The sequence below is a fragment of the Pseudomonas sp. B21-028 genome (assembly GCF_024749045.1).
GTDB lineage: Bacteria > Pseudomonadota > Gammaproteobacteria > Pseudomonadales > Pseudomonadaceae > Aquipseudomonas.
This window is the reverse complement of the sequence record NZ_CP087184.1, coordinates 630,856-688,526: the sequence shown is the minus strand read 5'-3', so window position 1 is coordinate 688,526 and position 57,671 is coordinate 630,856. Positions and strand designations below refer to the sequence as shown.

The following is a 57,671-nucleotide window of genomic DNA, read 5'->3' as shown; positions in this document are numbered from 1 at the left end:
TGTACCTGTGGTGGCCTCGCGGGCAATCCTCGGCCGGGGTCCTGTGGCCACGCTGGAGTGCTCGCGGTCGGCTGTTCTGGCGCGACCTGCATGGGGTCGTCGGCTTCTGGGGCGCGGCGTTGCTGCTGGTGATGCTGCTCAGCGGCATGACCTGGACCGGCTTCTGGGGCAAACAGTACGCCGACCTCTGGAATCGCTTCCCGGCCGCGATGTGGAACGACGTGCCCAAGTCCGACGTCGACGCTGGCAGCCTCAACAACGCTCACCGCCAGACCGTGCCCTGGGCCATGGAAAATACGCCGATGCCGATGTCCGGCGATCATGCCGAACACATGGCCCACGGTGGCATGCACGAGGGCCCCGCCGCGCCGACCATCCGCCTGCAAGCGGTGCAGGACATCGCCACCGCTCACAAGGTCACGCCTGGCTACAGCATCACCCTGCCAACCACGGCCACGGGGGTGTTCACCATTGCCGTGTTCGCCGACGACCCGCGCAATGACGCCACCCTCCACGTGGACCAGTACACCGGCAAGGTCTTGGCCGATGTGCGCTGGGCCGATTACAGCGTCGTCGCCCGCGCCACCGAAACCGGCGTCATGTTGCACGAAGGCAAAATGTTCGGCCCGGCGAACCAGATCGTCGTGTTGCTGATCTGCCTGATGATCCTGCTCAGCGCCGTGAGCGGCGTGGTGATCTGGTGGAAGCGCCGGCCACAGGGCAAGCTCGGCGTACCGCCCATGCGTCATGACCTGCCGACGTGGAAGACCGGGGTGTTCATCATGCTGACCCTGGCGGTGGTGTTTCCGTTGGTGGGGGCATCCCTGGTGGTGATCTGGATGATCGACCGCCTGTTGATTTCGCGCAGGGCCCAGGGCATTCGCGGTGATGCAATCTCTTGAGGGACGGTCAAGGCCGGAACAGGTCGCCACAGGACTCCGGCTGGAGGACGCCATTGCAGACGTGGAGTTCTTCCACGTCGACAACCTTGATGTCTTCGATCTCGTTGGGCGTGCCTCCGCCGTAGTCATTCCTGCACGTCACAGTGATCCGGCACCGCCCGTTGCCCTGCGGCTCGATCATCGGGCGAGGCGGGCGTCCGGCGTCCATCGCACTCACCGTGGCCTTGCAACTGAAGCTGATCGGGTTATTCCTCCATGCCTGCTCACAGGGAGTCTCGGAGGCTACGACCAAGCGAATGGCGATACACCCGAAGACCAGTGCGCCAATAAAAGTCACAAGCCTGGTCGTGGTCATGGAGTGTCTTCCCTTTTTGGGGAATAAGCAGGCTAACCCGCCTCGATCCTTGGGGCTACTGTCAGGTCTGACAGGTCCGTGTCGGCTTGCCAGGGGAGAGACTGGACACACCGGCCTGAGGGAGCTTCATCTTCATGCTGAAGACAGCGCGTTAACGGAAGGCGGCGCGAAACCTCTACAATCGCGCCCGCTGCCGAACTGGACACAATCCGCGAATGTGGGAGCGAGCCTGCTCGCGACAGCGCTGGGTCAGCCAGAGAAGAGTCGACTGATCCAGCGCTATCGCGAGCAGGCTCGCTCCCACAGGATTGGGTCGTAACCCGATCATTTGAGTACACGCATGACCTCGCTGACCCTTTCCCACCTCGCCTGGACACCCCTGGGCCATGGTCACTGCCATCACCAGTTCCAACTGCGTGACGCCACGTTGCAGGTGGCGGCCGGGGAGTTTGTCGGGTTGATCGGGCCCAACGGCAGTGGCAAGACTAGCCTGTTGCGTTGCGCCTACCGGTTCAGCCCGCCGGAGAGCGGCGAGGTGAAACTCGATCACCACAACGTCTGGCGTCAGTCGTCACGCTGGTGCGCGCAACGTATCGCTGTGGTGTTGCAGGAATTTCCCGACGCCTTTGGCCTCACGGTCGAGGAAGTGGTCGCCATGGGTCGCACGCCGCACAAGGGTCTGTTCGACGGCGACAGCCACGAGGACCGGCGCCTGGTGATCCAGGCCCTGGAAGCGGTAGGGCTGCAAGGCTTCGGCGAACATGCCTTCGCCACCCTCTCCGGCGGTGAAAAGCAGCGGGTGATCCTGGCCCGTGCCCTGGCCCAGCAACCGCAACTGCTGATCCTCGACGAACCGACCAATCACCTCGACCCGCGCTATCAACTCGAACTGCTGCAACTGATCAAACGCCTTGGGATCGGCACCCTCGCCAGCATCCACGACCTGAACCTGGCCGCCGCCTTCTGCGACCGGCTCTACGTCATCGAACACGGCCGCATCGTCGCCAGCGGGACTCCCAAGGATGTGCTGACCGCCGCGCTGCTGCATGACGTCTTCGGCGTCGAAGCCCTGGTGGATGAACACCCTCTCGCCGGCTACCCACGAATCACCTGGATAACCCAACCATGACCCTGCGTTCCCTGCTGCTCCTGCCGCTGCTGCTGTGCAGCGCCCAAGCCCTGGCCGAAGCCACCCGCTATCCGTTGACCATCCAGAGCTGCAACCGTCAGGTGACGTTCAACGAAGCCCCGCGGCATGCCGTCAGCCACGACATCAACATGACCCAGATGATGCTCGCCCTCGGACTCAAATCGCGCATGGTCGGCTACAGCGGCATCAGCGGCTGGAAATCGGTGACGCCCGAGATGGCGAAGATCCTCGACGGCCTGCCGGAACTGGCGGCCAAATATCCCTCGGTGGAAACCCTGCTCAACGCCAACGTGGATTTCTTCTTCGCCGGTTGGGACTACGGCATGCGGGTGGGCGGCGACTTGACGCCGCAGACCCTGCAACCGCTGGGCATCAACGTGTACGAATTGACCGAGTCCTGCGCGTTCGTGATGAAACGTTCGGCGGCTTCGCTGGAAGATACCTACAACGACCTGCGCAATCTTGGAAAGATTTTCGACGTCCAGGACCGCGCCGATGCGCTGATCGCCACGATGCAGGCCCAGGTGGCCGACATCCGCAAACACCTGCCGTCCGACCGGCCCCGGGTATTCCTCTACGACAGCGGTGAAGACCGGGCCATGACCTCCGGCCGGCTGGGCATGCCCCAGGCCCTGATCGACGCGGCGGGCGGGCGCAATATCCTCGATGCCCTGGAAACCAGCTGGACCCGGGTGAACTGGGAAAACGTGGTCGAGCACAACCCCGAGGTCATCGTGATCGTCGATTACGGCGAAGTCAGCGCCGAGCAGAAACAGCAATTCCTGCTGGAGCACCCGGCCTTGCAATCGGTGGATGCGATCAAGCACCGGCGCTTCATCGTGATTCCCTACGTCCAGGCCACGCCAGGCATCGATAACGTGGTGGCGGTACAAACCCTGGCGAAGGGTTTCCACGACCGATGAACCCTCGTCGCTATGCCGGACTGTTGACCTTCCTCGGCGCGCTGATGCTGGTGTCGTGCGTGGTGTCCCTGGGCTTCGGGCCGGCGCGGGTGCCGGTGGCCGTGGTCTGGGACATCCTGCTGAACAAGGCCTTCGGCATGGGGGAGGTCTATTGGACAGCCGGCCAGGAACACATCGTCTGGCTGATCCGCGTGCCACGCCTGTTGCTCGGCGCGCTGGTGGGCGCGGGGCTGGCATTGATCGGCGCGGTGCTGCAAGCGGTGACCCGCAACCCGCTGGCCGACCCGCACCTGCTCGGCGTCACCTCCGGCGCGACCCTCGGGGCAGTCATCGTGGTGCTGCATGTCGGGGAAATCATCGGCCTGCTGACCCTGCCCCTCGCCGCGTTCATCGGCGCGTTGTTGAGCATGCTGTTGGTGCTGGCGATTGCCAGCCGCCAGGGCCGCCTGGAAAGCGATCGCTTGTTGCTGTGCGGCGTGGCGGTGTCATTCGTGATGATGGCGGCGGCCAACCTGCTGCTGTTCCTGGGTGACCATCGCGCCAGCTCCGCGGTGATGTTCTGGATGCTCGGCGGCCTGGGCCTGGCGCGCTGGGAACTGCTTGCGGTGCCCGCCGCCAGTGTCCTGCTGGGGCTGCTCCTGCTGCTGGGCATGGCTCGGCCGTTGAACGCCCTGATGGCGGGCGAACAGACCGCCGTGACCCTGGGCCTGAACGCGGCGAAGGTGCGGTTGTGGATCTTCCTGATCGCGTCGCTGATGACCGGCGTACTGGTGTCCATCAGCGGCTCGATCGGTTTTGTCGGGCTGATGGTGCCGCACATCGCCCGGCGCCTGGTGGGCGCCGAGCATCGTCGCTTGCTGCCCGCCTGCGTACTGCTGGGCAGCCTGTTCCTGGTGTGGGTGGACGTGGCCGCGCGGACCCTGATCGCACCGGAGGACCTGCCAATTGGCGTGGCGACGGCGGCCATTGGCGGGCTGTTTTTCATCGGACTGATGCGGCGGCGCTGAGCAAATTCATCCGCCACCCCGCACTCTGTGGCGAGGGGATTTATCCCCGTTGGGCTGCGAAGCAGCCCCCGAGAGCAGGGAATGCTATTCACCAGGCAGACCGCGCCCATCAGTACTGGGGCCGCTGCGCAGCCCAGCGGGGATAAATCCCCTCGCCACAGGTATTTCCTTTCCTCCAATACCGGTGTATTCGCACGCACCGATGTGGCGCATCCGATCGCACCAGCGCACAGGCGGCGGTCCCTCGTGGTGCGTCACCCTGCTCTCCTCACCACACCATCCCCATATTTACCGGCCTTTTCCCGACCGGGCACACCCCTTGCAGAAGCCCTCTCCAGCGTCTGCATCTGCCCTCGAAAAAAACACCCATTCACGGAGATCGCACAATGAAACGTCGTAGTTTGATCAAGGCCTTTACCCTCTCGGCCAGCATTGCCGCGATGGGCATGACCTGGACTGCCCAGGCCGCCGAGACCATCAAGGTCGGCATCCTGCATTCCCTGTCCGGGACCATGGCGATCTCCGAGACGTCGCTCAAGGACATGGCGCTGATGACCATCGACGAAATCAATGCCAAGGGCGGTGTGAACGGCAAGCAGCTCGAAGCGGTGGTCGTGGACCCGGCCTCGAACTGGCCACTGTTTGCGGAAAAAGGCCGGCAGTTGCTGACCCAGGACAAGGTCGCCGTGGTGTTCGGCTGCTGGACGTCGGTGTCGCGTAAATCGGTGCTGCCGGTATTCGAAGAACTCAATGGCCTGCTGTTCTATCCGGTGCAATACGAAGGCGAAGAGATGTCGCCAAACGTGTTCTACACCGGCGCGGCGCCGAACCAGCAGGCTATTCCGGCGGTGGAATACCTGATGAGCGAAGAAGGCGGCAGCGCCAAGCGCTATTTCCTGCTGGGCACCGACTACGTCTACCCGCGCACCACCAATAAGATCCTGCGGGCGTTCCTGCATTCCAAGGGTGTGGCGGACAAGGACATCGAAGAGGTCTATACCCCGTTCGGCCACAGCGACTACCAGACCATCGTGGCGAGCATCAAGAAGTTCTCGGCCGGCGGCAAGACCGCGGTCATCTCCACGGTCAACGGCGACTCCAACGTGCCGTTCTACAAGGAACTGGCCAACCAGGGCCTGAAAGCCACCGACGTACCGGTGGTGGCGTTCTCGGTAGGCGAAGAAGAATTGCGCGGCATCGACACCAAACCGCTGGTGGGCAACCTCGCGGCCTGGAACTACTTCGAATCCGTGGATAATCCGGCGAACAAAAAATTCGTCGATGCCTGGAAAGCCTACGCCAAGGCCAAGAACCTGCCGGGCGCCGACAAGGCCGTGACCAACGACCCGATGGAAGCCACCTACGTCGGTATCCACATGTGGGCCCAGGCGGCGGAAAAGGCCAAGTCCACCGACGTCGACAAGGTCCGCGAAGCCCTCGCCGGCCAGACCTTTGCCGCGCCGTCGGGCTACACCCTGACCATGGACAAGACCAACCACCACCTGCACAAGCCGGTGATGATCGGCGAGATCCAGGCCGACGGTCAGTTCAACGTAGTCTGGCAAACCGAGGGGCCGGTCCGCGCCCAGCCATGGAGCCCGTTCATCGTCGGCAACGACAAGAAGCCCGACTATGCGGTGAAGGGAAACTGAGCCCATGGGTGTCGGCTCCGGATCCCGGGACCGACACACAACTCCCTGTGGGAGCGGGCTTGCTCGCGAATGCGGTAGATCATCCAGAGCAAGTGTGACTGACCCACCGCATTCGCGAGCAAGCCCGCTCCCACAAAAGCAAGACCGCGCAAGGCCGAGCATATGCCCACTGCCCTTTACCGTCTGATTCTAGCCCTGGCGTTATTACTGCCACTGGCCACCCACGCGGGCGACGCCGAAGACTTCGTCGCCGCTAACCCAACCCTGCAGGCCAAACTGCTGGAAACCTGGGCGGCGCAGCCCGAGCCCGGGCGCGTCGAATTGCTCAACGCCTTGCAGCAAGGCCAGTTGACCGTCGACGGCCAGCCCAAGACCCTGCGCCTGAACAATCGCTTGCGCGGGCTGATAGAAACCGCCCTCGCCAGCCATCAACTGCTTGCCAGCGATCCCGGCATACGCCTGGGCGCAGCGCAGCAGTTGCAGAAAAGCGCGCGTCCGGCGCAACTGGCTTTTCTCGACCGGCAACTGGCTGGCGAGCAAGACGAAGATGTCCACGCCGCCCTGAGCCTGGCCCTGGCAAACCTGCAATTGGTGGATGCCAACCCGGCCGTGCGCCTGGCGGCCATCCGCTTGCTGGGGGAAACCGGCGACCCGCTGGCTCGCACCCGTCTCGAAGGCGTGCTCGAACCTGGCGCCGAAACCGATACCGGGGTACGCACCGCCGCCGAAACCAGTCTCGCCCAGGTCAAGCGCAAACTGCTGGTGGGCGAGTTGCTGGGCCAGGCGTTCAGCGGTATGTCCCTGGGCTCGATCCTGTTGCTCGCGGCCCTCGGCCTGGCCATCACCTTCGGGCTGCTGGGGGTGATCAACATGGCCCACGGCGAGATGCTGATGCTCGGCGCCTATTCCACCTACGTCGTGCAGATGCTGTTCCAGCGCTTCGCTCCGAGCGCCATCGAGTTCTACCCGCTGATCGCCCTGCCGGTGGCATTCTTCATCACCGCCGCCATCGGCATGGCCCTGGAACGCACGGTGATCCGCCATCTCTACGGACGGCCGCTGGAAACCCTGCTCGCCACCTGGGGCATCAGCTTGATGCTGATCCAACTGGTGCGCCTGGTGTTCGGCGCGCAGAACGTCGAAGTGGCCAACCCGACCTGGCTGTCGGGCGGGATCCAGGTGTTGCCGAACCTGGTGCTGCCGTACAACCGCATCGTCATCATTGCCTTCGCACTGTTCGTGGTGCTGCTGACCTGGTTGTTGCTGAACAAGACCCGCCTGGGCCTGAACGTGCGGGCCGTCACCCAGAACCGCAACATGGCGGCCTGCTGCGGCGTGCCCACCGGGCGCGTGGACATGCTCGCCTTCGGCCTCGGCTCGGGCATCGCCGGGCTGGGCGGCGTGGCCCTGAGCCAGATCGGCAACGTCGGCCCGGACCTGGGCCAGAGCTACATCATCGACTCGTTCCTGGTGGTGGTGCTCGGCGGCGTCGGCCAGTTGGCCGGTAGCGTATCCGCCGCGTTCGGCCTGGGCATCGCCAACAAGATTCTCGAACCGCAGATCGGCGCCGTGCTCGGCAAGATCCTCATCCTCGCGCTGATCATTCTGTTCATCCAGAAGCGTCCGCAAGGCCTCTTCGCGCTCAAAGGACGGGTAATCGACTGATGAACCAGCCCCTGATGCTCACGGCTACGCAAAAGGCCGGGCCTAAAGTTACCCTCGTCGTCGGTGTACTGATCCTGGCCGTACTGCTGAGCCTGCCACTGCTGTCGTTGTTGGCGGCAGACCATCCGCTGCACGTTTCGGCCTATACCCTGACGCTGGTGGGCAAGATTCTCTGCTACGCAATCGTTGCCCTGGCGCTGGACCTGGTCTGGGGTTACGCCGGGATGCTGTCCCTGGGCCACGGCCTGTTCTTCGCCCTGGGCGGCTACGCCATGGGCATGTACCTGATGCGCCAGACGGCCGGTGATGGCTTGCCGGCGTTCATGACATTTCTGTCGTGGACCGAATTGCCCTGGTACTGGGCCGGCACCGACAGCTTCCTCTGGGCCTTGTGCCTGGTGGTCCTGGCGCCGGGGCTGCTGGCGTTGATGTTCGGTTTCTTCGCTTTTCGCTCGCGGATCAAGGGTGTGTACTTCTCGATCATGACCCAGGCCCTGACCTTCGCCGGCATGCTGCTGTTCTTTCGCAACGAAACCGGCTTCGGCGGCAACAACGGCTTCACCAATTTCCGCTCGATCCTGGGTTTCGGCATCACCGAACCCGGCACCCGAGCCGTGCTGTTTTTGCTCACTGTGCTGTTGCTGATGGCGAGCCTGTTCATCGGCTGGCGGCTGGCGCGCAGCAAGTTCGGCCGGGTGCTGACCGCCTTGCGGGACGCGGAGAACCGGCTGATGTTCTGCGGCTACGATCCCCGGGGCTTCAAGTTGTTCGTCTGGGTCTTGAGCGCGGTCCTGTGCGGCCTGGCTGGGGCGTTGTATGTGCCGCAGGTGGGCATCATCAACCCCAGCGAAATGTCGCCGACCAATTCCATCGAGGCCGCCGTGTGGGTGGCGCTCGGCGGCCGCGGCACGCTGATCGGACCGCTGTTGGGCGCCGGCGTGGTCAACGGCATGAAGAGCTGGTTCACCGTGGCCTTCCCGGAGTACTGGCTGTTTTTCCTGGGTGCGCTGTTCATCGTGGTGACCTTGTACCTGCCCAAGGGCGTGGTGGGTCTGCTGAAGAAAGGAGGCGAACAATGAGAATCACAGCGAGTGCCGAATTCATGCTCGAGCCGGCTTTTTTTCCAACCGAACCCAACAAGGACGCCGGCAGCAGCCGTGACGCCATCGGCCTCGGCCGGGCAGCCGGCGTTGGCCTGAATACCCGTCACGGGACGATTCTGACCCTGGAAGACATCAGCGTCAGCTTCGACGGCTTCAAGGCCCTGAACGATCTGAATCTGTACATCGGCGTCGGCGAGCTGCGGTGCATCATCGGCCCCAATGGCGCGGGCAAGACCACGCTGATGGACGTGATCACCGGCAAGACCCGCCCCAGCCACGGCAGGGCCTGGTTCGGCGAGACCCTCGACCTGACCGGCATGAGCGAAGTGCAGATCGCCCAGGCCGGTATCGGCCGCAAGTTCCAGAAGCCCACCGTGTTCGAAGCCCTGAGCGTGTTCGAGAACCTGGAACTGGCGCTGAAAACCGACAAGTCGGTATGGGCCAGCCTGCGGGCGAAACTGACTGGCGAGCAGCACGACCGCATCAGTGAAGTGCTGGAGACCATCCGCCTCGCGCCATCGGTCAATCGCCCGGCCGGGCTGCTGTCCCATGGGCAAAAGCAGTTCCTGGAGATCGGCATGCTGCTGGTCCAGGACCCGCAATTGCTGCTGCTCGACGAACCGGTGGCGGGCATGACCGACGCCGAAACCGACTTCACCGCCGAGCTGTTCAAATCCCTGGCGGGCAAGCATTCGCTGATGGTGGTGGAACATGACATGGGCTTCGTCGGCACCATCGCCGACCACGTCACCGTCCTGCATCAGGGCAGCGTGCTGGCTGAAGGGTCGTTGGAACAGGTGCAGGACAATGAGCGGGTGATCGAGGTGTACCTCGGTCGGTAGAACTGTGAACACATGACCTCTATGGGATAGGGCCAGTGGGAGCAAAGCTTGCTCGCGACGAACGATAACGCGGTCCTTCTGCTGGACCGAGGTGCTGCTATCGCGAGCAAGCTTTGCTCCCACAGGGTGTCCTGGCTCCACAGGGAATTGAGCGGAGATTCAAGCCATGCTGCAAGTCGACAAGCTCCACCAATACTACGGCGGTAGCCACATCCTGCGGGGCCTGTCGTTCGAAGCGAAGGTCGGCGAGGTAACCTGCCTGCTGGGCCGCAATGGCGTGGGCAAGACCACCCTGCTCAAATGCCTGATGGGGTTGCTGCCGGCCAGGGAAGGCGCGGTGAATTGGGAAGGCAAAACCATCACCGCGTTCAAACCGCACCAGCGGGTCCACGCCGGCATCGCCTATGTACCCCAGGGCCGGGAGATCTTCGGGCGGCTGACCGTGGAAGAAAACCTGCTGATGGGCCTGTCGCGTTTTCCCGCGTCCGAGGCGCGAGAGGTGCCGGCGTTCATCTACGAATTGTTCCCGGTGTTGCTGCAAATGAAACAGCGCCGTGGCGGTGACCTGTCCGGCGGCCAGCAACAGCAGCTCGCCATTGGCCGGGCGTTGGCCAGTCGTCCGCGACTGCTGATCCTCGACGAGCCCACCGAAGGCATCCAGCCATCGGTCATCAAGGAGATCGGCGCGGTCATCAAACAACTGGCGGCCCGGGGTGACATGGCGATTTTGCTGGTGGAGCAGTTCTACGACTTCGCCGCCGAGCTGGCCGATCAATACCTGGTGATGTCCCGGGGCGAGATCGTGCAGCAGGGGCGCGGAGAAAACATGGAGGCCGAAGGTGTGCGCGGGCTGGTTACGATCTAGTCTGTAGCGTCCGGACAATCATCAGAAATCATGAATCTACCTTTATCCGCACCTGCCCTGTTCACGCCCTGCTGGCACGCCGAGCTGGAACTGGCTTATGCCCGCTTCGGCGACAGTACGCGCCCGGTACAGCGCCGCCATAAAGGCCCGCTGCGGGTGCAAAAGCATTTGTACGCCGAAGGGCCCGAGGTGTGCCAACACATCATCGTCCACCCGCCCGGGGGCATTGCCGGCGGTGACCGATTGGCGATCTCGGCTCACGTCGGTTCCAGCGCCTGGGCACAGCTGACCAGCCCCGGCGCGGCCAAGTGGTATCGCGCCACGGCGCCTGCCTATCAGCAACTGACTCTGAACGTGGCAGCCGGGGCGACACTGGAGTGGTTACCCCAGGAGACCATTGTCTTCAGCGCCGCCCAGGCCGAACTCGACACCTCTATTGATCTGCAAGGCGACGGACGCCTGTTCTACTGGGACATGGTCGCCCTCGGCCGTCCCGCCAGCGGCGAGCGCTTTGACCTGGGACACTTTCAATCACGGCTGGACATTCGCCGCGACGGGCAGTTGCTGTGGCACGAGCGCCAGCGCATCGTCGGTGGCGATGGTTTGCTGGACTCGCCCATTGGGCTGGGCGGCGACCCGGTGTTTGCGACGCTGCTGGTGACGGGCGAGATCGATGGCGAACTGCTGGACCAGTGCCGCACCTTGGGCCATGCCGTGCGTGGCGACCTGACGCAATTGCCGGGGCTGGTCGTGGCGCGGTGCCTGGCGAGCGAGGCGCTGCTGGCGCGGGGGTGGCTGGTTGAGTTGTGGCGGTTACTGCGGCCGGCGCTGCTGGGTCGAGAAGCCGTGCCACCTCGGATCTGGAGCACCTGAATTGCTTTTCTGTGGGAGTAGTGAGTTCTGTGGGAGTAGTGAGTTCTGTGGGAGTAGTGAGTTCTGTGGGAGCAAAGCTTGCTCGCGATGCAGGCGCCTCGACACAGAAGAAGACCGCGTTATCGTTATCGCGAGCAAGCTTTGCTCCCACGGGTTCCCATCCAAGGGTCGAGCTCAGCGCGAATTATTTATCTGCCTTTTATGGACTGCACATGGACCTGACCCCACGCGAAAAAGACAAGCTGTTGATCTTCACCGCCGGCCTCGTCGCCGAGCGGCGGCTGGCCCGTGGCTTGAAACTCAATTACCCGGAGGCCATGGCCTACATTTCCGCGGCTCTGCTCGAAGGTGCCCGCGACGGCCAGACCGTGGCCGAGTTGATGCATTACGGCACCACCCTGCTGAGTCGCGAGCAGGTAATGGAGGGCATCCCGGAAATGATCCCGGAGATCCAGGTCGAGGCGACGTTTCCCGACGGCACCAAGCTGGTCACCGTCCACCAGCCCATTGCCTGAGGAGCGTGCCATGACTTATCGGATTCGTGACGCTCACCCGGCGGACCTGCCCGCCATCCGCGACATCTACAACGACGCGGTGCTCAACACCACGGCGATCTGGAACGAACAGGCCGTGGACCTGGGCAACCGCCAGGCGTGGTTCGATGCACGGCAGGCCCAGGGCTACCCGGTGCTGGTGATCATCGACAGCGAAGAAAATGTACTCGGCTATGCTGCGTTCGGTGACTGGCGCCCCTTCGACGGCTTCCGGCATACCGTGGAGCATTCGGTGTACGTGCGCAGCGACCAGCGCGGCAATGGCCTTGGTCCTCATCTGATGACGGCGTTGATCGAGTCCGCGAAGGCGTGCGGCAAACACGTCATGGTCGCCGCCATCGAAAGCGGTAACGCGGCTTCGATTCGCCTGCATGAACGGGCCGGTTTCGTCATCACCGGGCAGATGCACCAGGTAGGGACCAAGTTCGGTCGCTGGCTGGACCTGACTTTCATGCAGTTGATCCTCAATCCCGGGGCGCCTGCGCCGGTTGCCAACAAGGAGTGACACCGATGAACGCCGCCCAGTTGCGTCGAGTCCACGCTGAAAGCTTTGCGCATTACCGCCAGGGCCTGATCGATCTGTTGCTCGACGCCGTGGGGTACGGCGCCAGTATCGGCTTCATGGCCGATCTCGATGCGGTCCAGGCCCGCGCCTATTTCGACGAAGTCCAGGCCAGCCTCAACCAGGGCAGCCTGTTGTTGTGGGTGGTGGTCAAGGACGAACAGGTGCAGGCCAGCGTCCAGCTTGCCCTGTGCCAGAAACCCAACGGCCTGAACCGCGCCGAAGTGCAGAAACTGCTGGTCCGCGGCGATGCCCGCCGGCGGGGCCTGGGACAGCAATTGATGAGCGCCCTGGAGCTCGGCGCCCGCCAGTACAAGCGTGGCCTGTTGTACCTCGACACAGAGGCCGGCTCCGAGGCCGAGGCGTTCTACCGCGCCACGGGCTACACCCGTGTCGGTGAACTGCCCGACTACTGCCAGAGCCCGGACGGGACGTACACCCCGACCGCCATCTACTACAAGCTTTTGGGACAACCGCAATGATTCCAGGCCAATACCAGATCCAGCCCGGCGACATCGAACTCAACGTCGGCCGCCGCACCCTGACGCTGTTCGTCGCCAACAGCGGCGACCGGCCGATCCAGGTCGGCTCGCACTATCACTTCTTCGAAACCAACGACGCCCTGACCTTCGACCGCGCCGCCAGCCGCGGCATGCGCCTGAACATCCCGGCCGGCACCGCCGTGCGCTTCGAGCCGGGACAGAGCCGCAAGGTGGAACTGGTGGACCTGGCCGGGCATCGCCGGGTGTTCGGGTTTGCCGGGCGGGTCATGGGCGATCTGTAACCTGCGGGAGCAAGGCTTGCCCGCGATATAGGCGCCGCGGTTTCCTGTCAGGCCGCGTCATAGTTCATCGCCAGCAAACTGTGCTCCCACAGGTTTAGCTTCACAAACCGACATTGAACTCCAAGGCAAGCACATGAAGATCTCGAGACAAGCCTACGCCGACATGTTCGGCCCCACCGTCGGTGACAAGGTTCGCCTGGCCGATACCGAGCTGTGGCTTGAAGTGGAAAAGGACTTCACCACCTACGGCGAAGAAGTGAAATTCGGCGGTGGCAAGGTAATTCGCGACGGCATGGGCCAGGGCCAACTACTGGCCGCCGAGGTGATGGACACGCTAATCACCAACGCGCTGATCATCGACCACTGGGGCATCGTCAAGGCCGACGTCGGCCTCAAGGACGGGCGCATCGCGGCGATCGGCAAGGCCGGCAATCCGGACATCCAGCCCGATGTGACCATCGCCATCGGCGCCAGCACCGAAGTGATTGCCGGCGAAGGCATGATCCTCACGGCCGGCGGCGTCGACACCCACATCCACTTCATCTGCCCGCAGCAGATCGAAGAAGCCCTGATGAGCGGCGTCACCACCATGATCGGCGGCGGCACGGGCCCGGCCACCGGGACCAACGCCACCACATGCACATCCGGCCCGTGGCACCTGGCGCGCATGCTCCAGGCCGCCGATGCCTTCCCGATGAACATCGGCCTCACCGGCAAGGGCAACGCCAGCCTGCCGGAGCCCTTGATCGAGCAGGTCAAGGCCGGCGCCATCGGCCTGAAGCTGCACGAAGACTGGGGCACCACCCCGGCCGCCATCGACAACTGCCTGAACGTGGCCGACCAGTTCGACGTGCAGGTGGCGATCCACACCGACACCCTCAACGAGTCCGGCTTCGTGGAAACCACCCTGGGCGCGTTCAAGGGGCGCACCATCCACACCTACCACACCGAAGGCGCCGGCGGCGGTCATGCGCCGGACATCATCAAGGCCTGTGGTTTCCCCAACGTGTTGCCCAGTTCCACCAACCCGACCCGGCCGTTCACCCACAACACCATCGACGAACACCTGGACATGCTGATGGTCTGTCACCACCTGGACCCGAGCATCGCCGAAGACGTGGCGTTCGCCGAAAGCCGTATCCGCCGCGAGACCATCGCCGCCGAAGACATCCTCCATGACCTCGGCGCGTTCTCGATGATCAGCTCCGACAGCCAGGCCATGGGCCGCGTCGGCGAAGTCATCCTGCGCACCTGGCAGACCGCGGACAAAATGAAGAAACAACGCGGCGCCCTGCCTGGCGACGGCGAAGGCAACGACAACTTCCGCATCAAGCGCTACATCGCCAAATACACCATCAACCCGGCGATCACCCACGGCATCAGCCATGAAGTGGGCTCTATCGAAGTGGGCAAGTGGGCCGACCTGGTGCTATGGCGCCCGGCGTTCTTCGGCGTCAAGCCGACGCTGATCCTCAAGGGTGGCGCGATTGCCGCGAGCCTGATGGGCGACGCCAACGCCTCGATCCCGACACCGCAACCGGTGCACTACCGGCCGATGTTCGCCAGCTTCGGCGGCTCGCGACATGCCACCTGCCTGACGTTCATCAGCCAGGCGGCCGCCGATGCGGGCCTGCCGGAACAGTTGGGCCTGAAGAAAAGAATCGCGGTGGTCAAGGGATGCCGGGACGTGCAGAAAACTGACCTGATCCACAACGACTACCTGCCGGACATCGACGTCGACCCGCAGACCTACCAGGTCAAGGCCGATGGTGTGTTGCTGTGGTGCGAGCCGGCCGAGGTGCTGCCGATGGCGCAGCGGTATTTTCTGTTTTGACTTGAAAAGAGGGCATGGGTAAACACAGCACCCTGTGGCGAGGGGATTTATCCCCGCTGGGCTGCGCAGCAGCCCCTATTTTTTGCGGTTGCTGCGCAACCGAGCGGGGATAAATCCCCTCGCCACAGGATTTGCGACTGGCTATGGGGGGTGTATTACTCCACCAACCGCCCCAACCGCTGCTTGAGCATGCGGTTCTCGGTGCGCAGTTGCTGCACTTCCTCCAACAGGTCCAGCGCCAGGGCGACGCCTTCCCATTCCAGCTCCAGCTCGCGGCGCAGCTTGGCGGCACGCCGGGCCAGGACCAGTTCGTAGTCGGTGAAACGCCAGTCCGTCGGGGCCGAGCCGTGGGGTTCGAGGATGCCATGGGCGACGATTTCGATCACATGGACATCCTGCAACGCGGCGGCCTCGCAGAACTCCGTCAGGTTCAGTTCAATGATCGGGTTGTTCATGGTCTGCTTCTCCCAATGCTTTAACTGTCAGCTGTCGAGTCTAGACCTGTGGGAGCAAAGCTTGCTCGCGACAGGGCGCCTCAAAGTCTGAAAAACCGAGGTGTTTTCATCGCGGGCAAGCGTTGCTCCCACAACGGTCAGAAATTCTCCCGTGGATCGAACGCGGCTTTCTTCGCCAGCTCCGCCCACAATGCCTTGACCGCCTCGTCGCTGGACTTGGGCATCACGGCCTTGAGTTGAACGAACAGGTAGCCGCGCTCACCGGCCTTGTTGCGCAGGCCATGACCCTTGGCGCGCATGCGCTGACCGTTCTGGCTGCCAGCCGGGACCTTGAGATTGATCTTGCCGGTAAGAGTGGGGACGGCCACCTCGGTGCCCAGCGCCAACTCCCAGGGTGCCAGCGGCAGGGTGATGATCAGGTCCTGGCCTTCGACATCGAACTTGGGGTGCGGGGCGAAGCGAATGGTCAGGTACAAGTCGCCATTGGCCCCGCCACCAATACCCGGCGCGCCCTGACCCTTGAGGCGGATCCGCTCGCCGTCGGTCACGCCCAGCGGGATCTTCACGTTCAGACTTTTGCTGGTGTTGCTGACGTGCTGGCCCGCCCCGTTGTACTGCGGCACCTGGAAGCTGACCTTCTTCGATTCACTCGACAGGGTTTCTTCCAGGAAGATCGGTAATTCCATTTCCACGTCCTGCCCTCGACGGCCGGCACTGCGACCTGACTGTCCGCCCCCGAATCCTGGCCCGCGATTGCCGAAGATCGAACTGAAAAAGTCCGAAAAATCCCCGGTGTCCTGGCCGCCGAAACCACCACGGCTCTGCCAGCCCGGTGGCCCCTGGAACGGCTGGCCGTGCTGGCCATATCGACGCAGATCATCGTACTCGGCGCGCTTGTCGGCGCTTTTCAGCGCTTCATAGGCCTCGGAGACATCCTTGAACTTGGTCTCGGCGTCCTTTTCCTTGCTGACATCCGGGTGGTATTTGCGCGCCAGTTTGCGATAGGCGGCCTTGATCGTGCTGTCGTCAGCCGTCGGCTCCACACCCAGGATCTTGTAGTAGTCTTTGAAGTCCATCTAAGCATCACCATCCGTTATCGATGTCGCACCGCTGTCCACAGCATGCCCGGATGATCGGACACCGGGTTGATCCATCTCATGATTGGGACCGGGCGGCGCTTCAGAAGTTTATCGGCAACCGGCGGCGGTTCTTGTGTCCGCCCTGTGGCTGCCAGTCTCATGCCGACAAGTTTGGGGGTCCAACGGTGTCTTTCAAGGCCGCCGGTGCGAATTAGCAGATAACCGGCCTTCGAATCCGCGCCGCACTGGCATACACTGCGCGGCCGTTTTTTCGACCGGAACCTGAACGACATGAAAAACGCATCCCCGGCCCGTGCCTGCGGCATCGACTTCGGCACGTCCAACTCCACCGTCGGCTGGCTGCGCCCCGGCATGGAAACGCTGATCGCGCTGGAGGACGACAAGATCACCCTGCCCTCGGTGGTGTTTTTCAATCTGGAGGAGCGCCGCCCGGTCTACGGCCGCCTGGCCCTGCACGAGTACCTGGAAGGCTACGAAGGCCGGCTGATGCGCTCGCTCAAGAGCCTGCTGGGCTCCAAGCTGATCAAGCACGACACCAGCGTGCTGGGCACGGCGATGCCATTCAAGGACTTGCTGGGCCTGTTCATCGGCCAATTGAAGAAGCGCGCCGAGGCCACCGCCGGTCGGGAATTCGAGGAAGTGGTGCTGGGGCGCCCGGTGTTTTTCGTCGATGACGATGAGCTGGCGGACCAGGAGGCCGAGAACACCTTGGTGGATGTGGCCCGCGCCATCGGTTTCAAGGAAGTCTCGTTCCAGTACGAACCCATCGCGGCGGCATTCGATTATGAATCGACCATCGAAAAGGAAGAGCTGGTGCTGATCGTCGACATCGGCGGCGGTACTTCGGACTTCTCCCTGGTGCGCCTGTCCCCCGAACGCCGCACCCACGACAACCGCCACGCCGACATCCTCGCCACCGGCGGCGTGCACATCGGCGGGACCGACTTCGACAAGCAACTGAGCTTGCAGGGCCTGATGCCGCTGTTCGGCTATGGCAGCCGGATGAAAAGCGGCGCCTATATGCCCACCAGCCACCACATGAACCTGGCGACCTGGCACACCATCAACGCGGTTTACGCGCAGAAATCCACCTTGGCGCTGAACAGCATGCGCTACGACATCGAAGACACCGGCGGCATCGACCGGCTGTTCAAGTTGATCGAACAGCGTGCCGGCCATTGGCTGGCGATGGAGGTGGAGGAAACCAAGATCCAGCTGACCCACGCCGACCAGCGCCATGTGGCCCTGGACCGGATCGAGCCGGGCTTGAGCGTGGACTTGAGCCGGGCACTGTTCGAATCGGCTATCGACGGCCTGCTGGAGCGGGTTCGCGCCAGCGTCACGCAACTGCTTGATGACGCCAACATCGGCGTCGCTCAGGTCGACACGGTGTTTTTCACCGGTGGTTCCAGCGGCATCCCGGCCCTGCGCAACAGCGTCTCGGCGATGCTGCCCCTGGCGCGGCATGTGGAAGGGAACATCTTCGGGAGTATCGGCAGCGGGTTGGCGATCGAGGCGATGAAGCGCTACGGATAAAAAGCAGCTTCGAGCTGCAAGCTTCAAGTAAAAGCTATCGGCGGAACCCGACCGTTCTTACTTGAAGCTTGAAGCTTGCAGCTCGCAGCTGCTTCCCTAGACCATGCCCAACAGCTTCAACTCGCTCTTGAGGTACGCATAATAAATCGGCCCCGCCACCACCCCCGGCAAGCCGAACGCCGCTTCGAACACCAGCATCGCCATAAGCAGTTCCCAGGACTTGGCGCTGATCTGTCCACCCACGATGCGGGCGTTGAGGAAGTATTCGAGCTTGTGGATCACGATCAGGTAACCCAGCGCGGCCACGGCGACCCAGATCGACAGCGACAGGCCGACGATGGTGATCAGGGTGTTGGACATCAGGTTGCCGATGACCGGCAGCAACCCCAGCAGGAAGGTCATCACGATCAGGGTCTTGGTCAGCGGCAGCTTGATGCCGAACAGCGGCAGCACCACCGCCAGGAAGATTCCGGTGAAAAAGGTGTTGAGCAGGGAAATCTTGATCTGGGCGAAGACAATGTTGCGGAACGCGCTGACCAACAGATTCAGGCGATCGAACAGTGCGGCGGCCAGAGGCTTGCGCTTGGTCAGGTCGGGGACGCGCTGCAAGGCAATGATCGCTCCCAGCACCATGCCGATCAGTAATGTCACGAACGTGTGGGCCGCGTCCTTGCCCACCAGTTGCAGGTCGTTCAGGTGCTTGCTCATCCAGTCGCTGATCGCCACCCGGAACTCGGCGGCGCTGGCCGGCAGGTAGGCGTCGATGAAGGGTGGCAACTGTCCGCGGGCGCGGTCGACCACGACCATGAACTTGTCCAGGGATGCACCGGGGTTCTCCACTTCATGCAGCAGGAAACTGATTGCCCCGGCGAAGATCAACGACAAGACACTCACCACCAGGGTGCCCAGCAATGCCACCGCAAGCCAGCGGGCACGTCGGCCCGCGATCAATCGCTGCAATTGCGGGGTGAGCATGTTGACCAGCTCGAACACCAGCAATCCGGCCAGCAGGCTTGGCAACAGGCGCAGCGGCAACACCAGCAACAACCCACCAAAAATGATCACCCAACTGATCACCAACAACACATGACGCTGAGAAAACGTTGGCATACAGCCTCAGAACATAAACGGCTTGAAAGGATCGGCAGTCTGCCAGCCTTCCGCTGGCAGCACTAGGGATTGTATCGGCCGACTTTGGTCGGGGTGCAGGGGATTTTGCAGTGCCCGTGAGGACCCTGTGGGAGCATGGCTTGCCCGCGATAGCGTCGCTCGGTACCAACGTCAACCGAGGCGCCTGCATCGCGGGCAAGCCATGCTCCCACAGAAGCTCGCGCCAGGCACCTCCCTTATTTATTCTTCAGGCAATCACTCATGAATGCTTTACGCTCATCGCCCTTGAGCACCTTGGCGGTCGCGTCGGCATTACAGGTCTTCATGCGCTCCTGCGGCGTTCCCCCCCGTACTTCCGGCGGCTTGGTCTTCAGGCAGGTGCTCATGAAGGCCTTGCGCTCATCGCCCTTGAGCGCCTTGGCAGTGGCGTCGGCGTTGCAGGTGGTCATCTTGGTCTGCTGCGCCGTCGCGGCGAAGCCCTGGGAACACAGCAGCAAACCGATCATCAACAAAGGGACACGCAGCATCGTCATGACGTTTTCTCCTGAATGCCGCACGAGCGTGACGGCGATGAATCCAGTGTAGCCAACGCAGCGTTATACACCGGCCGCTTTCAAGCGCTCCGCATGCTCGACAAACAACCGGATCGGCTCGGCCCCCTTGCCTACGAGCCCCAGGGATTGGTTGACGATATCGAAGTGGTCGAGTGGGTAGTCATCGCCGATGACCGTACCCAGGTGCGAGCTGAAGCGTCCGACCATTCCGTCGCACTGCCCCGCCTCACGCACGAACGTGCGGGCGAACAGGCGGCAGCTGCTATTCGTGCCGTCGAAGAGGTTGCGTCCCTTGTCGGTCTTGCCGGGCTGCAGGATCCCGGACCAGGAGTAATAACGCACGCCATCGACCTCTTCAGCCCCCTGTCCACCCCAGGTATCAGGCAGTCCCTGTGGATAACGCTCATTGAAGCGCGCCACCCCGGCAGTGGTGAGGGATTCATGGGAGGCGTGGAGATCCACCGGCAGTTTCGGCCCGCGATAACCGGTTTCGAGCAGGCTCATCAGCGCGTTGATCAGCCGCAGCACCGCGCTGAGCATCCGCCCCTTGGCACTGTTCGGCGGGTAGTGGGCCAGCAGGTAGTCGGCCAGTTCGGAACCATGGTTGGGGCCGGCCACCGAGGTGACAGAGGCCACCAGGTCCGGGCGCCTGGCCGCCGCATAACGGGCGCTGAGGGCACCCTGACTATGACCGATCAGGTTGACCTTGGGCGCGCCGGTCTGCCGCAGGATCTCCTCGATTCGCGCCAGCAATTGTTCGCCGCGCACCTCGGACGAATGCAGCGGCGAAACCTTCACCGCCACCACCACCGCGCCCCCCCGGCGTAGCGCCGAAATGATCCCATACCAGTATGGATACAACACCAGGCGGATGAACCCGAGCATGCCCGGAACCAGTACCAGCGGGTAACGAGTGGCGCAGCGTTGCGACATACGGACGTCCTTGTGATCGATGATGCGGCTGAGAACCAGTCTAGGCGCCCTTCATGACGCCTGATCACCATTGTAGGAGCCGGCACATTCCATAAAACTTTTGCCTCGCTCGTCACTCCCAACTTTGTAAGCGATCGCGCCTCGAGAGCGTGACGCCCCCAACCGGATCAGCCTCCAGGAGAACGAAATGAGCGACATGCACTTATCCGATGTGACGACCCTGCGCGAACGGGCGCGGCAGAACGTGCAGAACGGCGCAGTGACCGAGGGCTACAACGCCGATCGACAGGAAGTCGTGCGTCTGCTCAACGAAGCACTGGCCACCGAGCTGGTGTGCGTGCTGCGCTACAAGCGCCACTACTTCATGGCCACCGGGCTCAAGGCCAGCGTGGCGGCCAGCGAATTCCTCGAACATGCCAACCAGGAAGCCGAACATGCCGACAAGCTGGCCGAGCGCATCGTGCAACTGGGCGGCGAGCCGGAATTCAACCCCGACCTGTTGACCCGTAACTCCCATGCCCAGTACGTGGCAGGCAACACCCTCAAGGAAATGGTCTACGAAGACCTGGTGGCCGAGCGAATCGCCATCGACAGTTACCGGGAAATCATCCAGTACATGGGCGATAAAGATCCGACCACTCGGCGCATCTTCGAAGACATTCTTGCCCAGGAAGAAGAACACGCCGATGACATGGCCGATATCCTGGCCGATTTGTAACACCCATCGCGAGCAGGCTCGCTCCCACATTCGATAGGTGTACACCCTCAATGTGGGAGCGAGCCTGCTCGCGATGAGGCCAGCCGCCTCACCGCAAATCCCTTAACTACCGCGTCGGCTTCACCGTCACCGGTGCCTTGCCCGCCTTCATCTGCTCGAGCAGCGGCGCACACTGGTTCGGCTCGCCACCGCTGGGGGCCACCAGTGCCAGCAAGCCGGCCGCCGGCGCGGCGATCACACCCAGTGCCACCATGCCAGCGCCGCGCAACATCAGCGGCACGGCCTTGACCCCGGCCGAAGGCTTGGCGAACTTGCCTCGCACATACAAGGGCGAGCGCAGGGAAATCAGCCGCCAGCCCTTGGACTCCGGCGAAATGGTCAGGTCCAGTTGCTCCGTGGCCATGTTCGCCGTGCCGTCGATGTAGATGATCGCGTTTTCCGTGTCGAATACGAACAGGCGAGTGGTTGCCAGGCCGGTCTTGATGTCGAAGTCCGCCGCGGCGCAGTTGATCTTCACTTCCTTGTCGCCAAAGATTTTTCCCATCACGTAGTTACCCACGTTCAACCCCGCCAGCTCCATCAGCTCGCGACTGATGGCGCCGTCGTTGATGAGCATTTTCAGCGTGCCGTTGGACGTGCCCAGCAACGCCGCGACCGAGTTACCGCGACCGCTGATGTCGGCATCGCCGTTGAGCTCGCCGAAACTGGTTTTCATCGGCTCGAAACCGGGGAACAACTGTTTGAGCTTGAATCCTCGCGCCGTCAGCTTCGCCTGGCCCTCCAGGGGATGGGCTTGACCGTTGAGGCGGATCTGCGCATCGAGCCGGCCACCGGCGACGCCAAAACGCAGGGGTTCGAGGCTCAATTGTCCGTTGTTGAGCACCAGATGCGTATAGAGGTCGGTGAACGGCAACTGCGCACTGTGGACGATGCGTTTGCCAGTGAACTCCACGTCGGCGTCCATCGCGTTCCAGCGCTCGGTGCGGAACTCCTCCACGGGTAGCACCTTGTCCGGCGGCTGCTTGCTGGCGCTGCCACGGGCCTTCTGTTCGGTGTTGGAGTCGGCGCCGATCAGCGGGGCCAGATCGCTGAACAGCAGTTGATTGGACACCAGCGTGCCACTGAGTTTTGGCCGTGGCTGGCTGGCGACATAGGCCAGGTCACCGTGGATGTCGCTGTCGCCGATCTTTCCGTTGAATGCCTCATAGCGAAACAGCGCCCCGTCCGGCTCATGGAGCTTGGCGATCAGGTGCCCGTCGGTTTCATAGGGCGGTGAATCCGGCAAGGTCACGCCGGTCAATGGATACAGATGAGCGAGGCTGGTGCCGGCCAGTTTCAGACGCAGGTCCAGGGCGCCGAGATTCATCGGGTCGGTGAGGGTACCGGCCAGTTCGACACGGGTAGTGGGGGTCTTTACCTGGGCCTGCAACGGGAAGGGTTGCGACGCATTCTGCAAGGCCAGCAGGCCGCCGACCTTGCCGGAACCACTGAGGTTCTGTCCGTGATATTGCCCGTCGACCTTGAAGGCGAACCCATAATCCTGAGGCGTCGCGCCCTGGTCCTGGACCTTTTTCGCGGCCTTTTCGCCGACGATATCCTTGAACGGAATGGACTTCCCCAGTGGGTCGATCAGCAGGTCGAGTCGGGTCTTCAAGGTCTGGTCGTCAAGCGTGACGTGCCCCTTGTCGAAGCCGATGGCCCCGATATCCACTACCCAGCTCGACGGTTCGGCGTCCGGATCCTTCGGGTCGAACTGGAAGGTCCAGTTGGCGCGTCCGTCAGCCAGGCGTTGCAGATTGGCGTCGGGTTCGGTCAGGTCGACTCGGGGGATCGTCACTCGCCGTGCCAGCAAGGCCAAGGGAGATATGCGCAACTCGACACGCTTGAGCGTGGCCATCTGTGGTTTTTTCGACCACTCGGGATTGCCCAGGCTCAAATCCTCGGCCACCACATGGGGCCACGGCACCCAGGCCCGCCAGCCGCCCTCTTCGGGCTCTCGCTGCCAGACCACCGCCAGGTTGCCGTTGATGGCGAATGGACGATGCAGTTCCTCGGACACCTTGGCGTTGAGCGTCGGCTTGATCCGGTTCCAATCGAAGAACACGATGACCAGCACCGACACGGCCAGCAAGACAACAAGGCTGGCCAAGCTCCAGGCAAGGATTTTTGAAGTGCGTGTCATGCACAAGGCTCCTGATGACAAATCGGCGTCCGTACCGCAACACCTGAAAAACCGAACCTGTAGTCGGCTCGTTATATGAGTGAGACTGACGAAATGACCAACAGGTTTACCACCCGGGGTGAAAAACCTGACCGATCCGCCAGCCAGCTGTTACCGCCCGCCCACATTTACGTGGCGCCAGTGAGTAGGAAATACCCACCACGGTGCAAAACAGATCCCCGGAAACGCCCGTTCTAGAGCCTTCCCACAGAACAATCAATTCTGTTGATTATTACCATTGCGTTTATGAACTTTTATATCGACTTATCGAGAGTAGCATTGCCCTCGTACCCACTTTTTAGCCCTCCCGAGGAGCAACGATCATGAAACGCCAATTACTGATGAGCCTGTCCCTTTCACTGCTGGCCTCCACTGCTTTCGCCCTGCCAGCCTCCGAACAGGCTACACCACAGGTCAAGGACAGCCACTCCGTGTACAGCCAGACTGTCGCCGAAGACGGTTTTGACCAAACCCGTCAAGGCCAACTCGCTGAAGACGGCTACAACAACACTCCTCAGGGCCAACTCGCCGAAGACGGTTACAACAACACCCCTCAGGGCCAACTCGCCGAAGACGGCTACAACAGCACCCCTCAAGGCCAACTTGCCGAGGACGGCTACAACAGCACTCCTCAGGGTCAACTCGCCGAGGACGGCTACAACAGCACTCCTCAGGGCCAACTTGCCGAGGACGGCTACAACAGCACTCCTCAAGGCCAACTTGCCGAAGGTGGTCGTGATCGCCTGGAAGAAAAAGGCCTGGCTGAAGGCGGCAGTGACCGCGTCAACGACCGCAACAGCAAAGTGAGCTGAGCCCATGGTGGCCGTGAAAAAAGCCCGATTCCTGCAATCGGGCTTTTGACTTTCCCGAGTACGTCTTTCTCCGAGCCTGCCCCCTCTACCGTTCGACGGTAGCAAAGCCGATTTGCTAAAGTGCGTCGCTCCCGTGACTCGGAAGTCAGTCCTGCGATGTTGCCCCGCGCCGAACAGAAACAACAGACCCGAATTGCCCTGATGGATGCGGCCCGTCATTTGATGGAGTCCGGCCGGGGGTTCGGCAGCCTGAGCCTGCGCGAAGTGGCCAGGACGGCGGGCATTGTACCCACCGGTTTCTATCGGCATTTCGACGACATGGATCAATTGGGCCTGGCGCTGGTCAGCGAAGTGGGCCAGACCTTCCGCGAAACCATCCGGCTGGTGCGTCACAATGAATTCGTCATGGGCGGCATCATTGATGCCTCGGTGCGGATCTTCCTCGACGTGGTGCAAGCCAACCGATCGCAATTCCTGTTTCTTGCCCGTGAACAATACGGCGGCTCCCTGCCAGTACGCCAGGCCATCGCACAACTGCGCGAAGCCATCAGCTCGGACCTGGCCGCCGACCTGGCGTTGATGCCGAAGCTGCAGCACCTGGACCTGGCCGGGCTGAGCGTGATGGCCGACCTCATCGTCAAGAGCGTGTTCGCCACCCTGCCCGACATCATCGACCCTCCCGCCGAAGCGCCCCCCGATCACCTCACGCCCCAGGCGAAGATCACCCAGCAATTGCGGTTTATCTTTATCGGCCTCAAGCATTGGCAAGGCTTGGGCAGCACTGAGTAATCCCCCTGTGGGAGCGAGCCTGCTCGCGATGGCGGTGGATCAGTGATCCTCTATGTGCCTGATACTCCGCCATCGCGAGCAGGCTCGCTCCCACAGGGTTCGTCGAACGCCACAAAACAGGGCAAGCCCATCGCGGTGCGCACCAGTTCGGAACGAGTTTAAAGATTGCCCCAGGCCTCCCACGCCTATTTCCTACACCATCATCGATTGGCAAGCCCCTTGCTCTAAACACAGCACCGTTCATTGCTGGAAGCACTCCGATGCTGGTGATTCATCGCAGAATCGACACCCAACCCCGCTGGGATGCCGAGCTTCACCTGACTTTCGATGCCCGCAGCAAAAGCCGCCTGCGCTGTTTCAGTGCCGAGGGCGAAGACGTGGGATTGTTTTTGGAGCGGGGCCAGCCGCCGCTTCATGACGGCGAATACCTCCAGGCCGAGGACGGCCGCATCGTGCGTGTCTGCGCCCGTCCCGAACAACTGCTGCATGTCACCTGCGCCAACGGGTTCGAGCTGACGCGTGCGGCCTACCACCTGGGTAATCGCCATGTTGCCCTGCAAGTAGGCGACGGCTGGTTGCGCCTGCTGGACGATTACGTGCTCAAGGCGATGCTCGAACAACTGGGCGCCAGCGTTGCCGCCATCGAAGCCCCCTTCCAGCCCGAGCACGGCGCCTATGGTGGCGGCCATCACCATTCGCGGCACGGCGACGAAGACTTCAACTATGCACCGCGCCTGCATCAATTCGGCGTGCGCACATGAATCCGGCCTGGGCGCTGTTGCGTCTGGCCAGCCCGCAGTTGCCCATCGGCGGCTACAGCTATTCCCAAGGGCTGGAAATGGCGGTGGATAACGGCCAGGTCGAGACGGCCGACGACGCACGCCAATGGATCGGCGATCAGTTGCTGCTGAACCTGGCGCGCTTCGAAGCGCCCCTGCTGCTCGCCCATTGCACCGCCGCCGCGGCCGACGATTGGGACGCCCTGGAGCAACACTGCGAAGCACACCGCGCCAGCCGGGAAACCCGCGAGCTGTATCAGGAAAGTCGGCAGATGGGCTATTCGTTGCAGCAACTGCTCGGCGGCCTGCCGGAACTCGACGGTGCCGCCCGACACTTCCTCGAACAGCGCAGCGAACCACACCTGGCCCTGGGCTGGGCCCTGGCCGCCCGTGCCTGGGACATAACCCCCGAGGACGCGCTCGCCGCCTGGCTGTGGAGCTGGCTGGAAAACCAACTGGCGGTGTTGATGAAAACACTTCCCCTCGGCCAGCAAGCCGCCCAGCGCCTGACCAGCGAGCTGCTGCCACTGCTGCAACAGGCCCAGTACAACGCTTCGAACATCGACCCCGAGCATTACGGCAGCGCCGCGTTTGGCCTGTCCCTGGCGTGTATGGCCCATGAGCGCCAGTACAGCCGTCTGTTCCGTTCCTAGGAGACACACATGAACACACAACCCCTGCGCGTCGGCATCGGCGGCCCGGTGGGCTCCGGCAAGACCGCCCTGACCCTGGCCCTGTGCCTGGCCCTGCGCGAGCGCTACAACCTCGCGGTGGTCACCAACGATATCTACACCCGCGAAGACGCCGACTTTCTGGTCCGCAACGAAGCCCTCGCGCCGGAGCGGATCATTGGCGTCGAAACCGGCGGCTGCCCGCACACGGCCATTCGCGAAGACGCCTCGATCAATCTCGAAGCAGTGGACCAGTTGAACCGGCGCTTCCCGGGGCTGGATCTGATCCTGGTGGAGTCCGGCGGCGACAACCTCTCGGCGACCTTCAGCCCGGAACTGTCAGACCTGACCCTTTACGTTATCGACGTATCGGCTGGGGACAAGTTGCCACGCAAGGGGGGGCCGGGTATCTGCAAGTCCGACTTGCTGGTGATCAATAAAATCGACCTGGCACCGCTGGTAGGCGCCTCCCTGGAGATGATGGACAGCGACACCCGACGGATGCGCAATGGCAAGCCATTCGTGTTCAGCAACCAGAAAACCGGCCAGGGCCTGGACGAGATCATCGCTTTCATCGAGCGCCAGGGCCTGCTGACGGCGGCCTGACCTTTCGAACTCTCAACAAGGAAGCTTTTTCATGACACCCAAACGCATTCTCGGCACTCTCGCCCTGCTGCTGGCCCCGACCCTGGCCTTCGCCCATCCTGGCCATGGCGACAATGGCCTGATCGCCGGCCTCGGGCACCCCATCGGCGGCCTGGATCACCTGCTCGCCATGCTCGCGGTCGGCTTGTGGGCGGCACAACAGCAAGGCGCCGCACGCTGGGCGCTGCCTGGAACGTTCATCGGCACGATGCTGCTCGGCGGCTTGTTCGGCTTCGCAGGCCTGCAGTTGCCGGCATTGGAAAGCGGGATTGCCGCCTCGGTGCTGGCTCTGGGCCTGGCGGTGGCGCTGGCCGTGCGTCCGCCATTGAGCCTGGCGGTTGCCGCAACGGCATTGTTTGCGTTGTTCCATGGCGTGGCCCATGAGCTGGAGCTGCCGGACATGTCGAGCCCGTGGGCGTATGCGGCCGGGTTCGTTGCTGCGACGGCGGCGCTGCATGGCGCAGGTTTCGCCCTGGTTCGCGCGTTGCCGCGAGCGGCTGTGCCTTTGGTGCGGCTGGCGGGCGCGGCTTCGGCGGGGGTTGGGGTCTGGTTGTTGGCTGGTTGATTTTTCAGTGCCTGTACGGGCCTCATCGCGAGCAGGCTCGCTCCCACAGTCGATGGGTGTACGCCGTCCATGTGGGAGCGAGCCCGCTCGCGATGACAGACTTGCAGGCGCTACCCATCTGAAGTCGGTCACTCTGCTACCATGTCGCGCAATCGCCCCTGCCGTGACGACGTCCGCCCATGCCCGATGCTTCCCGCCCCGCTCCTTCGCCTGAGTTGATCGCCCTGTTCGCAACAGTGCGCCAGCATTTTCACGAGGTGATCGTGCCCATGTGGCAAGGCCCGGGCTGGAATGCCGAACTGGCATTGCCCTACGAATCCCTGGATGCCACCCACGCGCCGTTGCCGCCCCAACGCTACCGCGCGATGGCCTGCGCAAGACAGCTGTATGTGTTCGCCAGCCTGATCGGCGAAGTGACCGGGGCCGAAGAACGGGCCGCGGCGCTGTTCCGCTCGCTGCAGCGGCACTTCCACGATGGCGAACACGGTGGCTGGTTCTACAGCATCGACCCGCAAGGCGCCCCGCTGGACACCGGCAAGGACCTCTACACCCACGCCTTCATCCTGTTCGCCTGCGCCCATTACTGGGGCAAGGTTCGCGAGCCGCTGGTGGAATCGGTGCTCAACGCCGCCCTGGAAGTCATTGCCCGGCGCTTTGCCAGCGGCGACGGTCTCTACGAGGCCAGCCTCAAGCGCGATTGGTCAACCCTCGGATCCGGCCCGTTGCAGAACCCCCTGATGCACCTGGCCGAAGCCTTCCTCGCCACCCTCTCGGTCCGCGAAGACGCCAACGTTCGCCAGGCATTGCTGGGCCTGTGTGACGGAATGTCCAAGCGCTTCATTGAGCCGAAGCTGGGCGTGATGATGGAGAAACCGCTCAAGTCTGTGGATAACTGGTATGAGCCGGGACACCAGTTCGAGTGGTATTTCCTGCTGGCCTCGTCGCCTCTGCTGCAGGGCGGCAAGTTGCGCGCCACCCTGGAGCGAAGCTTTGGCTATACCGAGCAACAGGGCGTGGACCCGCAGTCCGCTGCGGTGTGCGCCATGCTGAACCCGGTGCCGGAGGCCGTCGCACGTGACGCCACCCAACGCATCTGGGCCCAGGCCGAGTACCTGCGCGCCCTCACCCTGCGCCCGGGAAGCCAGGACGTGTTGCTGCATCAGTTACAGGCTCTGCAACAGCATTTCCTGCATGCCGGAGGGTGGAACGAATGCCTCGACGCCGACGGCCTCGTCAGTCGCCGGGACATGCCTTCCACCACTCCGTATCACCTGATGACCTGCTATCGCGGATTGGCCGATTACCTGAGCTGACGCTGTTTGTGGCGAGGGGATTTATCCCCGGCGGGCTGCGAAGCAGCCCTAAAATCAGCCAACTCGGTGTCAGCTAGATTGAGGTGACTGCTTTTGGGGCTGCTTCGCAACCCAGCGGGGATAAATCCCCTCGCCACAGGGACATGCCGTCAGGCCTTGTTGCGCTCAATGGCAAACCCGGCCCAGGTCTGGCTCACCGGCATCAGTTCCAGGCTGTTGATGTTGATGTGCGCGGGCGTGTTGAGCACCCAGTAGATCGTTTCGGCAATGTCCTGCGGCTGGATCGGTTCGGCCCCGGCATAGGTCGCGTTGTAGCGCTCCTGGTCACCGCCGAAGCGCACCAGTGAGAACTCGCTCTCGCACAAGCCCGGCTCGATGTTGCTGACCCGCACACCGGTACCTTGCAGGTCGCAGCGCAGGTTCAGCGAGAACTGTTTGACGAACGCCTTGGTCGCGCCATACACGTGGCTACCCGGGTACGGGTAGTTGCCGGCGATGGAACCCAGGTTGATGATCCCCGCGCCGCGACCATGGGCAATCAGGCGTGGCAGCAGCAGGCGCGTGCTGTAGAGCAGCCCCTTGACGTTGGTATCGACCATCGTGTCCCAGTCATCGAGGTCGCACTTGGGCGCCGGATCGACCCCCAGGGCCAACCCGGCGTTGTTGATCAAGCCACGCAATGTGGCGAAGGACGGCGGCAGATTGGCGACTGCCTCCTCCATGGCCTTGCGGTCGCGCACATCCAATACCAGGCCATGGACTTCGGTCTGTTTCGACAGCTCGGCGCACAGGGCGTTGAGGCGCTCTTCACGGCGACCGGTCAGCACGAGTTTCCAGCCGGCCTCGGCAAAACGACGGGCACAGGCTTCGCCAAATCCGGACGTCGCCCCGGTGATAAACAGGGTATTGGACATCATGTTCTCCTTGATTGGGCTTTGAGGCAGCCTTTGAGTGGGATCGGCCCACAGCATGCCCGCCCCGACAGCGAGCGGCAACTCGCCCGCCATGGATGTTGGTCCAGGCCAGGCTGATCATAAAACGATCAAACGGCGACAGCCCTTGCAGGACAAGGGATGCAGCCTGTTGCCCGCAACTTATCCACAGGCACGTCCACAGTAATCGGGGGCAAGTGAAAACGCCGCAAGCCGCTGTGTATAAGGCTTTGCGAGGCATCGGAAAACTTTTTTCCCTTGACCCTGCATATGAGGTTGTGCAGAACGGATTCCCTGCTATAAGCCGAAGCCTGAAGGGACGATGGCTCGAAGCCAGCAACTACGGCCTTCAGAGCGGTCTTTCCAGAGTTTAGTCACAGACTTATCCACAGGCTTGCCCACAGATTTACAAGCCTGTTCCAGCGTTCATAAAAGGGTTGACAACCTCCACTCACGCTCGCCTGAAAACGCCTGATCAAAAAATGATCACCGCCCTACAAGCCACGAATTTAAAGGCTTGCAGCCAGCTACTCCCACGTTACCCACAGCCAGCTCCACAGCAAACGGGGACAAGTCAAAACCGTGACAAAACAACTGTTTGCGGCGACTTTATGTCGCGGTTTGCCAAGGGTTGTGGATTGTTGTCCACAATTCTTCCGCCACATCAATTTCCCCTGTGGGAGCGAGCCTGCTCGCGAAAGCGGTGGATCAGCCACAGAGATGCCGACCGTTCCATCTCTATCGCGAGCAGGCTCGCCCCCACAGGGGTGGTGGGGTTCTGAAGGCAATAAAAAACCGGCGATCACTCGCCGGCTTTTTTTTGCCGCATCCGCGTCAGTGTCCGCCCAGGTACGCGTTGCGCACCTCCTCGTTGGCGAGCAGCTCCTTGCCGGTGCCGGTCAGGCGGATTTCGCCGTTGACCATCACATAGGCCCGGTCCGACAACCTGAGGGCGTGGTTGGCGTTCTGTTCCACCAGGAAGATGGTCATCCCGGTGGACGCCAGTTCCCGCAGGGTGGCGAAGATCTGTTTCACCACGATCGGCGCCAACCCCAGGCTCGGCTCATCGAGCAGCAACAACTTCGGCCGGCTCATCAATGCCCGGGCAATGGCGAGCATTTGCTGCTCGCCACCGGACATGGTCATGGCCCGCTGGTTGCGTCGCTCCTTGAGCCGTGGGAACAGATCGAACATGCGCTGCATGTCTTCGCTGGCGTGCTTGTCACCGATAGGGATGGTGCCCATCAGCAGGTTCTCCTCGACGGTCATGTCGGGGAACACCCGCCGCCCTTCCGGCGACTGCGCGATGCCGTTGGACGCGATGTAGTGAGACGACTTGTGGGTGATGTCCACGCCCTGGTAGATGATCTGCCCGCTGGCCGCGCGCGGCTGGCCGAAGATCGACATCAGCAGCGTGGACTTGCCGGCACCGTTGGAGCCGATCAGGCTCACGGTCTCACCTTCGCCAATGTGCATCGAGACTTTCTTCAGGGCCTGGATCGGCCCGTAGAACACGTCCAGTTCCTTGAGTTCGAGGATCGGTCCACTCATACCAGTTCCTCTTCATCGGCACCCAGGTAGGCCGCGATCACCTTCGGATCGTTGCGAATCGCCTCCGGACCGCCCTCGGCGATGACGTTGCCGTGGTCCAGCACCACGATGTGGTCGGAAATGCTCATTACCATGCCCATGTCGTGTTCGATCAGCACCACGGTCAGATCGTGCTCGTCGCGCAGCAGCCGGATCATCGCGCTCAGCGCTTCGGTTTCCTGAGGATTGAGGCCGGCGGCCGGTTCGTCGAGGCAGATGATCTGAGGGCGGGTGCACATGGCCCGGGCAATTTCCAGGCGCCGTTGCTGACCATAGGAAAGCTCACCCGCCAGGCGGTTGGCACAGTCCACCAGGTCCACGACTTCGAGCCAGTAGAAGGCGTGGTCCAGCGCATCGCTTTCGGCCTTGCGGTAACCCTTGGTGTTGAGGATGCCCGCCAGCAGGCTGCGGTTGACCCACATATGCTGGGCCACCAGCAGGTTTTCCAGTACCGACATTTCCTTGAACAGGCGGATGTTCTGGAAAGTCCGCGCCAGGCCGGCACGGTTCACCAGGTGAGTGCCGCCGAACATCTTGTAGTACATCCGGCTGGCGAAGGATGCCGGTGACACGAAATCGGTCGGGCGAAACGCTTCGCCCAGCAGCTTGATAACGTTCGTCCGCTCGCCGCGCACGTTGAGTTCGATCTTGCCGCCCGTGGCCTTGTAGAACCCGGTCAGGCAGTTGAACACCGTGGTCTTGCCGGCACCGTTGGGACCGATCAGGGCAAAGATCGAATTGCGCTTGACCTGCAGACTGACGTCACTGAGGGCCTTGATGCCACCGAATTGCATCATCAGGTTTTCGACCTGGAGTACGACTTCACTCATGGCGCTGCCCTCCGTCATGCGCTATGGCACCTTTACGCGGCGTCACACCGGTACGGCTGATGCGGATCAAGCCGCGAGGTCGCCAGATCATCATCAACACCATCAGTACGCCGAACAGCAGCACACGATATTCGGAGAAGCTGCGCAGCAATTCCGGTGCCACGGTGAGCACGAATGCCGCGATCACCACGCCCACTGTCGAGCCCATGCCACCCAGTACCACGATCGCCAGGATCAGCGCCGACTCGAAGAAGGTGAACGACGAGGGGTTGACGAACCCCTGGTAGCTGGCGAAGAACACCCCGGCCAGGCCGGCCGTGGAAGCGCCAATGGTGAACGCCGAGAGCTTGACCAGCACATGGTTCAGGCCCATGGAGCGACAAGCGATCTCGTCTTCGCGCAGGGCTTCCCAGGCGCGCCCGACCGGCATGCGGGTCAGGCGATGCTTGACGTAGAGCACCAGCAACACAACGATGAACAACACGATGTAGATGAACAGGAATTTCAGGTTCGGGTTGTAGTCCATGCCGAAGAACTCATGGAAAGGCACCCCTCCATCCTTGGCCCTGCGCCCGAATTCCAGGCCGAAAAAGGTCGGCGATGGCACGGGCATGCCGTTCGGCCCGCCGGTGAACGACAGCCAGTTATTGAGCACCAGCCGGATGATTTCACCGAAGCCCAGGGTCACGATCGCCAGGTAGTCACCGTGCATTCGCAGCACGGGGAAACCCAATATACATCCCGCCATCGCGGCCGCAATCGCCGCCAGCGGCAGCACGGTCCAGAAACCCAGCCCCAGATATTGATACCCCAGCGCCAGGCCATAGGCACCGATGGCGTAGAACGCCACGTAACCCAGGTCGAGCAGGCCCGCCAGGCCGACCACGATGTTCAGGCCCAGGCCGAGCAGCACGTAGATCAGCCCGAGGATGACCACCGTGAGCACGTATTTGTTGGCGAAAAACGGAAAGACGATGGCAATCACGATCAGTGCCGGGATGATCCAGCGCAGCCGCGACTTGTAGTCCGGCGGCAGGACATGCACGCCGGAACCGGTACTTTCGAAACCCTGGAGAATCTTCAGGCCCTTGGGCGTTTGCAGGAACAGGCTCAAGACAAAACGCCCGATCATCACGATCCCCACCAGCCAGCCGACACGGGCCGGTTGCAGGTTGAAGCTGTAGCCGTCGAGCACCACGCCGACAATCGGCCCGAACACGATCAGCGAGATCAGACCCGCCAGGATCGCGTCGATAACGCTCTGTTTGATATCAATCGGTTTATTGGCAGCAGACATACTTATACCTTCGCCACGAGTGGGCGACCCAGCAGGCCTTGGGGACGGAAAATCAGGATCATCACCAGCAGCGAGAAACTGAACACGTCTTTGTAGTCGGAGTTGATCAGACCGGAGAACAGCGACTCGGAGATTCCGAGGATGATCCCGCCGAGCATCGCCCCAGGCAGGGAACCGATGCCACCGAGGACCGCCGCGGTGAACGCCTTGATGCCGATGATGAAACCGGCATAGAAGTCGAACGTGCCGTAGTTCATGGTGATCAGCACACCGGCCAGGGCCGCCATGGCCGCGCCGATGATGAACACATAGGAGATCACCCGGTCGGTGTTGATCCCCAGGATCGAAGCCATCTTGCGATCCTGCTGGGTGGCACGACACATGCGTCCCAGCTTGGTGTACTTGATGATGTAGGTCAGCAAGGCCATCCCGGCGAATGCGGCGATCAGGATGAAAATCTTGGTGTAGGTGAGCTGGACGAAGCCGGTGCCGATGTCGACGCGCATGGCGCCTTCAAGCAGTGTCGGCACACCCTGTTGGCGGGCGCCCTGACTGATCTGTGCATAGTTCTGCAGGATCAGCGAAATGCCGATGGCACTGATCAGCGGTGCCAGGCGGGTGGAGTTGCGCAGCGGTTTGTAGGCGACGCGTTCGATGACCCAGCCATATACTCCGGTAACCACGACCGTAAACACGAGGGTGCCGAGGATCATGAGCGGAAAGGATTCGATACCGAAATAAGCCAGCAAAGCCAGGCTGATTGCCGCGAGGTACGCGGAGATCATGTAAACCTCGCCGTGGGCGAAGTTGATCATGCCGATGATGCCATAGACCATTGTGTAGCCGATGGCGATCAGACCATAGACCGACCCGAGGGTCAGGCCGTTGATCAGTTGCTGCAGGAAAATACCATCCATAACGCAATCTCACGCATTTGAAAGACTGCACGCACACCGCAGCGACGGACCGGGGTTCAGCCGCCGAGGCTACGCGGTGGGCGCACAGCTTTCGGGAGAAAAAGGCAGGTACTGCATGGACGCGAGGAACTGCCCGGCACCCAGGGCGCCAGGCAGATCAACCGTTCATGTCACTTCTGTTTTTCCAGCTGATGGTATTTGCCGTCCTTGTCCCACTGGTAGACCACGTAGTCAGAGACTTTCAGGTCGCCTTTGGAATCCCATTCCTTCTTGCCCATAACGGTCTGGACCGGATTGGCCTTGAGCCACTTGGCCGCGTCTTCGCCCTTGTTATTCTTGGCGCCATTGAAAGCAGCAGCCAGGGTCTGGACGGAAGCGTAGGCATACAGGGTGTAGCCTTCCGGCTCGGTGCCCTTGGCACGGAATGCGTCTACCACCGACTTGCTGTCCGGCAGCAGGCGTGGGTCGGCGCCGAAGGTCATGTACACGCCATCGACGTATTGCGCGCCGCCGGCGGTGGTCACCAGTTCATCGGTCACAATGCCGTCATCGGACATGAACTTCACGTCCTTGAGGCCTTGCTCACGCAGCTGGCGAACCAGCGGGCCGGCTTCCGGGTGCAGACCACCGAAGTAGACCACGTCGGCACCGGCCGCACGGATCTTGGTGACCACGGCGCTGAAGTCTTTCTCGCCACGGGTCAGGCCTTCATACAACACCGGCTTCACACCACGCTTTTCCAGCTGTGCCTTGGTGGCATCCGCCAGGCCTTGGCCGTAGGTGTCCTTGTCGTGCAGGACCACGACTTTCTTGCCCTTGAGCACGTCGACGATGTAGTCGCCGGCCACAATACCCTGCTGGTCGTCACGGCCGCACATGCGGAACATCGCGCTCAAGCCGCGCTCAGTAACGGTGGGGTTGGTCGAGCCCGGGGTGACGGCCATGATGCCGGCTTCGTCATAGACCTCGGAGGCCGGGATGGTATTGGACGAGCAGAAGTGACCGACCACGGCGTTCACCTTGTCCTGGTCGACAAAGCGGTTGGCCACGGCCACGGCCTGCTTCGGCTCGCACGCATCGTCACCCTGCACCAGCACGATCTTCTCGCCGTTCACGCCGCCCTTGGCGTTGATTTCGTCCGCTGCCGCCTGCGCCCCTTTCATGTACTGCTCGCCGAATGCTGCGTTGGCGCCAGTCATGGGACCCGCTACACCGATCTTGAAGTCTGCATGGGCAAACGCGGAAACACCCATTGCCGCTGTAACGGCAAGGGCCAGAAAGCCTTTCTTGTAAAACGTCTGGGACATGAGGTGGTGCTCCAAGGTTTTTTTTAGTTGGCACTGCGACTTCACTGAAAAGCTCAGAGCAAGGGCCGTGCCATCGGTTTTTTATTCTTAAAAAAGTCGCTGCTTTATTGTTATTTCGACTGTTTCGGGCCCTTTTTCATAGGGCGTGCAACCGTCTAAACCGCACAAGGTGCAACCTGCCATCCAAATAAGTACAACCATCCATGAGCCATCATTGCAACCATCGTGCGAAACGGCGTGCAACCAGCCTGTAACAACCTGCGTCACCGAACTGCACACTGCCGGCGCACAACTGCTACAACCCGCACCATAACAGGCTAGACGCTACGCCGGAAAACGCCGGTTCCGGCAACACTTTTCAACACTCAAATGACGATCCGCAGGCACTGGCCCGCGTGATACAGCGAAAACCCCGCCTCATACAGGCAACTGCGCACGCCCGCCCCGGCCACTGGCTGCATCGGCGCAAAGGGAATCGGTAACGCTTTCGCGTCGCCATGGCACAGGTAATCGGCAAAGGCCTTGCCCACCACCGTGCCGGTGGTCACGCCCCTTCCGTTGTAACCGGTGACCGCCACCAATCCGGGCGCCGGCTCGAACAGGCGCATCAGATGGTCGGGAGTGAAGGCAATGCAGCCGGTCCAGGTGGACTCCCACTCCACCGACTTGAGGTAAGGGAAGTAGTGCTGCTGCACCCGGTCCGCCCAGGCCTTGAGGAACCAGGTGGGTTTGCGGTTGCCATTGCCCAGGCTGCCGAGCAACAGACGACCGTCCTTGTCGCGGCGAATGCTGCTCAATACCTGACGGGTATCCCACGACCCCTGGCCACCCGGCAGGATGCGTTGCGCCGCCTCGCCGGACAACGGGACGGACGCCACCTGGTAGTAATAGCCGGGGAAGAAATTGCGCCGCAGCTCAGTCCATTCGCCTTCGGTGTAGGCATTGGAGGCGATCACCACCTGCTCGGCCAGTACCGAACCCTGGGCCGTCTGTACCGACCAGCGCTGGCCCTGGCGTTCCAGACGGATCACGGGGGAATGGTCAAACAGTTGTCCGCCCAGGTCCGACGCTGCCTTGGCCAATCCGCTGACATAGGCCATCGGATTGAGCGTACCGGCGCGTCGATCCAGCAAGGCCGCGGCGATTTTCGACGTGCCCGTGGCGTCGACACAGGCCTGGCCGGTGAGCAGCTCCACCGGAGCGCCGCGGCGCTTCCATTGTTCTTCGCGGCTGCGCAGGTCCGCCTCGCCCCGGGCGTTATGGGCCATGTGCAGCGTGCCTTCGCGGCGCAACTGGCAATCGATGTGGTATTTGTCGACGAGGCTGAACACCAGCGCCGGTGCCGCGCCCAACATGCGGTTGAGCTGGCTGCCGACGGCTTCGCCGAAACCCGCCTCGATATCGTCCGGCGGGATCCACAAGCCCGCGTTCACCAGCCCGACATTGCGCCCCGACCCGCCGTGCCCGGTCCGATGGGCCTCCAGCACCGCGACGCGCTTGCCCTGCTCCAGCAAATGCACCGCCGCCGACAACCCGGTGAAGCCTGCGCCAATCACGCAGACGTCTACCGTGACCTCCCCCGTGAGCGCAATGTTTTCAGGCCTTTGCGGCGTCAGTTTTTCCCACAGACATTCTTCGCGTAACGGCATTGCCAGACTCCGGAAATGAAACCCAACCATCACACCATTTAATGTGGGAGCGAGCCTGCTCGCGATGGTGGACGTTCATTCAACACTGATGTCGACTGATCGACCGCTTTCGCGAGCAGGCTCGCTCCCACAGGGGGGATCTTCATGAATGTAAGATCCCTTCACTCAACCTCAGTCGAACGTAATCCCCTGGGCCAGCGGCAACTCCAGCGAGTAGTTCACGGTGTTGGTCTGGCGACGCATGTAGGCGCGCCACGAATCGGAGCCGGATTCACGACCGCCGCCGGTTTCTTTCTCACCACCGAAAGCGCCGCCGATTTCCGCGCCGCTCGGGCCGATGTTGACGTTGGCAATGCCACAGTCGCTGCCCACTGCGGACATGAACTGCTCGGCTTCACGCACGTCGGTGGTGAAGATGCAGGACGACAGGCCCTGGGGCACGGCGTTGTTCAGGTGCAGGGCCTCGGCGAAGTCCTTGTAGCCGACCACATACAGGATCGGTGCGAAGGTTTCGTGGCGAACCACGTCGCTCTGTTCCGGCATCTCGACGATGGCCGGCGATACGTAGTAGGCATTCGGGAACTGGTCTTCGAGCTGACGCTGGCCGCCGAATACGCGACCACCTTCGCTCAAGGCCTGTTCGAGGGCGTCCTGCATGTTATCGAAGCTGTGCTTGTCGATCAGCGGCCCGACCAGGTTGCCTTCCAGCGGATGGCCGATGCGTATTTTCGAATAGGCAGCCTTGAGACGGGTGACGATTTCTTCCTTCACCGATTCATGGGCAATCAGGCGACGCAGGGTGGTGCAACGCTGGCCGGCGGTACCGACGGCGCTGAACAGGATGGCACGCACGGCCATGTCCAAGTCGGCACTCGGCGCCAGGATCATCGCGTTGTTGCCACCCAGTTCGAGGATGCTGCGGGCAAAGCGCGCGGCGACTTTCGGCGCCACTTCCCGGCCCATGCGGGTGCTGCCGGTGGCACTGATCAATGCCACGCGCGGGTCATCCACCAGTGCTTCACCGGCATCGCGACCGCCGATAATCAGTTGGCACAGATACTCAGGCGCATCGCCGAAATTCTTCAATGCCCGCTCGAATAGCGCCTGGCACGCCAGGGCGGTGAGCGGGGTCTTTTCCGAAGGTTTCCAGATCACCGAATCGCCGCACACCAGGGCCAGCGTGGTGTTCCAGGCCCAGACCGCGACGGGGAAGTTGAACGCACTGATCACCCCGACCACGCCCAGCGGATGCCAGGTTTCACGCATGTGGTGGCCCGGACGCTCGGAGGCAATGGTCAGGCCGTACAGTTGACGGGACAGGCCGACGGCGAAATCGCAGATGTCGATCATCTCCTGCACTTCACCCAGGCCTTCCTGGGTAATCTTGCCGGCTTCCCACGACACCAACTCGCCGAGATCGGCCTTGTATTCACGCAGCAGGTCGCCAAACTGGCGCACCAGCTCGCCGCGACGCGGGGCCGGGACCTGACGCCACAGATCGAAGGCATGCTGGGCGCGACTGACCTGCTGCTCGACTTCGGCCGCGCCCTCCCAGTTCACCGCGCCGATACGACTGCCGTCGATGGGCGAGTGCACCGGCTGTGTGCCGTTCTGGTACAGGGTCGGGTCGACACCCAGACGATCAAGCAATGCAGCAACCATGGTCAATTCCTCAAGCGAAAGACGAAAATCGGCAGCCGGACGAACACGGCTGATCAGGACTGTAGTTGTAGCTGGCCCGAGTCTTGCCAACAAACGACCTTTAAGCGAGATATCATTCCGTTTATTCATGCTGCTCCATGAACAGATACATCGAGCCACCGCAAATAGGCCTCAGGATGCTCAATAAACGCTATTTACCATCGATCACGGCACTGCAATGTTTCGAAGCGGTGACCCGTCACCTGAGCTTCACCCGTGCTGCCGAAGAGTTGCACCTGACCCAGAGCGCCGTCAGCAAGCAGGTCGCGCAGCTCGAGGAACTGTTGCAGCACCTACTGTTCCGTCGCGTGCGTCGACGCCTGCAACTGACGCCGGCCGGCGATTTGTACTTGGTGGAAGTCCGGAAAATTCTCACCCAGGTCGAGATGTCCACCCACTACCTGCGTTCCTACGGTGGCGACACCGAGGTCCTGCGCGTCTCCACGCCCCCGACCTTCGGTGCACGCTGGCTGGTGCCGCGCCTCAAAGGCTGGCGCCTGCGGCATCCGAAGATCCACCTGGACCTGTGCAGCGAGCAGGAGCCCGACGATTTGCTGCACGGACGCAGCGACATGGCGTTCTACTTCGGCCAGAACTCTCGACCCGGCACCGAATCCCTGGAGCTGTTCGGCGAAGAACTGGTGCCGGTCTGCGCGCCGGGCTGCCTGCCGGATACCCCCTTTACCGACCCGACACAACTGGCCGACCTGGTGCTGTTGCAGAACGCATCACGCCCCCAGGCCTGGCATGACTGGTTCGCCGATCAGGGTTTTCACACCGAACACAGCTACCACGGGCCGCGCTTCGAAACGTTCTACATGTGCATCCGCGCTGCCCAGGTCGGTTGTGGCGTCGCCCTGCTGCCGCGCTTTCTGGTGGAGGAAGAACTGGCGGACGGCAAACTGATCATTCCCTGGCAACACGCCATGCCCAGCACCAACGCCTATTACATGGCTTATCCCGAGCACGCGGCAGAGGTGCCCAAGGTGAAACTGTTTGTGGAGTGGATGTTGGAGCAAATAGCTGCCCCTGGCACACCGCAATAGCACCAATCGACACAAAACCTTGTGGCGAGGGGATTTATCCCCGCTGGGCTGCGCAGCAGCCCTGGACCCAGACTGCCCAGTGCATCAGGCAAATTGAGTTGTCAGTATTGGGGCTGCTTTGCAGCCCAGCGGGGATAAATCCCCTCGCCACAGAAGAATCCTCTTGTCACAGGTAAATCTCCTGCCATCAGCAACACTGCGACCAAAAAACACTGGCAATCACCCCAAGGGTTATGCGCCACTAGCACCACAAACCGCTGTCCAACGCTGCCCGCCGCAGCGAACTGTCTGGAGATACCCCTCATGAGCGAGAGTGTGTTTGCCGATCGCATCGTGCAGAACCTGCTCGACACCGACTTCTACAAGTTGACGATGATGCAGGCGGTCCTGCACAACTACCCCAACGTCGAAGTCGAATGGGAGTTTCGTTGCCGCAACAGCGAAGACCTGCGCCCCTATCTGGCGGAGATCCGCTTTCAGATCGAGCGCCTGGCCGAGCTCAACCTGAGCGCCGATCAACTGGGCTTCCTGGAGCGCATCAGCTTCATGAAGCCGGATTTCCTGCGTTTCCTGGGCCTGTTTCGTTTCAACCTGCGCTATGTGTATACCGGCATCGAAAATGGCGAGCTGTTCATCCGCCTGCGCGGGCCGTGGCTGCATGTGATCCTGTTCGAAGTGCCGCTGCTGGCCATCGTCAGTGAAGTGCGCAATCGCTATCGCTACCGTGACGTCATCCTCGAGCAGGCACGGGAGCAGTTGTATCGCAAGTTCGACTGGCTGACCGCCAATGCCAGCAGCGAGGAACTGTCCAACCTGCAAGTGGCGGACTTCGGTACCCGTCGGCGGTTTTCCTACCGCACCCAGGAAGAAGTGGTGAACGTGCTCAAGCACGATTTCCCTGGGCGCTTCGTCGGCACCAGCAATGTGCACCTGTCCCGGGAACTGGACATGAAACCCCTCGGCACCATGGCCCACGAATGGATCATGGCCCATCAGCAACTGGGCCCGCGGCTGATCGATAGCCAGATCGCCGCCCTCGATTGCTGGGTGCGCGAATACCGCGGCCTGCTGGGAATCGCGCTGACCGACTGCATCACCATGGACGCCTTTCTGACGGACTTCGATCTGTTCTTCGCCAAGCTGTTCGATGGCCTGCGCCATGATTCGGGTGACCCCGTGGCCTGGGCCGAGAAAGCCATCGCCCACTACCACAAGCTGGGGATCGACCCGATGAGCAAGACCCTGGTGTTCTCCGACAGTCTGACCTTGCCCAAATGCCTGGAGATTTTCCGTGCATTGCGTGGTCGCATTAATGTCAGCTTCGGTATTGGCACCAACCTGACCTGCGATATCCCGGGCGTCGAGCCCATGAGCATCGTGCTTAAAATGATTAGCTGTGACGGGCAACCCGTGGCCAAGATTTCAGACGAGCCCGGCAAGACCCACTGCAAGGATCCGAATTTCGTCGCCTACATGCGACATGTTTTCCAAGTACCTGCCGCCCTTTCTGGCATATCAAGCAAGGAGTGAATTCATGCAAGCCGTACAGCGTGAGATTGCTGAACAGCTCAAGGTCCAGCCACCGTTCGCCGATGACGCCGCCCTCAAGGCCGAAATCGCTCGCCGGGTCAGCTTCATCCAGGACTGTCTCGTCAATTCCGGGCTCAAGAGCCTGGTACTGGGGATCAGTGGCGGGGTCGACTCGTTGACGGCCGGCCTGCTGGCCCAGCGCGCCATGCGCGAGCTGCGGGAAAAAACCGGTAACCCGGCCTACAAATTCATCGCCGTGCGCCTGCCGTACGAAACCCAGTTCGATGAGCACGAAGCACAAGCCTGCGTCGATTTCATCGCACCGGACGAACGCCACACCGTCAACATCGGCCCGGCAGTCAAGGCCCTGGCCAAGGAAGTCCTGGCATTCGAAGGCAAGACGCCAGGCGCGCGGGATTTTGTGCTGGGTAACTCCAAGGCACGGATGCGCATGGTGGCGCAGTATGCCATCGCCGGTGCCGAGCAAGGCCTGGTGGTCGGTACCGATCACGCGGCTGAAGCCGTGATGGGTTTCTTCACCAAGTTCGGTGACGGCGCCTGTGACCTGGCGCCCCTGAGCGGCCTGGTGAAGAATCAGGTCCGGGCCATCGCCCGTGACTTCGGAGCCCCGGAATCGCTGGTGGAAAAAGTCCCCACCGCCGACCTCGAGGACCTGTCCCCGGGCAAGCCCGACGAGGCCGCCCATGGCGTGACCTATGGCGAAATCGATGCCTTCCTGCACGGCCAGACCATCCGCGAAGAAGCCGCCCGGATCATCTGCGACACCTATCGCAAGACCGAGCACAAGCGGGTGATGCCGTACGCCCCATAGCCGCCCCCCAAAACCCTGTGGGAGCGAGCCTGCTCGCGATGGCGGAGTGGCAGCCAATTTCCATGCTGGCTGACCAGACGCCATCGCGAGCAGGCTCGCTCCCACACCGGGGTCCTTGGGAATTGGCCGGACACAAAAAAGCGCCCTGCAAGGGGCGCTTTTTTTATTCCCGGAGGATTACTTCAGGGTCACGGTGCCTTTCATCATCGAGATGTGGCCCGGGAACGAGCAGAAGAAGCCGTACTTCTCGGCGGCGTCGAGTTTCGACACGTCAAAGGTCACCGAGTCGGTTTCCTTGGCACCGATGATCTTGGTATGGGCAATGATGCGCGCATCACCTTCCTTGAGGTAGTTCTTGTCGATACCGGCGCCCAGGCCATCGGTCGCGATCGGCTGCATGTCAGCCTCTTTGCTCAGCACCCAGTTATGGCCCATGACATTCTTCGGCAGGCTGCCCGAATGGGTCAGCTCGACGGTGAAGGTCTTGCAGCTCTTGTCGATCTCGATGGCCTTGGTGCTGAAGGACATCTGGTCGGTCGAATCAATGGTGGTCTTGCACTCCGCTGCCATCAGTTGGCTGCTGGCCAGTGTCAACAGAGATACTGCTACAAGTTTGGCAAACATCATGAATCTCCAAGGCATGGTTAAAAAATTCCTTCAAAGGGGAAGACTGCCCTAATTTCAGACAAGTTCCTATGACCTGAATCAAGAATTGTATACAACTTAAGGCTATCAGCCTCATGGACACAATCAACCGGCCAGACGCACGCTGTCCGCCTATGATCGGCCCATCAACCCAATGGAGCGCCTGTCATGAACTTCAACAGCCTGTTATGCAGCCTGCTTGCCGCCTACGCCTGCGGTGCCAGTGGCACCTACGAGAAACCTGCGCGGGAGGTCTGATGCCTGCGCGCCCTTTGCACACGACAGCGGCGAGGCTTTACTCTGCAGCGGTTACCGACTCAGGAGTAAAGCATGTCCATCGCGTCTGTTTGTGTATTTTGCGGCGCCAGCACCGGCACCAACCCCGCCTACCGTGAAGCGGCGCAAGCGCTGGGACGAGCATTGGCCGAGCGCAAGCTCACCCTGGTCTATGGCGGCGGCGCCGTCGGCCTGATGGGCATCGTGGCCGACGCGGCCCTGGCGGCCGGGGGCGAGGTCATCGGCATCATTCCGCAAAGCCTGAAGGACAAGGAAATCGGCCACGACGGCCTGACCCGCCTGGAAGTGGTGGACGGCATGCACGCCCGCAAAGCGCGCATGGCCGAACTCAGCGATGCCTTCATTGCCCTGCCCGGTGGCCTGGGTACCCTGGAAGAATTGTTCGAAGTCTGGACCTGGGGCCAGCTCGGCTACCACGGCAAACCGCTGGGCCTGCTGGAAGTGAATGGTTTCTACAGCAAACTCGCCGGTTTCCTCGACCATATCGTCGACGAAGGTTTTGTCCGCGCAGCCCATCGCGACATGCTGCAAGTGAGCGAGTCAGCCCATGACCTGCTCGATGCGCTGGATGAATGGCAACCCTCGGTACAGCCGAAATGGGTCGAGCAGAAAGCCCTCTGAGAACCGGCGTGAGGGCTCTGCGGCCCTCACTGCTGCAAGGCCTTGGCAATCGAGGCGCGATAACCTTCAGGCAGGTTGGCCGGTAACTGGCCCGGCTCGAAGAGCCCGATCTCCTTGTGTTCATGGCTGACCGTCGGCACGAAGCCGCCCACCAATTGGCAGCGGTAAGTGGAAATGAACACATGTTTGCCAGGGATGACCTCAAACAGGTAGGAATCCAGCGGCTCCCCTATGCTCACCTCCACCGCGAGTTCCTCGATGATCTCCCGCGCCAGGCATTGCGGCGCCGTTTCGCCCAATTCGATTCGCCCGCCGGGCAATTCCCACTCATCCCGCTCGTTGAGCATGAGCACGACCAGGCCTTCGGGGGATTGCAGCACGCCTTTGATGGAAACCGGGAACATATCACCCTCCAATGAATCACAGCGCCTATGAACCATACGGTCCCCATGGAAGCACAGCCTTCCTGTGGGAGCATGGCTTGCCCGCGATGTAGCGGCTGAACTGAAAACCGCGAGACCCGTCGCGAGCAAGCTTTGCTCCCACAGCGCAAGCCATGCTCCCACAGCCTTCCCTCAGACCGAACCCTTGAATTACTCCAGCGGCATCACGGTCACCCGCACCTCGGGATCATGATTGCCGCCCCCCAGGATCACCCCGCGCAACGGCGACACGTCGGAGAAGTCCCGGCCCCAGGCCAGGGTGATGTGCTCCAGGGCTGGCTGTACGTTGTTGGTCGGGTCGAAATCCACCCAGCCCAGCGCCGGGCAAAACACCGAGATCCAGGCGTGGGATGCGTCAGCGCCAATCAACCGGGGCTGACCGGGTGGTGGCTGGGTCAGCAGGTAACCGCTGACGTAACGCGCCGCCAGCCCGCGGGAGCGTACGCAGGCCAGCATCAGGTGGGCAAAGTCCTGGCAGACGCCCCGCCGCCGTTCCAGTACCTCCACCAGCGGCGTCGCCACCTGGGTTGCCTCGGCATCGAACGTGAACTCGTCGAAAATCTTCTCCATCAGCGCCCGGATACACAACATCAACGGGCGTCCCGGCGGGAAGCAGCTTGCGGAAAACTCGACGAAGCTGTGCTTGAGATGCACGTAAGGGGACTCGAAACGGTAGCGACACGCGTCCAGCAACGACTCGGACAGCGGCCGGCTGCTGTAGGTCAGCGCCTGGCAGGTCGATTCCCAGGCCGGCGAAAGGTTGAAATCCAGTTCGGGTCGGGCCAGCACCTCGATACTCAGGCGGGCGTTGACCAACAATTCATCATGGGGTCGTTCGAAGGCCAGGCGCGTCAATGGGTTACCGAAGACATCCAGCTCATCCCGACGGGTCGTCGGCTCGGGACTGATCACTAACTGCCGATCGGTGCAACGCTGCCAATCACAGGATCGCGGCCACAGGTGGGCAAGCTGCTGGGCCAGGGACACCGGACTGTCGTAGTGGTAATGGGTGTCGTGAAGAATCTGATAGCGGGCGCTCATCATACGGACACCGTGCGTTGGCTGACGTCATCGACGTGGGCAAAATGACGCAACGCCAGGCGATCCGAGACCTGGCCGCTGACATCGGCCACTTCCTGCAACAGGTCGGCCAGGCCATCGAGCGCCGCGCGCAGGCTGGCTTCGCCGAACAGTGGATTCTCCAGGCACCGCAGGTCAAAGCGCGACAGGCGCGTGACCAACTCCGGCAGCGCGGTTTCCCTGGGCGCGCCGAAGTCATCGTTCAGGCGTTTGAGGGTACGGGTCACCAGTTTCAACTGGAAGAGCACTGCATGGGGGTTCTGCTCGTCCAGCAGCAACAGGTCGAGCACAGGGATCAGCTGGGCGACCGCCAGGTAGCGCGAGCGGTAAGTGATGCTGCTGTTGCCCAGCTCCAGCAGCCATTCCAGCCCGGCCTGGTCGAACGCCGCCTCGCCCCGCAGGAACGCGGCCAGGCTGCTGCTGAGAAATTGCAGGCGCTCCAGGCGCCGGCCGATCACCAGGAAGCGCCAGCCTTCGTCGCGGGTCATGTCGTCCAGGGCGAAGCCGGAAAGCGCCGCCAGGGACATCACCAGCCGATTGAGGAAATCCAGCAGCTCGCCGAAATCCGCTTCGCCGGTTTCCAGCTCCAGGGCCTCGCGCTGCAACTCCACCAGCGCCTGCCAATTCTCTCGGGACAGCTTGCCACGCACCTGCGAGGCCGCCCATTGCAGGCGCTGCAGGTTGGAGCGCAGGCTGAACGACCAATCGTCGCCCAGCAACGCCGCCAGCAGACGCTCGGGCAGCTCGCCTTCTTCGGGCAGCAGCATCAGGCTCTCCCCCAGGGACACCGCCGATTTCAGGGCCTGCGGATCATCACCATCGACATAACGCGCCAGCATGATCCGCAACAGCCGCGCGCTGTCATCGCAACGTTCGCAATAACGGCCGAACCAGAACAGGTTCTCCACCACCCGGGACGGCAGGTACGGATCCCGCCGGACCAGATCGTGAACGCCCACAGTGCGCTGGGTCTTCCATAGTTCGCTGCCAGGTGCCTGCTCTCCCAGCACCCAGGTGTCCTTGCTCGCGCCGCCGCGCTGCATCGACACCACTTCGGCATCGGCCTCGGCCGCCACCCGGGTCAAGCCGCCCGGCAGCACCCGATAATCGTCCTCGCCGGACACCGCGTACACGCGCATGCCAATGGCCCGCGGCTGCAACAGGCCGTCCTCGGCCTGCCAGACCGGGGCCTGGGACAGCTGCGCCAACTCCTGGGCCACGTAAGCGTAAGGCCGCGCCTGGATCCGCGCCGCCAGACGGCCGCGCTGCTCCTGGCTCAGGTCTCGGCCGAACACCGGCTTGAAGCTCTGGGACGGGAACGCCGGCTTGATCAACAACTGAGGCAGCTTTTCCAGGGCCTGGGCCAGCACCGGCGGCTCACCGCACCACCAGGTGGCGATGGACGGCAGCAGCAGGTCCTCGCCGAACAGGAACTGGCAGATCTTCGGCAGGAACCCCAGCAGGCCCGGCGACTCGAGCATGCCGCTGCCCAAGGCGTTGGCCACCAGCACGCGGCCCTGGCGCACCGCCTCCAACAGCCCCGGCACACCCAGGGCCGAATCGGTACGCAGCTCCAGCGGATCGCAAAAGTCATCGTCGAGCCGGCGCATGATCGCGTGGACCCGACGCAGCCCGCTGAGGGTCTTGAGGTAGACCGTGGCGTCGCGAACAGTCAGGTCGCCCCCCTCCACCAGCGGATAGCCAAGCTGGCGCGCCAGGTACAGGTGTTCGAAATAGCTTTCGTTGAAGCGCCCCGGCGTCAACAGCACCACCAGGGGCGGCTCGCCATCACTGGGGGCCTGGCGGGCGAGGGTTTCCTGCAAGGTGCGAAAGAAACCGGACAGGTGCTGGACCTTCAAGTCGCGATAGAGGTCGGGAAAGGCGCGGGAGACGATCATGCGATTTTCCAGCGCATAACCGGCCCCGGAGGGTGCCTGGGTCCGATCCGCCGTGACCCACCAGCGCCCATCGGGCGTGCGCGCCAGATCCACCGCATACAAATGCAGGAAAATCCCCTCCGGCGGGCTGATGCCCTGGCAGGGCCAGAGGAAATTGTTGTGCCCGAACACCAGCTCCGCCGGCAACAGGCCTTCGCTGATCAGCCGTTGCGGCCCGTAGAGGTCGGCCAGCACCGCATTGAGCAACCGTGCACGTTGGGCAATACCGGCCGACAGTTGTTTCCATTCCCGCGCATCGATGACATGGGGCAGCAGGTCCAGCTCCCATGGCCGGTCGGCGCCCTTCGGATCGGCATAGACGTTATAGGTGACGCCATTTTCCTGGATCTGTCGCGCCAGCAAGGCCTGACGCTGCATCAGCTGGGCCGGCGTGCTGCGCTGCAACTGGTCGAACAGCCGCCGCCAGTGCGGACGCACCGCGCCGCTGTCGTCCAGCAGTTCGTGATAGGTGCCCGGTGTCAGCGGGTAGCGGTCAAGCAGATCGGGCATGGAGAACTCGGCAGACGGCAATGAAAGGTGAGACTAGCGCAAGGGCGTGATGCCCGGATAGATGCCATGGCTTGGCATGTGAATGGCCTGACTGGCGCAATACCTCTGTAGGAGGGGGTTATATGTGGCGAGGGGATTTTCCGTGGCGAGGGGATTTATCCCCGTTGGAGGGCGAAGCCCCCCCCTATTAATGCCTGCTACACCGCAGTGCCTGGATTGGGGCTGCTGCACAGCCCAACGGGGATAAATCCCCTCGCCACATAAAATCCCTTGCCACAGAAATCCTCTTGCCAGAGAAAATCTCTCTTGCCACAGAAAATCCCCTAATCAAAGGTAAACCTCTTCAGCGTCCTTATGTGTTCAGGGCTCCCTGAAAACGTCGCAGATCGAGTGTCAGGGGAAACTCGTCATCCACCGCCAGGCTGGGTATCGGCAGTTTCCCAGGTGTGTGTCCCAGACGGAAGAAGCGCGCCATCCGCCGGCTCTCGGCCTCGTTGGCATTCACCGGCAGGCTGTCGTAATTGCGCCCGCCCGGGTGAGCCACGTGGTACTGGCAACCGCCCACGGAACGTTGCATCCAGGTGTCGAGCAGATCGAAGACCAGCGGCGCGTGGACCGGGATGGTCGGTTGCAGGCAATTGGCCGGCTGCCAGGCACGGAAACGCACCCCGGCGACGAATTCTCCGACCCGGCCGGTGGGTTGCAGCGGTACCGGCACCCCGTTGCACGTCAGCAGATACCGTTGCGGCGCCAGGCCACTGAGCTTGACCTGCAAGCGCTCCAGGGATGAATCGACATAGCGCACAGTGCCACCGACTGCACCCTCCTCGCCCAGTACATGCCAAGGTTCCAGGGCCTGGCGCAACTGCAACTCGATACCGCCTGCCGCGTAATCGCCCACCTTCGGGAAGCGGAACTCCAAGTGCGCGGCGAACCACTCGGCCCGCAACGGGTAACCGGCGGTATTCAGCTCTTCGATGACATCGGCGAAGTCCTGCTCGATGAAATGGGGCAACAGAAACCGGTCATGCAGCTCGGTGCCCCAGCGCGCCAGCTTTGCCGGCGCATAGGGTTCGCGCCAGAACCGCGCCACCAGCGCCCGCAGCAGTAATTGCTGGGCCAGGCTCATACGGGCGTGGGGAGGCATTTCAAAGGCACGCAGTTCCAGCAGGCCGAGACGCCCTGTCGCGCCGTCCGGCGAATAGAGCTTGTCGATACAGAATTCGGCACGGTGGGTGTTGCCGGTCACGTCGATCAGCAAGTTGCGCAACAACCGGTCAACCAGCCAGGGCGGGCACTCCTCGCCGGGCTCAGGCATCTGCGCAAAGGCGATTTCCAATTCGTACAGCGCGTCGTTACGGGCTTCGTCCACCCGGGGCGCCTGGGACGTCGGGCCGATGAACAATCCGGAAAACAGGTAGGACAAGGACGGATGGTTATGCCAGTAGCTGATCAGGCTGCGCAGCAGATCGGGGCGTCGCAAAAACGGTGAGTCAGCCGGTGTCGCACCGCCAAGAACGAAATGGTTGCCGCCGCCCGTACCGGTGTGCCGGCCATCGATCATGAACTTCTCGGTGGTCAGTCGGTTTTGCCGGGCCTGCTCGTAGAGGAATTCGGTGCGCTCGACCAACTCATCCCAAGACGCCGACGGCTGCACGTTCACTTCAATCACCCCCGGATCCGGCGTGATGCGGAAGTTGCCCAGGCGTGGATCGCTCGGTGGCTCGTAGCCTTCCAACAGCACCGGGCACTGCAGTTCCTCGGCCGTGGCCTCGATGGCGCTGACCAGTTCAAGGTAATCCTCAACCCGCTCCAGGGGCGGCATGAACAGATACAACCGACCCTCGCGGGCCTCGGCGCAGAAGGCGGTGCGGGTCAGCCAGTCGGCGGACACGTCGATTTCCGGTACGCGATCCTCTTCGATCAACGCCTCGCCGTGGCGGGCCAGTTGTGCGGCGTCGGGTAGCTCGGGCAAATCCTGGTTCGGGTCGGTGGGATGGATGAACGGATATTCGGCCGCCGTCACCCATGGTTGGGACGCCAGCGGCAAGCGATAACCCAGGGGCGAATCCCCCGGCACCAATCGGCAGTGGTTGTCTCGCAGGTACCAGCGACCGCTCTGCCATTGGTCGCCCTTGGCGGTGCGGGCCAGTGGCAGGACCTGGCCGATCACTTTGTCCAGGCCCTGGCTGAAGACCTTGCGCAAGCGTGCCCGCTCCAGGGCATCGTCCAGGCGTGGGTCCTGGGCGCTGACATTGGAGGGCAACGCGCCTTCGCGCCAGAGGTAGTAGAAGTTGTCTTCGTAGGCCGGAAACACGAAGCGCGCAGGAATGTTCAAACGCTCAGCGACGCTGTTCAGAAAACGCCCGGCCATCTCGCCATCGGCGCCGTAGTCCTGCTGCTCGTCCGCGATCAAGGCGCTGTTGCGCCAGATCGGCACGCCGTCACGCCGCCAGTAGCAGTTGAGGGACCAGCGCGGCAACTGCTCGCCGGGGTACCACTTGCCCTGGCCGAAATGCACCAACCCTTGGGGCGCGTAGTGCTTGCGCATGCGCTGGAACAGCTCGGCGGAGAGCCGGCGCTTGTCCGGGCCGAGGGCCGCGGTGTTCCACTCGGCGCCGTCCGGGTCATCAATGGAAACGAAGGTCGGCTCGCCACCCATGGTCAGCCGCACATCGCCTTCCAGCAGGTCAGCATCGATCTGTCGGCCCAATGTCTGGATCGCCAGCCATTGTTCTTCCGTGTAGGGCTTGGTCACCCGCGGCGCTTCCCAGACCCGTTCCACGGCCATCTCATGGCTGAATTCGCACTCGCAGGGTTCCACCAGGCCGGTGATCGGCGCAGCCGACGAAGGATCGGGGCTGCAAGCCAGCGGAATATGCCCCTCGCCGGCAAACAGGCCGGACGTCGCATCCAGGCCGATCCAGCCAGCACCGGGCAGGTAGACCTCGCACCAGGCGTGCAGGTCGGTGAAATCCACTTCGGTACCGGATGGGCCGTCGAGGCTTTTCACATCGGCGGTCAACTGGATCAGGTAACCGGAGACGAACCGCGCAGCCAGGCCCAGGTGACGCAACAGTTGCACCAGCAGCCAGGCCGAGTCGCGGCAGGAACCCGACGCCTGCTCCAGGGTATGTTCCGGGGTCTGGACACCGGGCTCCATGCGGATCAAATAACTGATGTCGTCGTGCAGGCGCTGGTTGAGCGCCACCAGGAAATCCACCGCCGGCAGCGGCGTGCGGTCGATGCCATCCAGGTACGCCTTGAATTTCGGCGTCAGCGGCAACGTCTCCAGGTACGGCATCAGCTCGTGTTTCTCATCGGCCCCGTAGGTGAATGGAATCTTTTCGGCGTAGGGTTCGAGGAAAAAATCGAACGGATTGAACACCGCCATTTCCGCCAGCAGATCGACCTCGATCCGCAGTTCTTTGGTTTTTTCAGGGAATACCAGGCGTGCCAGGTAGTTGCCTTGGGGATCCTGCTGCCAGTTGATGAAGTGCTGCTCAGGCGAAACCTTCAACGCATAGGAAAGAATCCGCGTACGGCTGTGGGGCGCGGGGCGCAGGCGCACGATCTGCGGGCCGAGTTCAACGGCCCGGTCGTAGCGGTAATGCGTGACGTGATGCAATGCGACATGGATCGACACGGCGTGCCTCCTGCAAACCTGGGCGGAATAGAAAGCGGCGCAAGACTTATGCCACGCAGGCTGGCCGGACACTTTCTTCGTCTACTCAAGGCAGTAGAGCACTAAAACCGAACGATGCCCGACTTCCCGTGCACAGAAGTGCACATAAATGTGGCGAGGATCGTAGCGAATCGACTCAGCGGCGGGCGCGCGAGGTCTTTATCGCTTGGGTGAGGCGTTCACGCTGGAGGCGAATTTCGACGAGTTTGCTGCGCATTTCCCGGTGGCGTTTGCTGTTGAGAAGGAGCAGAGCAAGCAATGAAAAAAGCAGACTTAAACTGTAGATCAGTCTGTTGGGACGATATTCAATCGTAGGCAGTACACATAAAAAGCAAAGCCCCAGCACTATTACCAACGGCACCACCCAGCGAGGACGTCCGCGCGCAATCATGAAATTGCAATGCACGATGACAAGGGTGAGGGCAATCCCACTCAGGAAAGACCACTTCGCGCCTTCGGCCAGGGGAAGGTTGCGAAAATAGCTGTCAAAGAACAGCGGAATCGCACATGCCAAAGCAAAGATCGATGCCAATATCGCCCCGATGAAAACGGGAAAATATCTGAATAGAAAACTGCGGATACTGGGTTGATCCTTCATTGGTCAATCTCTTCATACAGGCCTACGGCAATGGTGCGGACATTCCCGGAAATTGCGCTTCCGGTGAGGCCGATAGCAGCCCCCAAAGCGTCCCGTATCTGCGTGACCGTTGCATGCTTGAGCTGAGTCGATGTGAAGCGTTTGGGGAGTTCACCGGACAACTGCTTCAGCTTGAGCAGTTTTGAAGTCAAACGAGGGTCATTGATACTCAACAACTCCTTGGTCAATTTGGCCCGCTCTTGTCGATTGAGCCCCCTGAGCACCTCCCGCACACTTTTACCTGTCGTAGCTTTATTCAATCTGACCAGCTTGAGAGTCGTCAGCGAAGACGCACCCACCCCAACCAGGGACGCGGCGTCCAGCGCAATCATCGTGTACTGATACCACTCTTCACTGTCGAGCTGATCATTTCGGGAAGGATTGCTTATTTCATTGCTTACGCGATAGCCGCTCGCAAAACACTGAGCAGTACTGGCGACGGCAGCCGTATAGCCGAGAGCAGCGATCACACTGCTGGCGCCTGCTGAAAACGGGACGGCAACAGAACCGCTAAGTACCACGACCCAACCGATAACGGCTCCGGCACACGATAAACTGGTGTTAATTGCCTCCCCGACCAATCGCGACTCCCGGGGATTGTCCTGTACCTGTTGGGCAAACTGGGCCGGGGCGATGTACTTCTGCGCCTCGCGCAAGATGATCCGCTTGGGCTTGATGCTGCAGATCGGCTTGAATTCCCGCAGGGTCACCACGTTGAACTCCGCATCGATATACACCACGCCAGCGCCGACGATGCCGGGGTCGGCGTCAATGGCGGCGAACAGTCGCGGCAGGTTGATCTGGCTTTCGATGCGTTGGCGGGCCATGAACTGGGAGGGACTGTAGTCCATGCCGATGCCGGGTAACGGGGTGCTCATTTCAATCGTCCTTGGAAATCTGAAGGTCAACGCTTTAGCAACACGGCCTCTGTGGCGAGGGAGCTTGCTCCCGCTCGGCGGCGAAGCCGTCGCAATATGGATGATGCAAGCTGCCAGGGAGGCACTGTCGGTTGATCGGGGCTGCTGCGCAGCCCAGCGGGAGCGAGCTCCCTCGCCACAAAGGCATCACCACGCTTGACCTCCCGGAACAGGGGCGGGCGCCACGATAGCAAAGGAGTAGCACTGCCGCTAGAAAGCAAAACGCCAGCACTTAGGCTGGCGTTTGCGATGGGCTTGGCGATCAGCGCGGCACGACCGGTTTGCGCGCCGGCTTCGGCCCCTTGCCCTTGGCGGCGTCCTTGCGCTCCTTGGCCGCCTGCTGGTTGCGGGCGAACGCAGCGGCCTTGGCCTGCTCGCGCTTGTCCCACGAGTTACCGCCGTCGCTGGCTCGTGGCGGCAGGCCGGTGTGCTGGGTCAGGATCCTGGTGGTGTCCTTGCCCACCTTGTGGCTGCCGGCCGGTGTCGAGTTCTTGCGACGGGCACTCTGGTAGCTGTCGGTCGCCGGCTGGTGCAGCGGGATCAATTGGTGCTTGCCCGGCCCGATCAGGTCGGCACGGCCCATGCGGGTGAGCGCTTCGCGCAGCATCGGCCAGCCCTTGGGGTCGTGATAGCGCAGGAAAGCCTTGTGCAGGCGACGCTGCTCTTCGCTCTTGACGATGGTCACGCCGTCGCTCTTGTAGGTGACCTTGCGCAGCGGGTTCTTGCCCGAGTGGTACATGGCCGTGGCGGTGGCCATCGGCGACGGATAGAACGCCTGCACCTGATCGGCCCGGAAACCGTTGCCCTTGAGCCACAGCGCCAGGTTCATCATGTCTTCGTCGGTAGTGCCCGGGTGGGCGGCGATGAAGTACGGAATCAGGTACTGCTCTTTCCCGGCTTCCTTGGTGTACTTCTCGAACATCCGCTTGAACCGGTCATAGGTGCCGATACCCGGTTTCATCATCTGGTTGAGCGGACCTTCCTCGGTGTGCTCCGGGGCAATCTTCAGGTAACCGCCGACGTGGTGGGTCACCAGCTCCTTGACGTACTCCGGCGACTCGACGGCCAGGTCGTAACGCAGGCCGGAGGCGATCAGGATCTTCTTCACTCCAGGCAACGCGCGGGCGCTGCGGTACAGCTGGATCAGCGAGGAATGGTCGGTGTTCAGGTTCGGGCAGATACCGGGGAACACGCAGGACGGCTTGCGGCACGCGGATTCGATCTCCGGGCTCTTGCAGGCGATGCGGTACATGTTCGCGGTCGGGCCGCCAAGGTCGGAAATCACCCCGGTGAAGCCGGGGACCTTGTCGCGGATCTCTTCGATCTCGCGAATGATCGACTCTTCGGAACGGTTCTGGATGATCCGGCCTTCGTGCTCGGTGATCGAGCAGAAGGTGCAGCCGCCGAAGCAGCCGCGCATGATGTTCACCGAGAAACGGATCATCTCGTAGGCCGGAATCTTTTCCTTGCCGTACGCCGGGTGCGGAACACGTGCGTAAGGCATGCCAAACACGTAGTCCATTTCCTCAGTGGTCATCGGAATGGGCGGCGGGTTGAACCAGACATCGACTTCGCCGTGCTTCTGCACCAGGGCCCGGGCGTTGCCTGGGTTGGTTTCCAGGTGAAGCACGCGGTTGGCGTGGGCATAGAGCACCGCATCGTTCCGGACCTTTTCCACCGAGGGCAGGCGGATCACGGTCTTGTCGCGGGTCATTTTCGGGCTTGCCAGGATCTGCACGACCTTGGCTTCGCTCGGGTCTTCGCCTGCACCTGAAACAGTCGCCCCTTTTTCCTGCTCGATGGCGCAGGCTTGAGTGTCCTGAGTGTTCACGTACGGATTGATGATCTTGTCGATCTTGCCCGGACGGTCGATGCGGGTGGAGTCCACCTCGTACCAGCCTTGCGGCGTGTCACGACGGATGAACGCGGTGCCGCGCACATCGGTGATGTCTTCGATCTTGTGGCCGTAGGACAGGCGCTGGGCAACCTCGACAATCGCCCGCTCGGCGTTGCCGTAGAGCAGGATGTCGGCGCTGGCGTCGATCAGGATCGAATTGCGCACCCGGTCCTGCCAGTAATCGTAATGGGCAATGCGACGCAGGGATGCCTCAATGCCGCCGAGCACGATGGGCACGTGCTTGTAGGCTTCCTTGCAGCGCTGGCTGTAGACCAGGCTCGCACGGTCCGGCCGCTTGCCCGCCAGGCCGCCCGGCGTATAAGCGTCATCGGAACGGATTTTCTTGTCGGCGGTGTAGCGGTTGATCATCGAGTCCATGTTGCCGGCCGCGACGCCGAAAAACAGGTTCGGCTCGCCGAGCTTCATGAAGTCGTCTTTGGACTGCCAGTTCGGCTGGGCAATGATCCCGACGCGAAAGCCCTGGGCCTCCAGCAGCCGGCCGATAATGGCCATACCGAACGACGGGTGATCGACGTAGGCATCGCCGGTCACGATGATGATGTCGCACGAATCCCAGCCGAGCTGATCCATCTCCTCCCTGCTCATGGGCAGGAACGGCGCCGGGCCGAAACATTCGGCCCAGTACTTGGGATAGTCAAATAACGGCTTGGCTGCTTGCATGTCGATGACCGGTATAAAAGATGAAAAATCGCGGGGGCGGAATATAGCACAAAATTTGACCAATTCCGACGGCTATGGTCGGAAATTGGCGGTGCCCCTGTGGGAGCGGGCTTGCTCGCGAAGGCGGTGTGTCAGTCGATGCCGAGGTTGTCTGGCACACCGCCTTCGCGAGCAAGCCCGCTCCCACAGGTCACTCATCGTCATCGAAGTTGTAGCTGCCCGGCGCCAAGTTCTCGAACCGCGTGTACTTACCAATGAACGCCAGGCGGATAAAGCCGATCGGGCCGTTCCGCTGCTTGCCGATGATGATTTCGGCGATGCCCTTGTGTTCCGTCTCGGGGTGATACACCTCGTCGCGGTATACGAACATGATGACGTCGGCGTCCTGCTCGATCGCTCCGGATTCCCGCAAGTCGGAGTTCACCGGACGCTTGTTGGGACGTTGTTCCAGGGAGCGGTTCAGCTGGGACAAGGCCACGACCGGGCAGTTGAATTCCTTGGCCAGGGCCTTGAGGGAACGGGAGATTTCGGAGATCTCGTTGGTCCGGTTATCGCCGCTGGAGCCCGGGATCTGCATCAGTTGCAGGTAGTCGATCATGATCAGCGCGACATCACCGTGCTCCCGCACCAGGCGGCGGGTCCGGGCGCGCATTTCCGACGGGCTGATGCCGGCGGTGTCATCGATGAACAGCTTGCGGTCGTTGAGCAGGTTGACCGCCGAGGTCAGGCGCGGCCAGTCGTCGTCTTCCAGTTGGCCGGAACGGACCTTGGTCTGGTCGATACGCCCCAGGGACGACAGCATACGCATGATCAGCGATTCGCCTGGCATCTCGAGGGAATACACCAGGACCGCCTTGTCGCTGCGCAGCACGGCGTTTTCCACCAGGTTCATCGCAAAGGTGGTCTTACCCATGGAAGGACGGCCGGCAACGATGATCAGGTCGGACGGTTGCAGGCCGCTGGTCTTCTCGTCGAGGTCGGTGTAGCCGGTCGACAAACCGGTGATCGCGTTGTCGGTGTTGAACAGGGTGTCGATACGGTCGATGGCCTTGGTCAGCAACTCGTTGACCCCTACCGGCCCGCCAGTCTTCGGCCGGGCTTCGGCGATCTGGAAGATCTGCCGTTCGGCTTCGTCGAGGATCTCTTCGGCGGTGCGGCCTTCAGGGTTGAAGGCGCTGTCGGCGATTTCGTTGCTGATACCGATCAACTGACGCAACGTCGCCCGCTGGCGAACAATTTGCGCATAGGCCTTGATGTTGGCGACGGACGGCGTGTTTTTCGCCAGTTCGCCCAAGTAACCGAGGCCGCCGACCTGGGATGTCTGGCCTTCCTTGTCCAGTTGCTCGGACAGGGTGACCACGTCGATCGGCATGTTCTGATCGGCAAGCTTGGCGATAGCACGGAAGATCAGACGGTGG

General features: G+C 62.1%; 52 protein-coding genes (2 of these 52 only partly in view). 28 read left to right on the top strand and 24 right to left on the bottom strand.

The genetic code is table 11. The annotated features are described in order from the left end of the window. A protein-coding gene (locus LOY35_RS03045) for a PepSY domain-containing protein (RefSeq protein WP_258630548.1) crosses the window boundary here: on the top strand, window positions 1-902 show its 3' portion. The gene continues 478 nt to the left of window position 1, outside the view; 902 of the gene's 1,380 nt are visible here — the last part of the coding sequence; its start codon lies off the left edge, out of view; it ends in the stop codon at window positions 900-902. Window positions 903-909: 7 nt separating this feature from the next. Here LOY35_RS03045 and LOY35_RS03040 read toward each other — a convergent pair whose 3' ends face one another. Then, complete coding sequence (locus LOY35_RS03040) at window positions 910-1,257, bottom strand: hypothetical protein (RefSeq protein ID WP_258630547.1); 348 nt, start codon at window positions 1,255-1,257, stop codon at window positions 910-912. Between the two features lie 340 nt (window positions 1,258-1,597). On the opposite strand from LOY35_RS03040, the gene LOY35_RS03035 reads away from it, so the two are divergent. The 14 genes from LOY35_RS03035 to ureC all read left to right on the top strand — a co-directional run bounded on the left by LOY35_RS03035 (window position 1,598) and on the right by ureC (window position 15,071). Beyond that, window positions 1,598-2,386, top strand: a complete 789-nt coding sequence (locus LOY35_RS03035; protein ID WP_258630545.1) for an ABC transporter ATP-binding protein — start codon at window positions 1,598-1,600, stop codon at window positions 2,384-2,386. Continuing rightward, window positions 2,383-3,330, top strand: coding sequence for an ABC transporter substrate-binding protein (locus LOY35_RS03030; protein WP_258630544.1), 948 nt, complete (start codon window positions 2,383-2,385; stop codon window positions 3,328-3,330). The genes LOY35_RS03035 and LOY35_RS03030 overlap by 4 nt, the downstream gene beginning before the upstream one ends. Further along, window positions 3,327-4,337 (top strand): iron ABC transporter permease, encoded by a 1,011-nt coding sequence (locus LOY35_RS03025; protein WP_258630542.1) that lies wholly within the window; start codon window positions 3,327-3,329, stop codon window positions 4,335-4,337. Before LOY35_RS03030 ends, LOY35_RS03025 begins: the two co-directional genes overlap by 4 nt. A gap of 386 nt (window positions 4,338-4,723) precedes the next feature. After that, window positions 4,724-5,989, top strand: a complete 1,266-nt coding sequence (gene urtA, locus LOY35_RS03020) for an urea ABC transporter substrate-binding protein (RefSeq protein WP_258630539.1) — start codon at window positions 4,724-4,726, stop codon at window positions 5,987-5,989. A gap of 162 nt (window positions 5,990-6,151) precedes the next feature. Further along, a complete protein-coding gene (gene urtB / locus LOY35_RS03015; protein ID WP_258630536.1) occupies window positions 6,152-7,654 on the top strand; it encodes an urea ABC transporter permease subunit UrtB in 1,503 nt (500 codons plus the stop codon). After that, window positions 7,654-8,733, top strand: a complete 1,080-nt coding sequence (urtC, locus tag LOY35_RS03010) for an urea ABC transporter permease subunit UrtC (protein ID WP_258630534.1) — start codon at window positions 7,654-7,656, stop codon at window positions 8,731-8,733. Before urtB ends, urtC begins: the two co-directional genes overlap by 1 nt. Beyond that, a complete protein-coding gene (gene urtD / locus LOY35_RS03005; RefSeq protein WP_258630533.1) occupies window positions 8,730-9,599 on the top strand; it encodes an urea ABC transporter ATP-binding protein UrtD in 870 nt (289 codons plus the stop codon). Before urtC ends, urtD begins: the two co-directional genes overlap by 4 nt. Before the next feature lie 166 nt (window positions 9,600-9,765). Continuing rightward, complete coding sequence (gene urtE, locus LOY35_RS03000) at window positions 9,766-10,464, top strand: urea ABC transporter ATP-binding subunit UrtE (protein ID WP_258630532.1); 699 nt, start codon at window positions 9,766-9,768, stop codon at window positions 10,462-10,464. 30 nt (window positions 10,465-10,494) lie between these two features. Further along, window positions 10,495-11,337, top strand: coding sequence for an urease accessory protein UreD (locus LOY35_RS02995; protein ID WP_258630530.1), 843 nt, complete (start codon window positions 10,495-10,497; stop codon window positions 11,335-11,337). A gap of 212 nt (window positions 11,338-11,549) precedes the next feature. After that, a complete protein-coding gene (gene ureA / locus LOY35_RS02990; protein WP_003197350.1) occupies window positions 11,550-11,852 on the top strand; it encodes an urease subunit gamma in 303 nt (100 codons plus the stop codon). Between the two features lie 10 nt (window positions 11,853-11,862). After that, complete coding sequence (locus LOY35_RS02985) at window positions 11,863-12,396, top strand: GNAT family N-acetyltransferase (RefSeq protein ID WP_258630525.1); 534 nt, start codon at window positions 11,863-11,865, stop codon at window positions 12,394-12,396. Between the two features lie 5 nt (window positions 12,397-12,401). Further along, complete coding sequence (locus LOY35_RS02980; protein WP_258630520.1) at window positions 12,402-12,935, top strand: N-acetyltransferase; 534 nt, start codon at window positions 12,402-12,404, stop codon at window positions 12,933-12,935. After that, the gene (locus tag LOY35_RS02975; protein WP_258630519.1) at window positions 12,932-13,237 is read left to right on the top strand and encodes an urease subunit beta; all 306 of its coding nucleotides are present in this window, start codon (window positions 12,932-12,934) and stop codon (window positions 13,235-13,237) included. Before LOY35_RS02980 ends, LOY35_RS02975 begins: the two co-directional genes overlap by 4 nt. Window positions 13,238-13,370: 133 nt before the next feature. Then, window positions 13,371-15,071 (top strand): urease subunit alpha, encoded by a 1,701-nt coding sequence (gene ureC, locus LOY35_RS02970; RefSeq protein WP_258630517.1) that lies wholly within the window; start codon window positions 13,371-13,373, stop codon window positions 15,069-15,071. 155 nt (window positions 15,072-15,226) lie between these two features. Here the strand turns inward: ureC and LOY35_RS02965 are convergent, their stop codons facing one another. Then, window positions 15,227-15,526 carry a chaperone modulator CbpM gene (locus LOY35_RS02965; protein ID WP_258630515.1) on the bottom strand — a complete coding sequence of 100 codons (300 nt, stop codon included), beginning with the start codon at window positions 15,524-15,526 and terminating at the stop codon, window positions 15,227-15,229. Between the two features lie 137 nt (window positions 15,527-15,663). Then, window positions 15,664-16,602: a DnaJ C-terminal domain-containing protein gene (locus LOY35_RS02960; protein WP_258630513.1), complete on the bottom strand. Its 939-nt coding sequence runs from the start codon at window positions 16,600-16,602 to the stop codon at window positions 15,664-15,666. Between the two features lie 294 nt (window positions 16,603-16,896). Between LOY35_RS02960 and LOY35_RS02955 the strand changes: the two genes are divergently transcribed. Further along, window positions 16,897-18,162: an Hsp70 family protein gene (locus LOY35_RS02955; RefSeq protein WP_258630510.1), complete on the top strand. Its 1,266-nt coding sequence runs from the start codon at window positions 16,897-16,899 to the stop codon at window positions 18,160-18,162. A gap of 96 nt (window positions 18,163-18,258) precedes the next feature. Here the strand turns inward: LOY35_RS02955 and LOY35_RS02950 are convergent, their stop codons facing one another. From LOY35_RS02950 to LOY35_RS02940, 3 genes are all read right to left on the bottom strand, one after another. Continuing rightward, on the bottom strand, window positions 18,259-19,272 hold the full coding sequence (locus tag LOY35_RS02950; RefSeq protein WP_258630508.1) for an AI-2E family transporter: 1,014 nt from the start codon (window positions 19,270-19,272) through the stop codon (window positions 18,259-18,261). Window positions 19,273-19,508: 236 nt separating this feature from the next. Next, window positions 19,509-19,805, bottom strand: a complete 297-nt coding sequence (locus LOY35_RS02945) for a PsiF family protein (protein WP_258630507.1) — start codon at window positions 19,803-19,805, stop codon at window positions 19,509-19,511. A gap of 63 nt (window positions 19,806-19,868) precedes the next feature. Then, window positions 19,869-20,759 carry a triacylglycerol lipase gene (locus tag LOY35_RS02940; RefSeq protein ID WP_258630505.1) on the bottom strand — a complete coding sequence of 297 codons (891 nt, stop codon included), beginning with the start codon at window positions 20,757-20,759 and terminating at the stop codon, window positions 19,869-19,871. Between the two features lie 187 nt (window positions 20,760-20,946). On the opposite strand from LOY35_RS02940, the gene LOY35_RS02935 reads away from it, so the two are divergent. After that, the gene (locus tag LOY35_RS02935) at window positions 20,947-21,477 is read left to right on the top strand and encodes a bacterioferritin (RefSeq protein ID WP_139646709.1); all 531 of its coding nucleotides are present in this window, start codon (window positions 20,947-20,949) and stop codon (window positions 21,475-21,477) included. 106 nt (window positions 21,478-21,583) lie between these two features. Here LOY35_RS02935 and LOY35_RS02930 read toward each other — a convergent pair whose 3' ends face one another. Further along, window positions 21,584-23,659: an AsmA family protein gene (locus LOY35_RS02930; protein WP_258630503.1), complete on the bottom strand. Its 2,076-nt coding sequence runs from the start codon at window positions 23,657-23,659 to the stop codon at window positions 21,584-21,586. A gap of 362 nt (window positions 23,660-24,021) precedes the next feature. Here LOY35_RS02930 and LOY35_RS02925 point away from each other — a divergent pair, with 362 nt between their 5' ends. From LOY35_RS02925 to LOY35_RS02895, 7 genes are all read left to right on the top strand, one after another. Beyond that, entirely contained in the window at window positions 24,022-24,510 is a 489-nt protein-coding gene (locus tag LOY35_RS02925; protein WP_258630501.1) for a hypothetical protein, read from the top strand. Window positions 24,511-24,666: 156 nt separating this feature from the next. Further along, complete coding sequence (locus tag LOY35_RS02920; protein WP_258633461.1) at window positions 24,667-25,299, top strand: TetR family transcriptional regulator; 633 nt, start codon at window positions 24,667-24,669, stop codon at window positions 25,297-25,299. Between the two features lie 260 nt (window positions 25,300-25,559). Further along, window positions 25,560-26,060 carry an urease accessory protein UreE gene (ureE, locus tag LOY35_RS02915; RefSeq protein WP_258630499.1) on the top strand — a complete coding sequence of 167 codons (501 nt, stop codon included), beginning with the start codon at window positions 25,560-25,562 and terminating at the stop codon, window positions 26,058-26,060. Then, the gene (locus tag LOY35_RS02910) at window positions 26,057-26,731 is read left to right on the top strand and encodes an urease accessory protein UreF (protein ID WP_258630497.1); all 675 of its coding nucleotides are present in this window, start codon (window positions 26,057-26,059) and stop codon (window positions 26,729-26,731) included. Before ureE ends, LOY35_RS02910 begins: the two co-directional genes overlap by 4 nt. Window positions 26,732-26,740: 9 nt before the next feature. Beyond that, window positions 26,741-27,355: an urease accessory protein UreG gene (gene ureG / locus LOY35_RS02905; protein ID WP_041020088.1), complete on the top strand. Its 615-nt coding sequence runs from the start codon at window positions 26,741-26,743 to the stop codon at window positions 27,353-27,355. A gap of 31 nt (window positions 27,356-27,386) precedes the next feature. Continuing rightward, window positions 27,387-27,959: a HupE/UreJ family protein gene (locus LOY35_RS02900; RefSeq protein ID WP_258630495.1), complete on the top strand. Its 573-nt coding sequence runs from the start codon at window positions 27,387-27,389 to the stop codon at window positions 27,957-27,959. Window positions 27,960-28,138: 179 nt separating this feature from the next. Continuing rightward, window positions 28,139-29,272 (top strand): AGE family epimerase/isomerase, encoded by a 1,134-nt coding sequence (locus tag LOY35_RS02895; protein WP_258630494.1) that lies wholly within the window; start codon window positions 28,139-28,141, stop codon window positions 29,270-29,272. A gap of 149 nt (window positions 29,273-29,421) precedes the next feature. On the opposite strand, the gene LOY35_RS02890 is transcribed toward LOY35_RS02895, so the two are convergent. The 8 genes from LOY35_RS02890 to LOY35_RS02855 form a co-directional block, all read right to left on the bottom strand. Next, complete coding sequence (locus LOY35_RS02890; RefSeq protein WP_258630492.1) at window positions 29,422-30,186, bottom strand: SDR family oxidoreductase; 765 nt, start codon at window positions 30,184-30,186, stop codon at window positions 29,422-29,424. Window positions 30,187-31,038: 852 nt separating this feature from the next. Next, on the bottom strand, window positions 31,039-31,755 hold the full coding sequence (locus LOY35_RS02885; RefSeq protein WP_258630491.1) for an ABC transporter ATP-binding protein: 717 nt from the start codon (window positions 31,753-31,755) through the stop codon (window positions 31,039-31,041). Continuing rightward, window positions 31,752-32,624 (bottom strand): ABC transporter ATP-binding protein, encoded by an 873-nt coding sequence (locus LOY35_RS02880; RefSeq protein WP_258630489.1) that lies wholly within the window; start codon window positions 32,622-32,624, stop codon window positions 31,752-31,754. Before LOY35_RS02880 ends, LOY35_RS02885 begins: the two co-directional genes overlap by 4 nt. Then, a complete protein-coding gene (gene livM / locus LOY35_RS02875; protein WP_258630485.1) occupies window positions 32,617-33,921 on the bottom strand; it encodes a high-affinity branched-chain amino acid ABC transporter permease LivM in 1,305 nt (434 codons plus the stop codon). Before livM ends, LOY35_RS02880 begins: the two co-directional genes overlap by 8 nt. Before the next feature lie 2 nt (window positions 33,922-33,923). Continuing rightward, on the bottom strand, window positions 33,924-34,838 hold the full coding sequence (locus LOY35_RS02870) for an ABC transporter permease subunit (RefSeq protein WP_041023530.1): 915 nt from the start codon (window positions 34,836-34,838) through the stop codon (window positions 33,924-33,926). A 170-nt stretch (window positions 34,839-35,008) separates the two neighbouring features. Next, the gene (locus LOY35_RS02865; RefSeq protein WP_258630482.1) at window positions 35,009-36,145 is read right to left on the bottom strand and encodes an ABC transporter substrate-binding protein; all 1,137 of its coding nucleotides are present in this window, start codon (window positions 36,143-36,145) and stop codon (window positions 35,009-35,011) included. Between the two features lie 365 nt (window positions 36,146-36,510). Further along, on the bottom strand, window positions 36,511-37,794 hold the full coding sequence (locus LOY35_RS02860) for an FAD-binding oxidoreductase (protein ID WP_258630480.1): 1,284 nt from the start codon (window positions 37,792-37,794) through the stop codon (window positions 36,511-36,513). A 171-nt stretch (window positions 37,795-37,965) separates the two neighbouring features. Beyond that, on the bottom strand, window positions 37,966-39,456 hold the full coding sequence (locus LOY35_RS02855; protein WP_309475897.1) for an aldehyde dehydrogenase family protein: 1,491 nt from the start codon (window positions 39,454-39,456) through the stop codon (window positions 37,966-37,968). A 176-nt stretch (window positions 39,457-39,632) separates the two neighbouring features. On the opposite strand from LOY35_RS02855, the gene LOY35_RS02850 reads away from it, so the two are divergent. From LOY35_RS02850 to nadE, 3 genes are all read left to right on the top strand, one after another. Then, window positions 39,633-40,541 carry a LysR family transcriptional regulator gene (locus tag LOY35_RS02850; RefSeq protein WP_258633459.1) on the top strand — a complete coding sequence of 303 codons (909 nt, stop codon included), beginning with the start codon at window positions 39,633-39,635 and terminating at the stop codon, window positions 40,539-40,541. 303 nt (window positions 40,542-40,844) lie between these two features. Beyond that, a complete protein-coding gene (gene pncB / locus LOY35_RS02845; RefSeq protein WP_258630472.1) occupies window positions 40,845-42,071 on the top strand; it encodes a nicotinate phosphoribosyltransferase in 1,227 nt (408 codons plus the stop codon). 4 nt (window positions 42,072-42,075) lie between these two features. Next, window positions 42,076-42,903 carry an ammonia-dependent NAD(+) synthetase gene (gene nadE, locus LOY35_RS02840; protein ID WP_258630469.1) on the top strand — a complete coding sequence of 276 codons (828 nt, stop codon included), beginning with the start codon at window positions 42,076-42,078 and terminating at the stop codon, window positions 42,901-42,903. 177 nt (window positions 42,904-43,080) lie between these two features. Here nadE and azu read toward each other — a convergent pair whose 3' ends face one another. Next, window positions 43,081-43,527: an azurin gene (azu, locus tag LOY35_RS02835; RefSeq protein WP_258633456.1), complete on the bottom strand. Its 447-nt coding sequence runs from the start codon at window positions 43,525-43,527 to the stop codon at window positions 43,081-43,083. Window positions 43,528-43,878: 351 nt separating this feature from the next. Here azu and LOY35_RS02830 point away from each other — a divergent pair, with 351 nt between their 5' ends. After that, window positions 43,879-44,466: a TIGR00730 family Rossman fold protein gene (locus LOY35_RS02830; protein ID WP_258630467.1), complete on the top strand. Its 588-nt coding sequence runs from the start codon at window positions 43,879-43,881 to the stop codon at window positions 44,464-44,466. Between the two features lie 26 nt (window positions 44,467-44,492). On the opposite strand, the gene LOY35_RS02825 is transcribed toward LOY35_RS02830, so the two are convergent. The 8 genes from LOY35_RS02825 to dnaB all read right to left on the bottom strand — a co-directional run. Continuing rightward, on the bottom strand, window positions 44,493-44,870 hold the full coding sequence (locus LOY35_RS02825; RefSeq protein WP_258630462.1) for an NUDIX domain-containing protein: 378 nt from the start codon (window positions 44,868-44,870) through the stop codon (window positions 44,493-44,495). Window positions 44,871-45,059: 189 nt separating this feature from the next. Then, a complete protein-coding gene (locus LOY35_RS02820) occupies window positions 45,060-45,950 on the bottom strand; it encodes a transglutaminase family protein (RefSeq protein WP_258630460.1) in 891 nt (296 codons plus the stop codon). Then, on the bottom strand, window positions 45,950-48,436 hold the full coding sequence (locus tag LOY35_RS02815; RefSeq protein WP_258630458.1) for a circularly permuted type 2 ATP-grasp protein: 2,487 nt from the start codon (window positions 48,434-48,436) through the stop codon (window positions 45,950-45,952). The genes LOY35_RS02820 and LOY35_RS02815 overlap by 1 nt, the downstream gene beginning before the upstream one ends. Window positions 48,437-48,788: 352 nt before the next feature. Continuing rightward, window positions 48,789-52,082, bottom strand: coding sequence for a DUF2126 domain-containing protein (locus LOY35_RS02810; RefSeq protein WP_258630456.1), 3,294 nt, complete (start codon window positions 52,080-52,082; stop codon window positions 48,789-48,791). Between the two features lie 175 nt (window positions 52,083-52,257). After that, entirely contained in the window at window positions 52,258-52,719 is a 462-nt protein-coding gene (locus LOY35_RS02805; protein WP_258630455.1) for a hypothetical protein, read from the bottom strand. Beyond that, window positions 52,716-53,636, bottom strand: coding sequence for an NAD synthetase (locus LOY35_RS02800; RefSeq protein ID WP_258630453.1), 921 nt, complete (start codon window positions 53,634-53,636; stop codon window positions 52,716-52,718). The genes LOY35_RS02805 and LOY35_RS02800 overlap by 4 nt, the downstream gene beginning before the upstream one ends. Window positions 53,637-53,937: 301 nt before the next feature. Beyond that, complete coding sequence (locus tag LOY35_RS02795) at window positions 53,938-56,253, bottom strand: YgiQ family radical SAM protein (protein WP_258630452.1); 2,316 nt, start codon at window positions 56,251-56,253, stop codon at window positions 53,938-53,940. Between the two features lie 190 nt (window positions 56,254-56,443). Then, window positions 56,444-57,671, bottom strand: the 3' portion of a protein-coding gene (gene dnaB / locus LOY35_RS02790) for a replicative DNA helicase (RefSeq protein WP_258630450.1). It continues 170 nt past the right edge of the window; the window shows 1,228 of its 1,398 coding nt (coding positions 171-1,398); its start codon lies off the right edge, out of view; it ends in the stop codon at window positions 56,444-56,446.

Coding starts and splice junctions, on each gene's coding strand:
- LOY35_RS02820 (WP_258630460.1), bottom strand. CDS start 45,950: ATGAGCGCCCGCTATCAGATTCTTCACGACACCCATTACCACTACGAC.
- ureC (WP_258630517.1), top strand. CDS start 13,371: ATGAAGATCTCGAGACAAGCCTACGCCGACATGTTCGGCCCCACCGTC.
- LOY35_RS02815 (WP_258630458.1), bottom strand. CDS start 48,436: ATGCCCGATCTGCTTGACCGCTACCCGCTGACACCGGGCACCTATCAC.
- LOY35_RS02925 (WP_258630501.1), top strand. CDS start 24,022: ATGAAACGCCAATTACTGATGAGCCTGTCCCTTTCACTGCTGGCCTCC.
- LOY35_RS02950 (WP_258630508.1), bottom strand. CDS start 19,272: ATGCCAACGTTTTCTCAGCGTCATGTGTTGTTGGTGATCAGTTGGGTG.
- nadE (WP_258630469.1), top strand. CDS start 42,076: ATGCAAGCCGTACAGCGTGAGATTGCTGAACAGCTCAAGGTCCAGCCA.
- pncB (WP_258630472.1), top strand. CDS start 40,845: ATGAGCGAGAGTGTGTTTGCCGATCGCATCGTGCAGAACCTGCTCGAC.
- urtD (WP_258630533.1), top strand. CDS start 8,730: ATGAGAATCACAGCGAGTGCCGAATTCATGCTCGAGCCGGCTTTTTTT.
- LOY35_RS02920 (WP_258633461.1), top strand. CDS start 24,667: ATGTTGCCCCGCGCCGAACAGAAACAACAGACCCGAATTGCCCTGATG.
- LOY35_RS02805 (WP_258630455.1), bottom strand. CDS start 52,719: ATGAAGGATCAACCCAGTATCCGCAGTTTTCTATTCAGATATTTTCCC.
- LOY35_RS02825 (WP_258630462.1), bottom strand. CDS start 44,870: ATGTTCCCGGTTTCCATCAAAGGCGTGCTGCAATCCCCCGAAGGCCTG.
- LOY35_RS02860 (WP_258630480.1), bottom strand. CDS start 37,794: ATGCCGTTACGCGAAGAATGTCTGTGGGAAAAACTGACGCCGCAAAGG.
- LOY35_RS02965 (WP_258630515.1), bottom strand. CDS start 15,526: ATGAACAACCCGATCATTGAACTGAACCTGACGGAGTTCTGCGAGGCC.
- LOY35_RS02890 (WP_258630492.1), bottom strand. CDS start 30,186: ATGTCCAATACCCTGTTTATCACCGGGGCGACGTCCGGATTTGGCGAA.
- LOY35_RS02850 (WP_258633459.1), top strand. CDS start 39,633: ATGCTCAATAAACGCTATTTACCATCGATCACGGCACTGCAATGTTTC.
- LOY35_RS02935 (WP_139646709.1), top strand. CDS start 20,947: ATGAGCGACATGCACTTATCCGATGTGACGACCCTGCGCGAACGGGCG.
- ureG (WP_041020088.1), top strand. CDS start 26,741: ATGAACACACAACCCCTGCGCGTCGGCATCGGCGGCCCGGTGGGCTCC.
- LOY35_RS02980 (WP_258630520.1), top strand. CDS start 12,402: ATGAACGCCGCCCAGTTGCGTCGAGTCCACGCTGAAAGCTTTGCGCAT.
- LOY35_RS02795 (WP_258630452.1), bottom strand. CDS start 56,253: ATGCAAGCAGCCAAGCCGTTATTTGACTATCCCAAGTACTGGGCCGAA.
- LOY35_RS03040 (WP_258630547.1), bottom strand. CDS start 1,257: ATGACCACGACCAGGCTTGTGACTTTTATTGGCGCACTGGTCTTCGGG.
- LOY35_RS02895 (WP_258630494.1), top strand. CDS start 28,139: ATGCCCGATGCTTCCCGCCCCGCTCCTTCGCCTGAGTTGATCGCCCTG.
- LOY35_RS02975 (WP_258630519.1), top strand. CDS start 12,932: ATGATTCCAGGCCAATACCAGATCCAGCCCGGCGACATCGAACTCAAC.
- LOY35_RS02955 (WP_258630510.1), top strand. CDS start 16,897: ATGAAAAACGCATCCCCGGCCCGTGCCTGCGGCATCGACTTCGGCACG.
- livM (WP_258630485.1), bottom strand. CDS start 33,921: ATGTCTGCTGCCAATAAACCGATTGATATCAAACAGAGCGTTATCGAC.
- LOY35_RS02855 (WP_309475897.1), bottom strand. CDS start 39,456: ATGGTTGCTGCATTGCTTGATCGTCTGGGTGTCGACCCGACCCTGTAC.
- LOY35_RS02880 (WP_258630489.1), bottom strand. CDS start 32,624: ATGAGTGAAGTCGTACTCCAGGTCGAAAACCTGATGATGCAATTCGGT.
- LOY35_RS02940 (WP_258630505.1), bottom strand. CDS start 20,759: ATGTCGCAACGCTGCGCCACTCGTTACCCGCTGGTACTGGTTCCGGGC.
- LOY35_RS02945 (WP_258630507.1), bottom strand. CDS start 19,805: ATGACGATGCTGCGTGTCCCTTTGTTGATGATCGGTTTGCTGCTGTGT.
- LOY35_RS03035 (WP_258630545.1), top strand. CDS start 1,598: ATGACCTCGCTGACCCTTTCCCACCTCGCCTGGACACCCCTGGGCCAT.
- LOY35_RS02995 (WP_258630530.1), top strand. CDS start 10,495: ATGAATCTACCTTTATCCGCACCTGCCCTGTTCACGCCCTGCTGGCAC.
- LOY35_RS02865 (WP_258630482.1), bottom strand. CDS start 36,145: ATGTCCCAGACGTTTTACAAGAAAGGCTTTCTGGCCCTTGCCGTTACA.
- urtE (WP_258630532.1), top strand. CDS start 9,766: ATGCTGCAAGTCGACAAGCTCCACCAATACTACGGCGGTAGCCACATC.
- LOY35_RS02985 (WP_258630525.1), top strand. CDS start 11,863: ATGACTTATCGGATTCGTGACGCTCACCCGGCGGACCTGCCCGCCATC.
- urtA (WP_258630539.1), top strand. CDS start 4,724: ATGAAACGTCGTAGTTTGATCAAGGCCTTTACCCTCTCGGCCAGCATT.
- ureA (WP_003197350.1), top strand. CDS start 11,550: ATGGACCTGACCCCACGCGAAAAAGACAAGCTGTTGATCTTCACCGCC.
- LOY35_RS02830 (WP_258630467.1), top strand. CDS start 43,879: ATGTCCATCGCGTCTGTTTGTGTATTTTGCGGCGCCAGCACCGGCACC.
- ureE (WP_258630499.1), top strand. CDS start 25,560: ATGCTGGTGATTCATCGCAGAATCGACACCCAACCCCGCTGGGATGCC.
- LOY35_RS02930 (WP_258630503.1), bottom strand. CDS start 23,659: ATGACACGCACTTCAAAAATCCTTGCCTGGAGCTTGGCCAGCCTTGTT.
- LOY35_RS02800 (WP_258630453.1), bottom strand. CDS start 53,636: ATGAGCACCCCGTTACCCGGCATCGGCATGGACTACAGTCCCTCCCAG.
- LOY35_RS02960 (WP_258630513.1), bottom strand. CDS start 16,602: ATGGACTTCAAAGACTACTACAAGATCCTGGGTGTGGAGCCGACGGCT.
- azu (WP_258633456.1), bottom strand. CDS start 43,527: ATGTTTGCCAAACTTGTAGCAGTATCTCTGTTGACACTGGCCAGCAGC.
- LOY35_RS03025 (WP_258630542.1), top strand. CDS start 3,327: ATGAACCCTCGTCGCTATGCCGGACTGTTGACCTTCCTCGGCGCGCTG.
- LOY35_RS02910 (WP_258630497.1), top strand. CDS start 26,057: ATGAATCCGGCCTGGGCGCTGTTGCGTCTGGCCAGCCCGCAGTTGCCC.
- LOY35_RS02870 (WP_041023530.1), bottom strand. CDS start 34,838: ATGGATGGTATTTTCCTGCAGCAACTGATCAACGGCCTGACCCTCGGG.
- LOY35_RS02885 (WP_258630491.1), bottom strand. CDS start 31,755: ATGAGTGGACCGATCCTCGAACTCAAGGAACTGGACGTGTTCTACGGG.
- LOY35_RS03030 (WP_258630544.1), top strand. CDS start 2,383: ATGACCCTGCGTTCCCTGCTGCTCCTGCCGCTGCTGCTGTGCAGCGCC.
- LOY35_RS02900 (WP_258630495.1), top strand. CDS start 27,387: ATGACACCCAAACGCATTCTCGGCACTCTCGCCCTGCTGCTGGCCCCG.
- urtC (WP_258630534.1), top strand. CDS start 7,654: ATGAACCAGCCCCTGATGCTCACGGCTACGCAAAAGGCCGGGCCTAAA.
- urtB (WP_258630536.1), top strand. CDS start 6,152: ATGCCCACTGCCCTTTACCGTCTGATTCTAGCCCTGGCGTTATTACTG.